Raw genomic sequence first — 56,245 nt, forward strand, 5'->3', positions numbered from 1 at the left:
CGCTTCGCGCAACGGGCGGTGACTTCTTTATTTGAGAGCGGAGTGTCGACCAAAGGAGAGAATTCAATCCCAGCCAGTCTGCTGGGGGAGGCGGTCGCAGCGATCGCGCCGCTTGCCGACCATGCAGATCCCACCCCGGAGCATGAAAGCCAGTACGGCGGATCCAATATGGATCCGCTGACGCTGTCGTTGAACACTACTCGACCCTCTGCGATACGAACTATCGCTCGAATCGCGGGAAAGGCTCGCGAACTGAGCGTGGCCAGCTCTGCGATTGACATGGCGCTCACTATTTCTGAGGCTCTAGATGTACTCGACATGCGATTAGTGCCAGATCGAGATGAAAGTCTCGCTGTCGCGGCGGCCTTTGGTGAGTCTCTTGGGCTGCTGATCTGGATCGATCCCGACTGGGCGGCTGCGCATAGGGATAAATTGATGACGCCGGACGGATTTGGTGACGTCGTTCTCTCCACCGCTCTGGCGACGTATAGCCCGTCTTTGGGTCTGATCGACTTCGTCGCGGCCGCTGCGCACGACGTACTGGAGAGACTTGCAACTGGCGGGACAATGGTGGCAGGTTGGAGGACGGATCGTTCTCCGCAAGAGATGTTCGGTGATCATCTGATTCTATTACTAATGCGCGATGAAATCGCGGCTGATGATGCTCGATTGGAACATTTCTTTGCAACGGCAACCGTAGCAACTCGGTCGAGTGTCCTTGGCCACCTGGGTTGGATGCTCATGCGGTCCGACGATGTGCCGCCCGAAATGGTCGTTCGGGCACAGACCCTCTGGGATTCTCGGGCCGAGTCGCTGACGCAAAGCGGGTCGTCAGTGGACGAATTGTCGGGATTCCATTGGTGGGTTCTGTCAGGAAAGTTCGGTAGTGCCTGGTGGCTACCCCGCCTGTATGTCGCGTCAGACTCCGATGACTTCGATTCTCAAGGTCTCCTGGGCGAGGTTTTGGAGGATACAGCGCCAAAGGCGCCGAGACTCGTTGCTGATGTACTCGAACGCCTTCTTTCAAGACACCACGAACCGTTCGAGCGTTATGACCTGATTGAGCATGCGCCAGCCGTCATCGCTGCAGCGCTCGATAGTGGTCAGCCTGAGACCATCGTGGTGGGACAACGGATCATGGACTCGCTGGGGAGAGACGGTCATCTTCGCATCGCTGAGCTGGTAGGGCAGCGAAGATTGCATTGAGCCGCCGTAGGCTGGACGCACTACGCAAGATCTCGCCGCCCCTCGCGCTCGAACGGTGACCTCAGCCGCTCCTGTACACGTTCCGGTGTTGCTCACGGGCATCAACCTGATGCGAACCGGCGTCGTTCAGGCCGATCTGCGCGAGTTGCTCGACGGCGCACCGGCCTATCTACCCGACCTGATGGCCGCCAAAGCCGAAGCCGAACATGCGCCGTTGGACGGCCCGTCGGCCGACCAATTGTCCGAGGATGTCACCCGCCTCCAGGCAGCCCTCGACGAGGCCGAGGCCGCAAGCCACCTCCCCGACCGCCCAACAGCCGAGCCCGCCCTGAACGCCCTCCTCATCCGCACCCGCCTCACCTAACGCCACCCGCCGCGGCACGCGGGAACGGGGCACGCGGGAACGGGGCACGCGGGAACGGGGCACGCGGGAACGGGGCACGCGGGAACGGGGCACGCGGGAACGGGGCACGCGGGAACGGGGCACGCGGGAACGGGGCACGCGGGAACGGGGCACGCGGGAACGGGGCACGCGGGAACGGGGCACGCGGGAACGGGGCACGCGGGAACGGGGCACGCGGGAACGGGGCACGGGGGAGCGGGGCACGCGGGAACGCCGCACCCCGCCCGCCCGCGCGGCCTGGGGGGTGTTGCTTGGCTGTGGGTTGGATAACGGTTGCCGGATTCTGGGATGACAACGCTGGACAGTCGTAGGGTAATTACTTAACTTCGTGAAGCATTGACATTGAGGCTGGCGGGGTAAATAGTTCCGTCCTGAAATCAATCAGAAAGCAGAGTGAATCAACAGTGTCGAACATCGAGATCCTGCAGCTCCGGGCCGCCGCGGTCAGCCTGGTGCTCGACTGCTCCGGTCCCGGCCTTCCGTCCGTCCTGCACTGGGGTGCGGACCTGGGCGAGCTGACCGAGAGCGCTCTGCTTGAACTGCGCCGCGGCGCAGGTGCGGTCCAGGACGGCAACGGCCTGGACGACAACCGTCCGATCGCGATCGTGCCGGAGTACTCGGCCGGCTGGTTTGGTATACCAGGCCTGAGCGGGCACCGCGACGGGCACGACTTCTCCGCGAGCTTCCGGCTGACCAGCGTCGCGCAGACTGGCAACACCGTGCAGGTCGACGCCGCCGACACCGAGGCTGGCCTCGACCTCAAGCTCACCATCGAGCTGACCGACTCCGGTCTGGTGCGCGCCAAGGCGGACCTGACGAACGCGGCCGCGACGCCTTACACAGTCGACGGCCTGCTGCTCGCGCTGCCGGTCCCGACCGAGGCGACCGAGCTGCTCGACCTCACCGGTCGGCACATCGGCGAGCGCCACCCGCAGCGCCACGCATTCACCCAGGGCGCGCATATCCGCGACAACCGGCGTGGCCGCACCGGCGCCGACGCAACCCTGCTCCTGTTCGCCGGCACCCCCGGCTTCGGCTTCCGCGACGGCGAGATCTGGGCCGTGCACACCGCCTGGAGCGGCAACCACCGCTCCTACGCCGAGCGCGGCATGAGCGGGTACGCCGTCATCGGCGGCGGCGAGCTCCTGCTCCCGGGCGAGGTCCGCCTCCAGCCGCAAGGCACGTACAGCACCCCGTGGATCTACGGCTCGTACGGCGTCGGACTCGACCAGGTCTCACACCGCTTCCACGACTACCTGCGTGCGCGGGCGAACCACCCGAAGACCGAGCGCCCCGTCGTACTGAACACGTGGGAGGCCGTGTACTTCGATCTCGACCTCGACAAGCTGAAGGCGCTCGCGGATGCGGCCGCCGAGGTCGGCGCCGAGCGATTCGTCCTGGACGACGGGTGGTTCCGCGGCCGCCGCGACGACCACGCCGGGCTCGGCGACTGGTACGTCGACGAAGGGATCTGGCCGAAGGGCCTGCACCCGCTGGTAGACCACGTGAAGGGCCTCGGCCTGCAGTTCGGCCTCTGGGTCGAGCCGGAGATGGTGAACCCGGACTCCGACCTGGCGCGCGAGCACCCGGACTGGATCCTCGCCGCCGGCGACCGGCTGCCGCCGACCGCACGTCACCAGCACGGCCTGAATCTTGGTATACCAGCCGCCTACGACTACATCCTCGAGCGGCTCGACAGCATCCTGTCCGAGTACGACATCGCGTACCTGAAGTGGGACCACAACCGCGACTTCGTTGACGGCGGCAACCAGTTGACCGGTACGGCGGGGATCCACGAGCAGACGCTGGCGGTATACCGGCTGATCGACGAGCTCAAGCGCCGGCACCCGGGCCTCGAGATCGAGTCCTGCTCGTCCGGCGGCGCCAGGGTCGACCTCGGCATCCTGGAGCGCACGGACCGCATCTGGGGCAGCGACAGCAACGACGCCCTCGAGCGGCAGACCATCCAGCGGTACACACAGCTGCTGCTGCCGCCGGAGCTGATCGGCTGCCACGTCGGCCCGCCGCGCGCCCACACCACCGGCCGCACGCAAACACTGTCGTTCCGCGCGATCACTGCCCTGTTCGGCCACTTCGGTATCGAGTGGGACATCGCGTCGGCCGGTCCCGAGGAACGCGAGGAACTCAAGGGCTGGGTCGCGCTGCACAAGAAGCTGCGGCCGCTACTCCACACCGGTCGCGTCGTCCGCGCTGACCGCGGTCCGGAGGACGTGCTCGTCCACGGCGTCGTTGCACAAGACGGCGTCCGAGGCCTGTTCAGCGTCGTACAGGTGAAGCAGTCGGTGACGTCCGCCGTCGGACGGGTCAGGCTGCCCGGCCTCGACCCGCGGCGGACCTATCGAGTCAGCAAGCTCGCGACACCCGGACCCGAGTCGCGGTCCACCGCCTGGTCGGCCGACCGTGGAAGCGTGGAGTTGAACGGCGCCGCCCTCGCCTCGGTCGGAGTACTCATGCCCGTGCAATGGCCCGAGAGCGCGATCTTGCTGGAAGTTACCGCGATCGGGTAAGCCCACCCGATCGCAGACAGAAGAGGAGATCCCCGTGACCGCCACCACCAACGCACCACCTACAACGACACGAAGTCACGGGGACTCCGGAGCACCGCCGGGGAAGCGGCGAAGCCTGGGAGACCTGAAGGTGGCGATGATCTTCATCGCCCCGGCCACCGTGGGCTTCGTCGTGTTCTACATCTGGCCGACGCTGCGCGGCGCGTACCTGAGCTTCACCGAGTACAGCTTGCTCTCGGCACCGAAGTTCAACGGGCTCGCCAACTACGACCGGATGATCCACGACAGCTTCTTCTGGAACGCGCTCGGCGTCACGGTCGAGTACGTCGTGATCAACATCGGCCTGCAGACCGTCCTGGCCGTCGGGATCGCGATGCTGATGTACCGGCTGACCAAATCGATCACGGTACGCGCGATCATCCTCGCGCCGTACCTGGTCGCGAACGTCGTGGTCGCGCTGGTCTGGTACTGGATGCTCGACGTGCAGGTCGGCGTCGTGAACACGTTCCTGGGCTGGGTCGGGATCGACCCGATCGCGTTCTTCGGCGACTCGCACTGGGCGATCCCGACCGTTGCCGGGATCAACGTCTGGCGGCACATGGGGTATACCGCACTCCTGGTCTTCGCCGGCCTCCAGACGATTCCGTCGTACGTCTACGAGGCGGCCGAGGTGGACGGGTCGACCGAGTGGAAGACGTTCTGGCGGATCACGCTGCCGCTGCTGCGGCCTGTTCTGGTGATGGTCCTGGTGGTCACCATGATCGGGTCGTTCCAGATCTTCGACACGGTCGCGGTGACAACACAGGGCGGTCCGATCAACGCGACAAGAGTCATCTATTACTACATCTACGAGCGAGCGTTCACCCGGTTCGACTTCGGGTACGCGTCGGCGATGGCGCTGGTGTTGTTCGCCATCCTCGCGGTCGTCTCGCTGGTCCAGCTGCGGTTGCTGCGGGCGCGGGAGAGTGATCTCGCATGAGCATCGCAGCTGGTTCGGTACGGCAGGTGAATGTCGGGCGCACAGTCGCCTGGGTCCTGCTGTTCATTCTGCTGATCGTCACCTTGTTCCCCTTCTACTGGATGCTGCGGACGGCGCTCTCCGACAACACGCAGTTGCCCGGTCACCCGAATTCGCTGCTGCCGGTGGAGACGACGCTGGGCGCGTTCAAGCGGGTGCTCGGGTTGTCGAGTATCGAGGAGGCACAGGCTCAAGGCGGTTCCGGTGCCGCAGTCAACTTCTGGCTGTACTTGCGGAACTCGTTGGTCGTGGCAACTATCACGACGGTATGCCAGGTGTTCTTCAGCGCGATGGCGGCGTACGCGTTCGCCCGGCTGCGCTGGCCCGGACGGGACAAGGTCTTCGCATTGTTCCTGGCCGCGCTGATGGTGCCGCCGATCTTCACCGTGCTGCCGAACTTCGTGCTGATCAAGAACCTCGGCCTGCTGAACAGCTTCGCCGGCATCATCCTGCCCGGCGCGTTCATGACGCCGTTCGCGATCTTCTTCCTGCGGCAGTTCTTCCTCAGCATCAATCGGGAGCTCGAGGAAGCGGCGATGATCGACGGAGCCGGCCATCGGCTGATCTTCTTCCGGCTGATCATCCCGATGAGCGCGGCGCCGATCGCGACGCTGGCGATCCTGACCTACATCAACTCGTGGAACGACTACTTCTGGCCGCTGCTCGTCGGTCAGCAGGAGAACGTCCGCGTGCTGACGGTCGCACTCGGAGTGTTCCGGTCGCAGACGCCGCAGGGCGGTCCGGACTGGGCCGGGCTGATGGCGGCGACGCTGATCGCGGCGCTGCCGATGATCATCCTGTTCCTGGCGTTCGCCAAACGGATCACGAACTCCATCGGCTTCTCCGGGATCAAGTGAGGGACGGCCAATGATTTCACGACGCAATCTCCTCAAGGCCGGGATCGCCGCTCTCGCCGTACCGTCGCTTGCCGCCTGCAACAACGGCGCCGCGGCGCGCGGACCGGGCGAGGTCATCTACTGGCTGTGGGACTCCGCCCAGCTGCCGATGTACACCGAGTGCGCCAAGGTGTTCCACGAGCAGAACCCGCAGTACACCGTGACCATCGAGCAGTACGGGTGGAACGACTACTGGTCCAAGTTGGTGACCGGGTTCATCTCGGAGACGGCACCGGACGTGTTCACCGGGCACTCGTCGAAGTACCCGCTGTTCGCGGACAAGGGACAGGTACTGCCGATCGACGAGTACGTTGCCAAGGACAACGTTGATCTGAGCATCTACCAGAAGGGTCTCGCCGATCGCTGGATCGGTGCCGACGGCAAGCGGTACGGACTGCCGAAGGACTGGGATACCGAGGTCTACTTCTACAACAGCGCGTTCACCGAGGCGGCGGGGATCAGCACCGACCAGCTCAACTCGATGACCTGGAATCCGCAGGACGGCGGGACGTTCGAGCAGATCGTCCGCCGGCTGACGGTGGATTCGAAGGGGCGTCGCGGCGACCAGTCCGGGTTCGACAAGGAGAACGTGAAGGTCTACGGACTCGGGTACGCCGATGCCGGTGGTGGCGACGGGCAGACCAGCTGGAGTTGGTATGCCGCGAGCAACGGCTGGAAGTACTCCCAGGGCGAACCGTGGGGCACCAAGTTCTTCTACGGCGACCCGAAGTTCACCGACACGATCGGCTGGTGGCGGGGTCTGATCACCAAGGGTCTGATGCCGACGTACGCGCAGGCGAAATCCGGCGTGGACGTGACGACCTCCTTCGGCGCCGGCAAGTACGGGATGACGCCGAACGGGTCGTGGATGCTCGGGACGTACGGGCAGCTGAAGCAGGTGAAGACGAAGCTGGCACGGTTGCCGATCGGTCCGGTCGGGAAGCGGATGTCGATGATGAACGGTCTGGCGGACACGATCTGGGCCGGCACGAAGCGGCGCGACGCGTCGTGGGCCTGGGTGAAGTTCCTCGGTTCGCAGACCGCTCAGGACATCGTCGCCAAGGCGGGTGTCGTGTTCCCGGCGGTGGCGGCGAGCATGCCGGCGGCGAAGGCGGCGTTCGCCAAGAGCGGCTGGGACGTCACGCCGTTCCTGGAGCCGGTCGAGGCGGGCGACGTGTTCCCGTACCCGGCCAACCCGAACGCGGCGGACGTGACCGCGGTGATGACGCCGGCGATGGAGTCGGTGATGTCGTTCGAGGCCGCGCCGAGCTCGCTGGCGAAGGCGAACGACGACGTGAACAAGATCCTCGCGGTGAACAGCTGAAGGGAACAGCTAAGGGTTGACCCTGGCCGGGCCTACGCCCGGGGGAGTACGTCGTACTGCGTCGGTAGGCGCAGGGTGCTCCTCCGGGGGTAGGTGAGGTGTCGCCGCTGAGGCGACGCGGAGACGGGGGCCGGAACGACAACCTTGGTGCCATCGGAGAACCGACGAGCATCGAGGAGAATCATGAGCGACGAGAGGCCGGGCGGATCGATCCGCATCGGCGACAGCGAGCGTGAGGACGCGGTCAGGCGTCTGGGCGAGCATTACGAAGCCGGCCGGCTGAGCGCGGAAGAGCACTCCGAGCGGGTCGAGCAGGCGCTGAAGGCGCGCACTGGAGTGGACCTGGACGGCTTGTTCACGGATCTGCCGGGCGCACACCAGGCAGGCGACGCCGCCTTCGGCGCCGAGGGCGAGAGCGGCACCGGTGAGGGATGGGCCGGCCCGTGGGGCTGGCGAAAGCCGCCGTGGACCGCACCGCAGAACGCGGCAGGCGCTACCGGACCTGGTGCGGGGCCGTTTGGTGGGCCGCGGCCGGAGTGGGCGCGGCGGGGATTCCTTGGGCGGGTTCCGTTGCCGTTGTTGCTCGTGCTCGGGGTGGTCGGGGTACTTGCGTCGTTCGGGTGTGTGGTGCTGGGCGGGCATCCGCCGTTCCTGCCGATTGCGCTGATCGTGGCCGCCGTGATCGTCATCCGGAAGCGTCGGACGGAGCGCCGGGCATGAGGACGGTATACCGGACGCTCGGTCTGCTGATCGCCATCGCGGTTGTGCTGCAGATCGCCTCGATCGCGCTCGCCGGGTTCACGATCGCGAAGGACGCGGACGACGGGACCGCGATCGGGGCGGACTACAGCAACTTCGGGCAGAGCTACCACAGCATCGCCGGTACGGTGATCGGCCTGCTCGCGCTGGTCTTCCTGATCGTCTCGTTCCTGACCGACGTACCGCGGGGTCGCGTGCTGGCCGGGATCGTGGTCGGTCTGGTGGTCCTGCAGTTCCTGCTCGCTGTGGTGTCCTTCGGGGTCCCGGCGCTGGGCGTGCTGCACGGGATCAACGGGCTCGCGATCGCCGCTGTCGCGAGCATGGGGGCTCGACGGGCCGCCGTACCCAACCAGCCTGTGACCAGTGGCTGAGGTCAAGAAACGGCGGTGGGGCCGGCTGGTCGCACTCGGGATCACCCTGGCGGTACTCGTACCGCTGGGGTATCTCTGGGCGACCAGCCTGGTCCCGGGCTCGTACAACCCGGCGGAGATGGGGTACGCCGATTACGGCGGCGGCCCGTCAATGGATCAGTCGATGGATCACGAGCACCATGCCGGGATGAGCGGCATGAGCGGCATGAGCGGGACCAGCGTCGCGGATCTCACCGGGCCGAAGTCTGGTATACCAAATGTGAACGTGACGCTGACGGCGCGGAAGCAGAAGTTCCAGCTCGCGTCCGGGGAGACCGTCGACGGGTACACCGTGAACGGGACGTCGCCGGGTCCGCTGATCCGGGCGCGGGTGGGCGATCTGATCCAGGTGACGTTCGTGAACGAGTCGGTCCCCGATGGCGCGACATTGCACTGGCACGGGATCGACGTACCGAACGCCGAGGACGGGGTCGCCGGGGTGACGCAGGACGCCGTGCCGGTGGGCGGGAAGCATGTGTACCGGTTCAAGGCGCCGGCGGCCGGCACGTACTGGTACCACTCGCATCAGGTGTCGGCCGATGAGGTGAAGGGCGGCCTGTTCGGCCCGATCGTGATCGCGCCGGCAGTTCCTGGCGAGGTCCTCGCCACGATTCACACGTACGACGGCAAGCGGACCATCAACGGCCGCACCGGGACCTCGCGGGTCGATCTTCCGGCGGGTACGACGGCGCGCGTCCGGGTGATCAACACCGACAACGCGATCCTGCGGGTCGGTCTGATTGGTATGCCATTCAAGGTGGTCGCGGTCGACGGACGCGACGTACACGAGCCGACCGCAACCACGGCTGCCTATCCGCTAGCTGCAGGCGGACGCGTCGACCTGGAGGCCGTCGTACCGGCCGGCGGGATGCGGCTGGACGCGGGCACGGCGTCAACGTCGCTAGGCATCGGCCCCGCTGATCCACCTCAGGCGGAACTGCCGGGGAACAACGTCGATCTGCTGACCTACGGCACACCGGCGCCGCTCGGTTTCGACCCGGCGAAGGCGAACCGCAACTTCGAGTACCGGATCGGGCGGACCGCAGGTTTCCTCGATGGCATACCAGGGCTGTGGTGGACGATCAACGGGCACAAGTTCCCCGACGTACCGATGTTCATGGTCGCCGAAGGAGACATCGTCAAGATGAAGATCTCCAACACCAGCGGCCAGGCGCATCCCATGCACCTGCACGGCCATCACGTCGTCGTCCTGTCCCGCAACGGCGTCGCCGCCACCGGCTCACCCTGGTGGACCGACACCCTCGAGGTCGGCAACAAGGAGACCTACGAGATCGCCTTCGTAGCCGACAACCCCGGCCTCTGGATGGACCACTGCCACAACCTCCCCCACGCCTCCCAAGGCCTGGTAACCCACCTCATGTACGAAGGCATCACCACCCCCTACCAAGTAGGCGGCCACTCCCACAACGAACCCGAGTAGCGGAACCAGCGCCGGTTGCCCGGCGTCAATCACTCATGATGTTCCGGTGAGCGACCCCGACGACGACCTCCACGGCCGACAGTTGGCGCTGTTGCTGCTCTTCTTCTGCACGGTCGGCGGCGGCCTGTACTTCGTCGGCTGGCTCACCCGCCCTAGCTTCCTCTACGACAACCCCATCGCCTGCGCCGCAATCGCGGGCGGGGCCTGCTACCCCGCCCGCTGGCTGGCCGAACAGTTCACCTGGTGGAACCGCCTGGAGCAACCGATGCGCCGGACGCTCGCCCGCCGCGACCGCGCCCGCCGTAGAGCCCTCGCGGAGGCCCGCGAGGCCGCGCGCCTCCGCCGAGCCGAAGACGGCGGCGGCCGCCACAGCCGGACCGGTCGGGGACGGATCGGCCCGCTGAGCCTGCTACGGATGGTCGTTGGCGGTGCGCTGGTGCTCGGTGGGCTCGCGATCGCGCCGTTCGGCATGATCAGCTCGCTCCACGACCAGCGGGTCGCGGAGAATACGCCGGTCGAGCAGGCGGTCGTCGTTTCGGTGAGCGTCGATAAATGGTCCAAGAACCACGACGTGACCATCGCCGTGAGCAATCCCCGCGACGGCTCGAAGGTGGAGATCGACGGTGCCGACCAGGTGAAGCAGCTGCCGCAGGCGGGGGACCGGATCGGCGTACATGTCGATCCGAGCGACCCGTCGAATGTGCTCGCCGCGGACGCTGACTGGGGCGTCCACTGGTACCTCTACCCGATCTTCGTTCTAGCTGCCCTGTTGTGTGCGGGCTTCTTCGCCTTCCTGTTCTTCTGACCGTCAGGATGCAAGCTCGGCCAGGCGCGAGCAGGCTGCGTCGAGTGCTGCTTGCTGGGAGGTGTAGGAGCCCCACCACAGGGGGTTGTCCGGCTGGGAGTCGAGTTCGTCGTCGACGTCGGCGTACCACTCGTCGAGGGTTCTGAAGACTCGCGCGTGTAGATGGTTGTCGTTCACCGCCACCACTCCTGGAGTGAGAACCGTGTACGTCTTCAGGATGTGACGCACGTGCGGCATTGGCGGTGAACGACACGCGGGTTTTCAGGTCACGAGGACTGTGATGCGTTGCGCGGTGTTGTTGCTGAAACCGCCTCGGTTCCAGTCGGCTTCGATGGGTTGCTCGCGGCCGCTGGCGTCGTACGCGCGGACCGTGAGCACGTGTTCGCCCGGCGTTGCCTCCCAGTCGTAGGCGAAAGCGCGCCAGGCGAGCTCGTCGTTGCCGAGGGCATCCAACGTGGCTTCGTGCCAGTTGACGCCGGCGTCGGTGCTGACCTCGACACGTTCGATCGGGGCCCAGCCGGACCAGGCCCGGCCGAACAGCGGAACGGTGCCTGCGGCAACGAAGCGGTGGCGGCTCATGAAGTCCGGGAACCCCGGCGGCACGAGCAGCGCCCGCGGTTCGATCCGGGTCACCGGCCGGCCCGGATCGTCAGGGCGCTGCCGGATCACGTAGGCCACCGCGTTCTGGAACCCGTCGAACTCGTGATCGATCACCTCGATCGACCGCAGCCACTTCACACTCGCCATCCCGTACCACCCCGGCACGACGAGACGCAGCGGGTATCCGTGCTGCGGCGGCAGCGGCCCGCCGTTCATCTCCCACGCGACGATCGCGCCCGACTCGATCGCCTCCGTGATCGACAGCCCGCGCTGATAGTCCTGTACGACGCCCCGCTCGACCCCGCGATCCGCGCCGGTGAACACCACGTCCACGGCATCCTCGCGAATCCCGGCCAACCGCAGCAGGTCCGCCAGCAGCACCCCGGTCCACTCCGCCGTACCGACCGCTTCCGACAACCACGGCTGGCTGATCGGCCGCGGTTGCAACGTGGCCCGTCCGTTGCCCGCGCACTCCAGCGTGACCCGGATCGTACGGCGTCCCATCGCGCGCATCTCGGTCAGCCCGAACGACAACGGTTGCTCGACGCACCCGTTCAGCTCGAGGCGCCAATCGCCCGCATTCGTTGCCGGTATGTCGTAATGCACCAGCACGTAGTGCAGACCCGGCGGCGTCACGTCGTACCGCAGGCTCTCCAGCGGCATCCCGTGATTCCGCGCCGCGAGCTGCAACTCGTCGGCGGTGATCCCCTCACCGGTGTCCGCCAACCGCCCCCGGACACTGAATTCCTCGATTGAATCCACAATCCCACCCCCAGCACCAACCCTAGAGGTTGGGGGCCGTCTACAACCAGCCGTTGTCTACGGCGATCCGGGCGGCCTCGGCGCGGGTGCGGGCGCCGGTCTTGCCGATCGCGGCGGAGAGGTGATTCCGGACCGTTCCCTCGGACAGGTGCAGTTCCTTGGCGATGTCGGCGACGGTCCCGCCTTCGCGGGCGGCCCGCAGTACGTCGGCTTCGCGGCCGGTGAGCGGGCTCGTGCCCGCGACGAGGGTCTCCGCGGCGAGTGACGGATCGACGACGCGCAGCCCCTGGTGCACCCGCCGTACGGCGTCCGCGAGCTGCGTCGCAGGCGTGTCCTTGACGACGAACCCGGCCGCGCCGGCCTCCATCGCGCGGCGTAGATACCCGGGCCGGCCGAACGTCGTCACCATCAGCACCCGAACCCCGGGTACGGCGGTGCGCAGCGCGGCGGCCGCCTCGATCCCGTCCAGCCCCGGCATCTCCACGTCGAGCAGCGCGACATCAGGCTGGGAGTTCTTCGCGGCGTCGATCACCTCGTCGCCACGACCGACCTCGGCCACCACCTCCAGGTCGGGCTCGAGGTCGAGCAGCGCGGCCAGGGCTCCGCGCACCAGCGCCTGGTCGTCGGCAATCAGCAATCGGATGCTCACAGGTCCATCCTCACAGGCCGACCCGGACGGCCAACCGGAACCCGCCACCGGGTGCCTGACCGACCTGCACACTCGCACCGACCTGGTCCGCCCGCTCCCGCAGCCCGACCAGCCCGTGACCGGACGCGCCGCCGCCGGGCGTCGGTCCCTTCCCGTCGTCCAGTACCTCGATCTGCGTCGCCGTGATCCGGATCGTGCAACGCTTCGCGCCGGAATGCCGTACGACGTTCGTCACGCCCTCCCGCACCACCCACGCGAACAGCTCCCGGTTCTCTTCCGGTACTTCGTCCACCGTGGTCGGGAGATCCGCCTTGACCTCGGCGGCCTGCAGCGCGGCCCGCGCCGAGACCAGCTCGCCGGCCAGGCTCAGCTCGCGGTACCCGGCGACTGCCGCCCGTACGTCGGCCAGCGCCGCCCGCGCCAGGCTCTCGACGTCCGCTACCTCGGCGGCCGCCCGCGTCGGGTTGGCCTCGATCAGCTTGCCGGCCAGCTCCGCCTTCACCGTGATGACGGTGAGCGAATGCCCGAGGATGTCGTGCAGGTCCCGGGCGAACCGGTTCCGCTCCTCCTGCACGGCGAGCTCGGCGAAATCCTTGCGCGCCGCGTTCAGTTCGATGCTGCGCTGGATGGCCCGCCGTAGCCCGAACACCGCGAGCGCACCGAGGAAGATCGCGAAGCCGTAGCTGCCATCATCGGTCCATCCGGGCACGACCCGCATCGAGATCTCGGCGCCCGCGAGCAGGATCGCGACGAACGCGACGGCGGCTCGGAGGTCCAGCAGCATCATCGCTACCGACGCGATATAGACCAGCCCGGTCAGGGCGGTCTGGCCGGCGGTCGGGATCATCAGCAGGCACAGCGTCAGCATCAGGGCCAGATAGCCCACCTGCTGCCACGTCGCCAGCAGGTGCTTCCGGGCCATCCGGCGCAGGATTCCGAAGAACCCCAGGTAGCTGGCCGCGAACAGGATCACCGTGAGGAACCCGAGGACCTGGCTGATGCCGTCCTTGCGCTCCGCGATCTTCTGCAGCGGCTGCGCCAGGTAGAACAGCCAGACCCCCGCGGCCAGCCAGCCCCAACGTCCCGGGCCGGCGCCGACACGGTCGGCCATTCCGTCCATGATGCTGGGGCCGCGGTTGGTCTTCACGGTGGTCACGCTACCGCTCTGGTGCTCAGGCGCGGGCAGTGTCGGCGCGGAACCGGCGCAGGCCGATGAACCCGAGCACGACGGTCCAGCCGAGCACCACGAGCAGTGCCTGGGTGTCGACCCCGCCCTGCGTCAGGGCGCTGCGGGAGGTCAGCCCGGTCCAGTACGCCGGAGTCAGTTGCGCGATGTGCTTCATGACCGACGGCATCTGGTCGACCGGCAGCCACAGTCCGCCGAAGGCGGCGATCAGCATCGTGCTCAGACCGGTGATCGGCTGCACGCTGTCGGGCTTGGCGATGTACCCGATGACCAGGCCGATCGCGGCGAACGGCAGGGCGCCCAGCCAGGACACCAGCGCGACGGTCATCCACTGGCCGAGGCTCAGGTGGACGTTGCCGAAGATCATCCCGAAGGCGAAGACGACCAGCAGCGGGGGGATCGCCAGCAGCAGCGAGAGGATCACCTTGTTGACGACGTACGCCTGGGGCTTCAGCGGGGTCAGGCGCAGCGTCCGGTTCCAGCCGCCGTCGCGCTCCGCCGCGATCACACCGCCGCTGCTCATCGCGGCGGACATCGAGCCGAACATCGCCATACTCACCATCACGTAGGCGATCGCGGAGATCCCGCCCTCGCTCGCGTTCTTCGGAAGTGTCATGCCGAAGATCGCGAACAGCACCAGCGGCATCAGGATCGAGAAGATCAGCACCCGCCGGTTCCGCAGGGTCCGGCGGATGTCGAAGATCAGGTAGTTGCGGTTCATGCCAGCGTCTCCTCTTGGGCCGCGCTGATCGCGAGGACGGCGTCCTCCAGGTCGGCGGACGTTACTTCGATGTCGTGGGCGGTGGTGTTGTCCAGCAGGTGCCGCAGCGTGTTGTCCGAGTCCGCGCACTGCAGGAGGACGACCTCACCGCGGGTCTCGACATTCCGTACGCCGGGCAGCGACGCGAGCGCGGCGAGATCGGCGCCGGGGATCGTGGCCCGGATGGTGCGGCCGGAGACACTCGCCTTGATCTGCGCAGCGGTGCCGTCGGCAACGACCTTGCCGTTGCGCATCAGTACGACGCGGTCGGCGTAGGAGTCCGCCTCTTCGAGGTAGTGGGTGGCGAACAGGACCGTGCGGCCGCGGGCGGTCTCCTCGTGCATCGACGCCCAGAAGTCGCGGCGGGACTCGACGTCCATCCCGGTCGTCGGCTCGTCCAGCACGATCAGGTCGGGCTGCGGGATGATCGCCATCGCGAACCGCACCCGCTGCTTCTGACCGCCGGACAGCGCCTTCATCGTGCGGCCGGTGAGGTCGGCGATACCGGCGCGCTCGAGCGCCTCCTCGACAGGCATCGGGTCCCGGTGCAGACCGGCGACCAGGTTCAGCAGTTCGCCGACCTTGGCGTCCTCGATGATCCCGCCGCTCTGCAGCATCACGCCGACCTGCCCCTGGGCGATCGCGTCCGTCGGGGAACCGCCGTACACCTGGACGGTGCCGTTGTCGGGCTTCACCAGGCCGAGCAGCATCTCGATGGTGGTCGATTTGCCGGCGCCGTTCGGGCCCAGCAACGCCACCACCTCGCCGGCCCGGATGGTCAGATCCACCCCGGCGACGGCCTGCACGTCCGCATACTTCTTGGTCACACCCCGCAGGCTGACCGCAGTCGTTGTCGTCATACCCAGAAGCTTGTCCGAGCACGGCGTACACGCCCTGGATCGCTCGTCACGACCCATCCATGACATCCGTCAGCCAACTATTCGGCGGGATGGACCGTCCACTGGTGCAGAGGGGGTGGTTGAGGTGGTCGAACTCCGGGCACGAGTGGGAGGGTGGCAGGGGAGGAGCGAGATGGCGACGTTGACCGTGTGGCAGTTCGAGAACTGGGACGGGGCCAACCAGGCGATCGGGACGCTGGAGAGCCTGGCCAAGCAGAAGCTGATCAAGATTCATGACGCCGCGACGGTGTCGTGGCAGCCGGAGAAGCGGCGGCCGCGGACCCGGCAGGTGCGGAACATGACCGGGCCGGGCGCGGTCGGCGGGGCGTTCTGGGGGATGTTGTTCGGGACGATCTTCCTGATGCCGTTCGCCGGCGCCGCGATCGGGGCCGCGGCAGGTGCGGTGGCGGGCAGGCTCATCGACGTCGGGATCGACGACGACTTCATCAAGGAAGTGCGGGCCAAGGTCACGCCGGGGACGTCGGCGCTTTTCCTGCTGTCCAGCGAAGAGATGACCGACAAGGTCCGGGAGACGTTCCAGAAGACGAGGCTCCGGGCCAAGCTCATCCACATCAACCTGAGCGACGACCAGGAGTCCGCCATCCACGAGATGTTCGGCGACTGATTCAGCGTCGGACGAAGTCCAGCACGCGCAGCCAGTCTTCCTCGAGGAGCGCGTGTCCGCCGGGGCGGACGTGGTATCCGAGGTCGCCGTTCTTGAACGCCGGGGTTGCCGCGACGACGGCCAGGTACTCGCCGATCGGATCGGCCCAGGCGTCGTCCTCGGCGCTGGCGACGTACACGCGGCGGGGCGCGATGCTTGCGAGCAACTGATGCTGGTCCATGGGCGGTTGGCTCCCGGCGTACGTCGAGAACGACGGCACGAACCAGTGCGGGAACTTCGTGGTGATCGCGGCGATGTCCTCGCCGCCGGGATGGCGGAAAAGGGACGCGCCGCAGCAGCCGGAGTCGTTCGGGACCGTGACGGCGAAGCGTTCGTCCTGTACGCCGGCCCAGAGGGCGGCCTTGCCGAGGCGGGAATGGCCGAGTGCGATCGCGCCGTCCGTGGTCAGGCCGGGGATGTCGGCGGCGATGTCCAGGCACCTCGAGAGCCCCCAGGCCCAGGCTGCGACCGCGCCCCACGGTTCTCCAGTGGGGAAGAGCGCGCGTACGCCGCGAGCGTCTGGGTCGTCGGGCTCTATCTGCTGGTAGTCGACGGTGAGTACGGCGTACCCGGCGTCCATCACCTTCGCGTACGGCCAATCGTCGATCGTCTGGTCGTTGCCGGCGAAGTTGAGCGCCACGATGACCGGCGCCGGGCGCGCATCCGCCGGAAGGTGCAGGAGGGTGTCGAGCTCCAGATCGCCGAGCGGACAGGCAATCACCGCCCGATGCCGCAGCCGATCACCCGTCCCACCGAACACACCCTCGTCGCGCGACTGCAACACCACCTCACCCAGCCGTCCACCATCAGGCGTCCGCCCGTAGATCGTCCGCGCGAACTCGTCGACAACCTCGACAACTCCGCCGACCTCGCCGCCGAGGGCCGGCAGGTCCGGCAGTTCGGCATCCCGCCACGCCTGTGGGAGGAGGTCCGCTGAGTCCGTCGTCATGAGCCCATCCTTGCCGAAATGTCGTTGACCGGAGCGTTGTGGAGTGTCAGGGTCCGGTGGGTGGATCGGGTTGCGAAGCTGCATGACGACGAGGTCGAGATCGACACGTCCCTGGTGGAACGGCTCGTTGCTGAGCAGTTCCCGCGGTGGGCCGGGTTGCCGGCCCGGGTGGTGGAGCGGTCGGGGACGGACAACGTGACGTTCCGGCTGGGGGATGAGCTCTCCGTACGGCTGCCGCGGACCGAGTCGACCCAGGGGCAGGTGGAGAAGGACCTGACGTGGATGCCGCGGTTGGCGCCGCACCTGCCGGTGTCGATCCCGGAGCCGCTGCAGCTCGGCGAGCCGGGACTGGGATATCCCTTCAGCTGGGGCGTCTACCGATGGCTGCCGGGCCGGCCGTTCGACGACTCGTCGGACGACGCGGTTGCGCTGGCGCGGCAGTTGGCCGAGTTCGTGCGCTCGCTCCGGGAGGTCGACACCACCGGAGCGCCGGTGCCGTCGGACAACCCGTTCGACCGTGGTACGCCGTTGGCGCCGCGGGACGCGATGTTCCGTGAGGCGCTGGACGAACTCCGCGAGCACTTCGACACCGGCCTGCTGCTGGCGGCCTGGGAGGAGTCGCTGGCGGCGGACACCTGGGACGGTACGCCGACCTGGATCCACGGCGATCTGATGGCGGGCAACGTATTGGTTGCTGACGGCAAGCTTTCCGCCGTGATCGACTTCGGTACGGCGCGTGCCGCCGATCCGGCCGGTGACGTGCTGGCGGCGTGGTTCCTGTTCGAAGGTGAGTCCCGACGGGTCTATCGCGAGGCCCTCGAGGTGGACGACGACACCTGGCTCCGGGCTCGGGGGTGGGCATTGTCGCTCTCGCTGATCGCGATTCCGTACTACATGCACCGGGACCCGGACACCATTCGCGGCGGGCAGGAATACATCGCCGACGTCCTCACCGACTTCGCCGGGCGGTAGTCACCAGAGTTTGTCGATGCGCCCGGGGTAGAGGGCGATCCGGGCATTGTGGAACGTGGCGGCGGCTTGCTGGGCGGCGGGGGTGAAGAAGGCGGCCATGGTGACTTTGTCGAAGCCTGGTTGGTCGCTGGGGAACGGGTCGTCGGGGGTGCCGCCGATGAGGGTTGTGCCGGGGAGGAGTTGGAAGCCGGCACGTTCGTAGAACGGTTGCAGCGGGCGGTCGCAGGTGAAGAGGGCCAGGTCCAGGTCTGTCATTGCCGCGCGGGCGGCGGTGACGAGGCGAAGGCCGTAGCCATGGCCGCGAAGGTCCTTGCGGGTGACGACGGTGCTCAGACCGCCGGCACGGAAGGTGTTGCCGGCGTGGTCGAGGGTCTTGTGGAGGATGTCGAGAGCGGCCACGACGGTTTCGTTGTCGATGAGGAGGACTGACAACGGGTGAAGGCTCGGGTCGTGAACCAGGTCATCGGCGAGCGAGTCGACCGGGGAGGAGGCCTGTGTGGGCGGCCAGGCTTGGTTCTGTAGGGCGTGGACTTGGTGGCGGAGGGCGGTGGGGACGGCGGGCTCGGGGTGGGACTCGATGTGCATCAGGTGGACTTGAGGGTGTGGAGGCCCTGCCAGAGGAGGTCTTGGAGGGTGCGGGCTACCTTCTCGGGGCTTGGCGGGGTGGCGGATCGGGTGCGCCAGATGGCCAGGCGTTCGGTGGCGCCTGAGATGCTCTGGGCAACGATCTGGACCTCGTCCTCGTCGACCGGGCGACCGGCCGGGAGGTTCATCCGGACCATCGTGGCGATCAGCTCGATGAACGCCGCGCGTACCTCATCGGTCGCCTCCGCGGCCGGGCCCGCGCTGAGCATGCCCTCGTCGACGAGCACCGACCACGCCTGCGGATGGTCGTCGAGGAACTGGAACCACGCGACGAACCCGGCGTACAGCGCGTCCTCGGCATCCGGCGCCGCCATCACCGCATCGGACACCGTGTCCAGCAGTTGACCGCGGAGGCGGGCGAGGCAGGCGAGGAAGAGGCCGTCCTTCGAGCCGTAGTACTGGTAGATCAGCGGCTTCGAGACGCCGACCTGCGCGGCGACGTCGTCCATCGACGTGCCCTGGTACCCGCGCTCGCCGAAGATCCGCTCGGCCGCCTCGAGGATCTCCCGTTCCCGGGCGGCCCGGTCGCGGCGTCGCTTCGGGGCAGTGGTCGAGGTCACTTGCGCAGTCTAACTGACTCCGAGTAACTTACTGGGAGTAAGTTCCAGCCGAGCGGGAGGCCAGGGATGACTGAGCAGCATCGGATCGTGGTGATCGGCACCGGGTTCGCCGGGATCGGAATGGCGGTCCGGCTGAAGCAGGCCGGGTACGACGACTTCGTCGTCTTGGAGCGTGCCGATGAGGTCGGCGGCACCTGGCGCGACAACACGTACCCGGGCTGCCGGTGTGATGTGCCGTCGCATCTGTACTCGTTCTCGTTCGCGCCCAACCCCGAGTGGTCGTCGACGTTCTCGCCGCAGCCCGAGATCGAGGACTACCTGCGCAAGGTCACCGACGCGTTCGGCGTCCGCCCGCAGATCCGCTTCGGTCACGCGGTCGAGTCGGCGAGCTGGGAGGACGGCCGCTGGCGGATCGCGACCAGCCAGGGCGAGTTCACCGCGGACATTCTCCTGTCCGGCATGGGTCCGCTCGCCGAACCGTCGTACCCGAAGCTGCCGGGGATCGAGGACTTCGAGGGCGAGGTCTTCCACTCGGCGCGGTGGAACCACGACCTGAACCTCAGCGGTCGCAAGGTCGCGGTGATCGGAACCGGCGCTTCGGCGATCCAGTTCGTGCCGGCGATCCAGCCCGAGGTCGAGGAACTGCACCTGTTCCAACGCACGCCGCCGTGGGTGATGCCGCGTCCGGACCGCAAGATCACCGCGGCCGAGAAGATGGTATACCGGCGGTTTCCCCTTGTGCAGAAGGCGATTCGGGCGGGCATCTACTGGGGTCGCGAGTCGATGGTGCTCGGGTTCGCCAAGTTGCCGGCGATCATGAAGCAGGCGCAGAAGGTCGCCGAGAAGCATCTCGCGCACCAGGTCCGCGATCCGCTGCTGCGCGCCAAGCTGACGCCGGACTTCACCCTCGGCTGCAAGCGGGTGCTGATCTCCGACGACTACTACCCGGCGGTCGCACGTCCCAATGTCGAGGTGGTCACCGACGGGATCGCCGAGGTCACACCGACCTGCATCGTCACGGACGACGGCGTGAAGCATGAGGTCGACACGATCATCTACGGCACCGGCTTCAAGGTGACCGACCTGCCGGTGATGGACATGGTGCACGGCCGCGACGGCGTCTCGCTGCGGGAGGCGTGGACCAATGGTATGGAGGCCCACCTCGGTACGGCGATCGCCGGCTTCCCGAACTTCTTCATGCTGATCGGCCCGAACACCGGCCTCGGCCACAGCTCGATGGTCTTCATGATCGAGTCCCAGATCGCCTACATCCTCGATGCGCTGAAGACGATGGACGCGCAGGGGCTGCGAGAGGTTGAGGTACGGCGGGAGGTGCAGCGCGCGTTCGTCGACGGGGTCCGCGCATCGATGCGGAACACGATCTGGACCCGCGGCGGCTGCACCAGTTGGTACCTGGACTCGGAGGGCCGCAATACCACTCTCTGGCCGTCGTTCACGTTCCGGTTCCGCCGGCTGACCAGGCACTTCGACCCCGACGAGTATCAGACGCTCGCTATGTGACATCGAGCGTGTTACATTCGATCGGTCGGATGCTGGTGTGGTCTGGAAGCAGGGGCTGATCGGAGGGCGCGGTGCTGGAGTTGCTCCTCCCGCTCCACGGGATCGGCGGTCGAGGGGACCTGCCGGTGCCGATGTGGCTGGCGATCTACTCCGCAGGCGCCGCGGTCGCCGTCTCGTTCTTCGCGCTCGCGGCGTTCTGGTCGCGTCCGCGGTTCGAGCGGATCACCGGCAGGCCGCTCGGCGCACTGACCCGGATCGTCGACAACCGCGCGACCCGCGTCGTACTGAAGGTTGCCGGTCTCGCGGCGTTCGCGTTGCTGCTGGGTGCCGCGTGGTTCGGCGATCCCGAGCCGTCGCGGAACCCGGCGCCGACCTGGCTGTACGTGTGGATCTGGGTCGGCATCATCCCGCTCTCGCTTGTCTGCGGCCCGATCTGGCGGCTCGCGAATCCGTTGCGCACGATCGCGGGCCTGGTACGGCGTACGTCGTACCGGCAACTGCCTGACCGGATCGCCTACTGGCCGGCCGTGGCGGGATTGGCCGGCTTCCTCTGGCTGGAATTGGTATACCAGGACGGATCCGAGCCGCTCGTCGTTGCCATTGCCGTCAGCAGCTACGCGATCGCGAATGTTGCTGCAGGCATCGTTTACGGTCCGGCTTGGTATACCACCGGCGACAGCTTCGAGGTGTACGCCGAAGTACTCGCGCGACTGAGCCCGATCGGACGCGGCGCCGACGGGCAGCTGGTACTGCGGAACCCGTTGGCGGGCCTGGCGACGATGCCGCAGCACCCGGGGATCGTCGGCCTGCTGTGTTTGTTGCTCGGGTCAACGGCCTTCGACGGGGTCTCCCGCTGGTCGGCGTGGACCCGACGCACAGGCGAGCTGAGCCGCCCGCAACACCTGGTGGTCTACACCCTCGGGCTCATCATTGCGGTCGCGATCGTGACAGGCCTGTTCCTGCTGGCCGCCCGGACGACCGGAGTGGCGCAAACAAGGCCGGGCGGGATCGGGCCGGCCGGACTGCCCGGCGCGTTCGTGCATTCGCTGGTGCCGATCGCGATCGGGTACGCCGTCGCGCACTACTTCTCGTTCGCGATGTTTCAGGGGCAGGAGGGCTGGCTGCTCGCGTCGGACCCGTTCGCGCGCGGATGGGACCTGCTCGGGACCAGCGGGACGCGGATCGACTACGCGTTCCTGAGTACCGGTTTCATCGCGGGGGTCCAGATCGGTGCGATCGTGCTCGGACACGTACTCGGGGTCGTGTCCGCGCATGATCGCGCTGCCGACCTGTTCCGCCGCAGGCAGCTGCGACGTGCGCAGTACCCGATGCTCGCCGCGATGGTCGCTTTCACCGCCGGCGGCATCGCGCTGGTGACGGCATCATGATCGCCCTGCATATGGGCGGCATCCCCGAGACCGCGATGGTCCTCGGCCCGATCCTGCTGATCGCCGCCTTCCTCCGCATCGCCCGCCGCAACGAAGCAAACCTTCCCGACGAGGACGAGGACGACTGGAACGCCGACCTCGGCGACCTGCCTGATCAAGCGCAGCACGCCCGGACAAAGTGAGGCCCGGAGAACCCCCTGCGGTTCGCCGGGCCTCGCCCCGTTGTTTCCCCGTGGCTTCAGGCGGCCAGAGCCGGTTCGTAGTACCCGCTCAGGCGGATGGGTGTTGCGAGCGTGACGAGCTTGGCGAGCTCGGAGCAGCCCGCGCTGAGTGCGGCTTCGAGCGTGGGCCACTGGTCGACGCACCAGTACGGGTCGTCGGGCTGACGGTCGTTGTCGTCGTCGATGTCGGCGCACCAGCCGCCGGAGCGGATGTGGTGGACGTGCAGTCGAAGCTTCATGGCGGTTCAGCTCTCGGGTTCAGCTCTGGGTTCAGAAGGGCAGAGGACGGCCGGACGGGGTCCGGAGGTCGAGGGTCTTGGTCTGTCGGCGTGTCGTCGTGGTGCGTGGTCGCCGACGGATCTGGATCTGGCGCATCGCCGTCCTCCTGCCTGGTCTGTTCTGGTAGCTATACGGTCGCGCGTGAGTGGCGGTTCACGCATGCGGAGGATTACCTATCTACCTCCCGAGGAATCCCTGATGCGGGCTCGGGGAGGAGGTAGGGGATCGGCTGACCGATATGTAGGGCTACCTAGGGGCTTCAGCCGGTGGAGGGGAGGGCCTTCGGGTCGAGGCCTAGTTCTTCGTAGGCGACCTGTTCGATCTCGCGGGCCATGGCCTCGCGGAAGGCTGCGACCAGGGCTTGGCCGGCCAGCGGGATGATTCCTTCGAGCGTTCGCTGGATCTCTGGCCAGCCGTCCGGGGGCATGCCGGCGTTGGTGAAGTCGCGCCAGACGGTCGAGCGGAACAGTTCGACGTACGTCTTGGCGACCGCATCGGCCTGCGCGAACAGCTTCGGCAGCATCTCGAAGATCGCTTCCATCGGGACGCCGAGCTTGATCACCTCGAGGCCGGTGCGGAGCAGGTCCGAGTTCGGGATGCGTAGCCGGCCGTCCTCCAGCCGCTCCGCGATCCCTAGCTCGACCAGCCGCTCGATCACCGCCGGGTCGTACGGCACGCCGGCCCGGTCGGCGAGCTGTTCGCCGTCGAGCACCTCCGGCTCCGACGGCGTCCACGGGTTGACGAGGGTCTCGAAGACGCCGAGTGCGAGTGCACCATCGGGCAGCTCGCCCAACATCCGCTCGACCGCGGCCAGCGTGTAGCCCTTGTCGAGCAGCTCCCGGACCAACGTCAGCCGGGCCACGTGCTCGGCGCCGTAGTAGCCGGTCCGGCCGACCAGGCGCGGCGGCGGGATCAGCCCGCGTCCGGCGTACGCGCGCACGTTGCGGACCGTCATCCCGACCTTGGCGGCCAGTTGGTCGACAGTGAGCTCCTCTTCCACCCTTGACAGTCTTCCAGACTCCACGTTACATAGTAGATGTAACATCAAGCATGGCGCATGTCTGATGTAAGGAGTCTCGATGGCGATCCCGCTGGCGACCACCGGTACGGCGAGCTTCGACCAGATCGCGATCGTCACCGGCGTCGTGGGTTTGGTATACCTCGCACTCGCCGTGCTGCTGTGGCGGGAACGGACCGGACGCGTCACGCTGGTAGGTAGGTTTGCGGACACCATCGGGAGACTGGACGGAGTCCCCCGATGGGCCGCACTGACGCCGTACCTGCATGCGGTCTCGCTGCTTGCCTGCGCGTTCGGGGTGTGGTGGGACATCGCGATCCACATCGACCGCGGCCGCGACACGGGCCCGTTCGGTACGGCGGCGCATTATCCGATCTTCTTCGGGATCCTCGGCGTGATCATCTCGGGCGTGTTGCCGATCGCGCTCGCCGGCAAGCCGCTGCCGGCTCGCACGATCAAGCTGACGAAGGGCTGGCGGATCCCGTGCAGCGCTGCGCTGGTGACGGTCTGCGGGACGTTCGCGCTGGTCGGGTTCCCGCTCGACGACGTGTGGCACCGGCTGTTCGGTGAGGATGTCACGCTCTGGGGACCGACCCACCTGCTGATGATCGGTGGGGTGGTCTTCTCGATCTTCGCCCGGGTGCTTGCGATCGCGGAGGTCGAGCAACTGGTCGGGCCGAACAAGCGGCGGCTGTTCCAGGAGATCGTGTCGGTCGGTGCCTTGCTGATTGCGTGGGACCTGTTCAGCACCGAGTTCAACTACGGCGTACCGCAGTTTCCCCTTGTTTTGCAGCCGATCCTGATCGTCTTCGGCGCCGCACTGGGATTCACGATCCTGCGGGCGCGGCGTGGTCCGGGTACGGCGTTTGCCGCGCTGGCGGTATACCTGATCATCCGCGGCGGGATCGCCTGGGCGGTGGCCGAGCCGCTGGGCCAGATCGTCGGGCACTTCCCGTTGCTGATCGTCGAGGCGGTCCTGGTCGAGCTGGTCGCATTTGCCCTGGGCAACAAGAACCGGTTCCGCCTGGGCGCGGTCGCCGGTGGGTTGATCGGGACGGTCGGCGTGGTTGCGGAGTACGCCTGGAGTCACGTCTGGATGCCGATCGCCTGGCCGTCGTCGATGCTGCCGTCCGCTCTTGGGTACGGCGTGATCGTCGGAGTCGGAGCCGGTCTCGTCGGGGCCTGGCTCGCGACGCGGTACGCCGAGGTTGCGGGCGAGGAACGCGCCGTCGGGATCAAGCACATCCGGCCGGTCGCGGTCCGGCGTACGCATCAACTCGGCGCGGTCGGGCTGGTCGCGGTCGTGGCGACGGTGTTCTTCTGCGTGCCGCGGTCGGCGGACCCGGGCGTGACAGGTGTCGTGTCGTTGGAGCGGGTGGCCACGGGGGCCGAGCCGACGGCGTACGTCACGATCGCTCTGTCGCCGGATGACGCTGCCGATGGTGCGCGCTGGTTCGAGGCGCTGGCCTGGCAGGGCGGCGGTTTGGTATACCAGCCGATGGAGAAGGTTGCCGACGGCACGTACCGGTCGGCCGGCGCGCTGCCGATGTACGGGAAGTGGAAGTCGATGATCCGGCTGCACCAGGGGCAGCGGGACCTGGTGGCGGCCTGGGTGTACGCGCCGGAAGATGCGGCGATCGAGAAGCCCGCGGTGCAGGTGTCGAACGGCCAGACGGTCGAGTTCGTGAACGAGCAGCAGATCCTGCGGCGCGAGGAGAAGTCCGACGTGCCACGATGGATGTGGAACGCCGGTTATGCGCTGCTCGCGGTGGTCGGGCTGCTCGAGATCATCGGGATCGCCTGGCTGGTCGGGCGTGGTGCCCGCGGCGGGCGGGCGCGTGCGGCTCACCTGGCAGCCGGCGAACGGGAACGGGAGATTGCGTGACGATCCAGTTGGAGCGGTCCGGGGTCACTGCTCGCGACGGAGTACGGCTGAACGTCGAGGTGACCGGACCGGCTGACGCGCCGGTGACCGTGTTACTCGTGCACGGATGGACGTGTTCGACGCGGTCCTGGCACAACCAGGTGGAGAAGCTGCCGGAGGTCCTCGGGCCTGATGCCGTACGCGTCGTCACCTACGACCATCGCGGGCACGGCCGGTCGGAGGCTGCGCCCGCCGGGTCGATGCGGCTTGATCAGCTCGCCGACGACTTGGTGACGGTCCTGGACGAGGTCGTCGGGGACGGTCCGGTCGTGTACGCCGGGCACTCGATGGGCGGCATGACGTTGATGGCGGCCGCGGATCAGTACCCGGAGCTGTTCGGCTCACGCATCCGTGCGGCCGCACTGGTCAGCACCACTTCAGGTCACTTGACCGAGGGCGCGCTTGGTATACCACCGCGCTTCGACCCCACTGCCGCCCGAATCGCTCCCCGAATCCTGAACGCAGTGGGCACCAGAGCCGACAAACGAGCCGCTCGCCGCGCCGCCACAACAAGTGGCGAGCCGGCCGCCGACACAGCCGTGCATCGCGCCGCCAGGCTGGCCGCGGCCAGGAGGCGGGCTGCGGCACTTGCCGCCAACCTCCAGAAGCCGGCGCTGCGGCGGGTCGTGTTTGGCAAGCATGCGGATCCGGCGGAGGTCGAGTTGTTTCTGCAGGATCTGGCGGTTGTGCCGGGGCCGTCGTACGGCGGCTTCTTCGAGGCGATGCTGGAGCACGAGCGGGGGCACGTGTTGAAGGTGCTCGACCAGCTGCCGGTGGAGATCATGCACGGGACGCGCGATCGGCTGCTGCCGCCGCGGCACGCCAACCGGATGGCTGCTGAGCTTCCGAGTGCACGCCTGTGGATCTACCCCGGCGCCGGCCACATGCTCATGCAGGAACGGCCCCGCGACGTGACCCACCGCCTGGCGTCCCTGGCCCGCAAGGTGTCGGCCTGAGAGTCGCGTCACGGCCTGCCGCGGCGTACTCGCCTACGCTCGACCCGTGAACCTCCTGTCCGACGTCGTGGTCGTGGACCTGACCCGTGCGCTGGCGGGTCCGCACGCGGCGATGATGCTCGGGGACCTCGGCGCCCGGGTGATCAAGGTCGAGACCCCGAACGGCGGCGACGACAGCCGCGGCTGGGGTCCGCCGTTCGTCGAGGGCGAGTCGACGTACTACCTGTCGGCGAACCGGAACAAGGAGTCCGTCACTGCCGACCTCAAGTCGGCCGAGGGCAAGGAGTTCCTGACCAAGCTGGTCCGCAAGGCCGACGTACTGATCGAGAACTTCCGGCCGGGCGTGCTCGATCGGCTCGGGTTCTCAACAGACCGCCTGCACGAGCTCAACCCCGGCCTGGTGATCCTGTCGATCACCGGCTTCGGGCACGACGGGCCGGACGGCGGGCGGGCCGGGTACGACCAGATCGCGCAGGGTGAAGGCGGTCTGATGAGCATCACCGGCGCGGTCGAGCCGACGAAGGTCGGCGCCCCGATCGCGGACCTGCTGGCCGGCATGTACGGCGCTTACGGTGCGCTCGCCGCGCTGCACGAGCGAGCGATCACCGGCAAGGGTCGCGTCGTACGGACGAGCCTGCTCGCGTCGGTGGTCGGCGTCCACGCGTTCCACGGAACGAAGTGGACGGTCGCGCATCAGTTGCCTGAGCGGGTAGGCAACCACCACGCGCAGATCGCGCCGTACGGGATGTATCGCACCGCCGACACCAGCATCCAGGTCGCGGTGGGTAGCGAGGGGCAATGGCGGACGTTCGCGCCGATCGTCGGTCTCGATCCAACCGATGAGCGCTTCGCCGTCAACGCCCGACGAGTCGCGCACCGCGACGAGCTGACCGCCGCGATCGAGACCGCGTTCGCCGCCGAACCGGCCGATGTGTGGCTGGAACGCCTTGCGGAGAAGGGCATCCCGGCCGGCAAGGTCCGCAACTTCCAGCAGGTGTACGAGTGGGAGCAGACGCGGTCCCAGGGCCTCCTGATCGATGTCGAGCACCCCATCCTCGGCACCGTCCAGCTCCCCGGCCCGCCCCTCCGCTTCGACGACAACCCGTACGCCGGCGCCCGCGAGACCAACCTCCCGCCGCCCCGCCTGGGCGAGCACAACGAGTCCGTCCGGGCCTGGCTCGACGACTAGTCATGCACTTTACGTACGTAACCTCGGGGCATTACCAGTAGCGTGAGAGGATCACCCGCGTGACTGCCTTGCCGAGTGTTTCGTACTCCATCACCGTTCGCCTTGAGGTGCCCGCGGGTGGCTCGACGGTGAGCAAGCTGACGACCGCGGTCGAGCAGGCCGGCGGTCTGGTCACCGCGCTCGACGTGACCGCGTCCGGCCACGAGCGGCTGCGGATCGACGTCACCTGCGCCGCGGCCGACACCGAGCACGCCGGCCGGCTGGTCGAGGCGATGCGGGCCGTGCCGGGCGTCGAGATCGGCCGGGTCTCGGACCGGACGTTCCTGATGCACCTCGGCGGCAAGATCTCGATGGAGGCCAAGCACCCGATCCGCAACCGTGACGATCTGTCGATGATCTACACGCCGGGTGTCGCGCGGGTCTGCCTGGCGATCGCGGCCAACCCGGACGACGCGCGCCGGCTGACGATCAAGCGCAACAGTGTCGCGGTCGTCACCGACGGTTCCGCCGTACTCGGGCTCGGCAACATCGGCCCGAAGGCCGCGCTGCCGGTGATGGAGGGCAAGGCCGCGCTGTTCAAGCGGTTCGCCGGGATCGACGCCTGGCCGCTGTGCCTGGACACCCAGGACCCGGACGCGATCGTCCAGATCGTCAAGGCGATCGCCCCCGGATTCGCCGGGATCAACCTGGAGGACATCTCCGCGCCGCGCTGCTTCGAGATCGAGGCCCGGCTGCGCGAGGAGCTCGACATCCCGGTCTTCCACGACGACCAGCACGGTACGGCGGTCGTCGTACTGGCTGCTCTCTACAACGCGTTGCGCGTGGTCAGCAAGGACATCACGAACGTTCGGGTGGTGCTGTCCGGCGCCGGCGCGGCCGGTACGGCGATCCTCAAGCTGCTGCTCAAGGCGGGTGTCAAGGACGCAGTCGTCGCGGACGTCGACGGCGTGATCCACGCCGAGCGCGTCGGCTTGTCGCCGGAGCTGCGCTGGATCGCGGAGAACACCAACGCGGCGAAGTACAGCGGCAACCTGAAGGGTGCGCTGGCGGGCGCGGACGTGTTCATCGGCGTCTCCGCGCCGAACATCCTCACCGGCGACGACATCGCGACGATGAACGACGACTCGATCGTGTTCGCGCTGGCGAACCCGGTGCCCGAGGTCGACCCGGGCGAGGCGGGCGAGCACGCGGCGGTCGTCGCGACCGGCCGCAGCGACTACCCGAACCAGATCAACAACGTGCTGGTGTTCCCGGGCGTGTTCCGCGGTCTGCTCGACGCGCAGTCCTCGAAGGTCTCGGTCGACATGGAGTTGGCGGCCGCGAAGGCGCTCGCCGGTGTCGTCACGGACGAAGAGCTGAACGCGACGTACATCGTGCCGAGCGTCTTCCATCCGGAGGTGCACACGCGCGTCGCGCACGCCGTCCGCGACGCGGCCGGCGGCAATGCCCCGGCGCACGAGAACTACCCGGACGACACTCCGGCGTGACCGTGCAGGTAGCGGACGAGACGAAGACGGGACGGTCGGTCTGGCTCTGGCGGATCGTGTTCGTCGCGGCGGTCGCCTTGCAGCTGTACGGCGTCTACTCGCCGCGTGAGGCGGGTCCGCACGTCGGGATCCCGCAGATCGACAAGATCGCGCACTGCTTCCTGTTCGCGGCGGTCGCGTTCACCGGGCTGAAGGTCGGCGTACCGGCACGATGGTTGCTCGGAGCACTGGCCGCGAACGCGATCGTCAGCGAGCTGGTGCAGCACTGGCTGCTGCCGCAGCGCGACGGTGACCCGTTGGATGCGCTGGCCGACCTGGCCGGGGTCGCACTCGGAGCTTGGCTGGGGTTCAGAGCGAACCGTCGTACGCCATGATGGAGGTATGACGGTCTCGACCCTGACCGGATCGCTGCTGGTGGCGACCCCGTTGCTCGACGAACCGCCCTTTCGCCGGTCGGTGATCCTGCTGCTGGACCACGACGACGACGGTGCACTGGGGGTGGTGGTGAACCGTGCCGCCGACCTCGCGGTGAACCAGGTGCTCCCGGACTGGTCGACGGCCGTGGACGAGCCCGGCGTGTTGTTCATGGGCGGGCCGGTCGGGACCGACAGCGCGCTCGCGGTCGCTGAGGTGGTCGAGTCCGCGGACCCGCCCGGCTGGCGCGAGTGCTTCGGCCGGATCGGTCTGGTCGACCTCGACGTACCGCCCGTCTTGCTCGAGGGCGCGATCACCCGGATGCGGATCTTCGCCGGGTACGCCGGATGGTCCAGCGGTCAGCTCGAGGGCGAGATCGCCGAGGGCGCCTGGTACGTCGTCGAGTCGGTGCCCGAGGACGTGTTCGGCCATGACCCGGACACGCTGTGGCGCCGGGTGCTGCGCCGCCAGAGCGACCAGATGGCCTACCTGGCGACGTACCCCGACGACCCGACGATGAACTAGCCCAGGAGCCGGCCGGGGCTACTCGCCGCCGTCGTCGCCGCCCTTGCCGTCGTCCGGGTTCAGCGAGTCCCAGATCTCCTTGCACTCCGGGCAGACCGGGAAGCGCTCCGGGTCGCGGCTCGGCACCCACACCTTGCCGCACAGGGCCACCACCGGGGTGCCCATCACCATGGCCTCGGTCAGCTTGTCCTTCGGCACGTAGTGCGAGAACCGCTCGTGGTCCCCGCCCTCGAGTGTCTGCGTGCGCTCATCGACAACCGTCTCCGCACCCGGGGTCAGCTGAGTACTCATACCCCTGAGTGTATGACGTCCCACCAGGCGATCCGGGAACTTTATCCACAGACTGCCCGTACCCCGACATGCCGTACGACGGTTGTCACGTCCGTCAGGTAACGTTCCTGCACGGCCGACAGTCGACTATCGGGGGAGTATGCCGTCCGTGGATTCGCATCTGCCTGCCGCGCCGCCCGTTCTTCCGCCGGCGTATCCGGAGCGTGCGGCGTGGGGTACCGCGAGCAAGCTGCGCGCGTGGCAGTCCGAGGCCCTGAAGCTGTATCTCGACGCCAACCCGCGGGACTTCCTCGCGGTGGCGACGCCGGGCGCCGGTAAGACCACGTTCGCGCTGACCGTGGCCGCCGAGCTGCTGCACCGGCGGGTGATCGAGCGGATCACCGTGGTCACGCCGACCGAGCACCTCAAGGTCCAGTGGGCCGAGGCCGCCGACAAGGCCGGGATCGCGCTCGACCCTGCGTTCGCCGGGCGGCGCGGCAAGACCAACAAGGACTTCACGGGCGTCGCGGTGACGTACGCCGGGGTCGCGGTCAACCCGCTCGCGTTCCGGGTCCGGACCGAGCGGTTCAAGACCCTGGTGATCCTCGACGAGGTGCACCACGGCGGTGACGCGCTGAGCTGGGGCGAGGGTGTGCGGGAGGCGTTCGAGCCCGCGGCGCGCCGGCTCTGCCTGACCGGTACGCCGTTCCGCAGCGACGACAACCCGATCCCGTTCGTGACCTACGAAGACAGTCACGACGGGGTCTCCCGGAGCAAGGCGGACTACACCTACGGGTACGGGCACGCGCTGCAGGATCACGTCGTACGTCCGGTGATCTTCATGTCGTACTCCGGGGAGATGCGCTGGCGGACCAAGGCCGGTGACGAGGTCGCCGCACGACTGGGTGAGCCGCTGACCAAGGATCTGACCGCGCAGGCGCTACGGACCGCTCTGGACCCGGCGGGCGAGTGGATGCCGGCTGTCCTCGCTGCAGCGGACAAGCGGCTGACCGAAGTACGGCGGCATATGCCCGACGCCGGTGCGCTGGTGATCTCGGGTGACCAGAACACGGCCCGCGCGTACGCGAAGACCCTGCGGGAGCTGACCGGCGAGGCGCCGACCGTCGTGCTGTCCGACGAGAAGGCGGCGAGCAAGAAGATCCAGAAGTTCTCCGAGGGCGAATCGCGCTGGATGGTCGCCGTGCGGATGGTGTCCGAAGGTGTCGACGTGCCGCGGCTGGCGGTCGGGGTCTACGCGACGCCGACCTCGACGCCGCTGTTCTTCGCGCAGGCGGTCGGGCGGTTCGTGCGGGCGCGGAAGCGGGGCGAGACAGCGTCGGTGTTCGTGCCGTCGGTGACCCGGCTGCTCGGGTTCGCGGCCGAGATGGAGGTCGAGCGGGACCACGTCCTCGGCCGGAAGAACAGCAACGAGGACGGCGATATCTTCGCGCTCGAGGACGACCTGCTGAAGCAGGCGAACCAGACCGAGGGCGCCAGCGACGAGCTCGAGGGGACCTTCGAGGCGCTCGGGTCGGACGCCAGCTTCGACCGGGTGGTGTTCGACGGCGGCGACTACGGGACGGGCGGCGACCAGGCCTCGGATGAGGAGCTGGACTTCCTCGGCCTGCCCGGCCTGCTGGAGCCGGACCAGGTGCGTGAGCTCCTGCACAAACGTCAGCAGAAGTCCCTGGCGGCGCAGAAACGCGGCCAGCGCGGCTCCGGTACGTCGGAACGCGAGGACCCGACGCCCACCGAGCTCGCCACCCACGAGCAGATCGCCCTCCTGCGCCGCGAGCTGAACGGTCTGGTCGCCGCCTGGCATCACCGCACCGGCCAGCCCCACGGCGTCATCCACAACGACCTGAGGCGCAAACTAGGTGGCCCCGCGGCCGCCCACGCGTCCTCGATCCAGTTGAAGGAGCGCATCGAGCTGATCCGCGATTGGGCCACCCAGCGCCGGGCCTGAGTCACTCCGGGCGGTACACCCGGACGTAATCGATCTGCATCGACTCGGACTCGACGGTCGGCGGGATCTTCCCGTAGACGAACAGATCGAGGATCAGCGCGTCGCCGGTGCCGGAGTACGCGCCCTGGCGGCAGACCTCCTTGCCGTCGACATACCAAACCGTATGGTCTGGTCCCACCTGCTCGGCGATCGTGTGCCATTCGGCGGTGAGGTCCGTCGGCGACTGGTATGTGCAGGCGCCGCCGGGGGACTGGTGGTTGGTGAGGTACAGCGCGTTGTGGTTGTCGCTGTAGAACTCGTACGTGTCCTGCTCGTTCGACCCGTTGCCGTTCCACGTCCAGGTCGAAGGCCAGAACCCCTTGTCCGCAGGGAGTTTCAGTCGCGTCTCGATGTAGTCGCCGGGCTGTACGGCGAACGACTGCGCCGGCTCGTGCCCGCAGGCCTGCCCGGTCGTGATCAGTGCGCCCGACCACTCGTAGCCAGGCGCCGGGTTGTTCTTCCGGGCCGTCATCGTCAGCTTCCCGTCGCCGACCGACAGCGCGTCCCAGGTATGCCATTCGAGCTGCTGGTTGCCCTTGTTGCCGAGGCATTGGTCGGCTTCCGCGTTCGAGTGGATCGCCCACTTCGTCCGGTCGATCGCCGTACCGTCGAACTCGTCGGCGAACACCAGCTTCCCCGGCGCGGCGTCGGCCGCCCGGATCGGTACGGCGAACAAGCCGAGCACCACCAAGGCCGTAAGTAACTTACGCATCAGCTAGACCTCTCCGTCGGAAACCAACGGATCAAACAGTCGCTTGATCAGGAGCGGGTTGTCAACTCCTGCATGCCGATCACGTCGAGCAGCCGGATCGCCTGGTCGGACTCCGACCCGGGCTCGGCCGTGTAGAGCACCACCCGCTGGTCGCGCTCCGGCACGACCAGGACCTCGCAGATCACGTCGATCCGGCCGACCTGCGGATGAAAGATCGTCTGGCACAGCGACTGCTGACGTCCCACTTCGTGCCGGGCCCAGATCTCCGCGAACTCGGGGCTGCCGTCCAGCAGATCACGCACCAGCCGCGCGATCTCCGGATCGTCCGGGTACGTGCTGGTTGCGGCCCGCAGATCCGCCGCGACCTCGCGGGCGAACTCCCGCGTCGCCTCCTCGCCGAACAGCCGAGCCTGCCGACCCCGCCGATCCGTCAGGAACCGCAGCCGCAGCAGGTTGCGCTCCCGCGGAGGCAACGCGGAGAAGTCCGTGATCAACGTAGCGGCCAACGGATTCCACGCGAGTACGTCGTACTTCGCGTCGAGCACCAGCCCCGGTACGTCGAGGCGCGCGAGCATCCGCAGTACGCCGGATCGCACGTCGGCGGGCGGTCCCGGCGGCGGACCGGGCTGCTCGCCGGCCAGCCGGAACAGGTGGTCCCGCTCGTCGTCGGACAACCGCAGCGCCCGGGCGAGACCGGTCAAGACGGGCCGGGATGGGCGTGGTCCGCGACCCTGCTCCAGCCGGGTGTAGTAGTCCGTCGACATGGTCGCGAGGCTCGCCACCTCCTCCCGCCGCAGGCCCGGCGTACGGCGGCGCAGTCCGGCGGGCAGGCCGACATCGGCCGGTTGCAGCGCCTCCCGGCGTACCCGAAGGAACCCGGCCAGTCCGTCCCGATCCACGGTCCCAGGATCGCAGCCGGGGTGTAGGCCTAACCAGGGACTGCCGATCCCAGGGTCGGCTCGCTCTGCCTGGCCGGCGCGATCCGCCGGAGCGTTGACGGCATGAACACGAACAAGATCGCGCTCGTCACGGGCGCCAACAAGGGCATCGGCAAGGAGATCGCGCGGCAGCTCGGGCAGGCCGGGTTCACCGTGCTGCTCGGGTCACGCGACGTCGAGCGCGGCGAGCTGGCGGTGAAGGAACTGGTTGCCGAGGGCCTCGATGCGGTCGGGATCCAGCTGGAGGTCACGGACGAGGCGTCGGTGCGGGCCGCGGCCGAGCGGGTCGAGGCGTCGTACGGACGATTGGATGTGCTGATCAACAACGCTGCGATCATCCCGGAGGGCGACGATGCCGTGTCGCGGATCGGGATCGGCGTACTGCGGGAGGCGTTCGAGACGAATGTGGTGGGGTTGGTCAGGGTCACCCAGGCGTTCCTGCCGCTGCTGCACAAGGCGGACGCGGCGCGGGTCGTGAACCTGTCCACGTCGCTGGCGTCGTTCGAGCAGGTCGGGGATCCGGAGTCGCGGATGTCGACCGTGCTGACGCTCGGCTACAACTCCTCGAAGGCGGCGGTGAACATGGTCACGGTCATGCTCGCCAACGAACTCCGCGGCACAGGCATCCTGGTGAACGCCGCCGACCCGGGAAACTGCGCCACCGACATGGGCGGCTGGACCGCGGCACGCACGCCCGCCCAAGGTGCGGCGGTCGCGGTCGGACTCGCGACGCTGGGCGCCGACGGCCCGACCGGTCATGTGTACGCCGAAGAGGGCCGCCTCGCCTGGTAGCCGCGACCCCGCCGGCGGAGCGTCAGACGATGGCGCCGGACCAAGCCAGGGCCTGCTTGAGGAGCTGACCGCGGCCGCCCTCGAGGTCGTTCAGGAGGCTCGGGGCCAGGGCTTCCTCGGGGGTGAGCCAGGTGAGCTCGAGGGCGTCCTGGCGCGGGTTGCACTCGCCGGTCACCGGTACGACGTACACGAGGGCGACGGCGTGCTGGCGCGGATCGTGCAGAGGGGTGACGCCCGGGAACGGGAAGTACTCCGCGATCGTGACTGGGACCAGCGTGGCGGGCAGCCGGGGGAACGCGGACGGGCCGAGGTCCTTCTCGATGTTGCGCTGCAGCGCGTCGCGGATCGACTCGTTGTGCATGACCCGGCCGGAGACCAGCGTGCGGATGATCTCGCCGGTCGCGGCCGAGGTCCGCAGCAGGACGCCGATGTGCTCGATCTGGCCCAGGGCGTCGACCCGGGCCGGTACGGCCTCGACGTACAGGATCGGGACCCGCGTACGGGTCTCGGCGAGCGCGAACTCGGACAGCCAACCGGGATTCGGGTCAGGCGTTTGCAGCGACGACGTCATGTACACATCTTTGCCTAAGGTCTCGTCTGGTGCTCCCCCGCCTACTGCGCGGCACTCGGCACGGCACCTCGCCGCACGGGTGCAAAGGGAACGATGCTCCGCATCGACCCCTTCGCCCCCGCGCGCCGATGCACCGCACCGAGCACCTGCTCGCTACGGCGTGGGAGCACCAGACGAGACCTACGGTCTGAAAGCGGACCGGTACTGGGATGGACTGAGTCCGAATGTTGAGCGGAATCTTCTCGTCGCGTGGCTCGGGTCTTGCCAGCCGACCATCGCGCCGACGCTCGCGACGGGGAGTTCGGTCTCGATCAGGAGGCCGGCGGCTCGCTCGGCGCGGATGCGGTTCAGGTACGCCATCGGGGACATGCCGACCGACTTGCCGAAGAGGCGGATCAGATACCCGGGCGCGAGGTTGACGCGTGCCCCCAACTGCTCGAGGGTCCAAGGCTCGGCGAGGTCGGCCTCCAGCAGACGCATGGCGTGCTGAACGGCGGGATGCGCGGGCGCCTGCGCAGCGGGAGCGCCTGGCACCAACGCACCGGAGAGCAGCCCGAACACATCCGGCCCGAGGTAAGCGTTACGGACCACCAGCCCGGCGCATTCGACGTACCCGTGCCACTCCCCAGGCCGCAGTACAACCACCGAATCCGGCCCCAACTCGACCTCCCCGGCCGCCGACACATGCACGCCCCGCCCAGCTACCACCACCGCGATCTCGAAGAACGCATGGCTGTGGACGGCGACGTCCGCGACCAGCTCGAGCCGCTCGCCCGCGACCGGTAGCCGCGGGTCCGGGAAGACCTCGCTGCTCAGCACGTTGTGCACGACCGCCTCCAGGAGGTCAAGATCAGTCAAGTCCTGGTCAACCACTGCCTGTCCGTGGGAGCAGCGAGAGGCGAGGCTGGAAACACCTTCCAGTCAACGGAATCCAGGAGCGCCTCGATGACCACGACCGAGCCTACGACACCGCTCACTCTCGACGACGAGACGATTTCCGCCTACCGACGCGACGGCGTGGTGCGGATCAAGAACATCATCAGCCGCGAGGAAGCGGCCCGGTTCCGCGATGCCGCAGTGGCCGCGACCGCGAACGCCGACGACCTGTTCAAGGAGTCGAAGATCTTCAACCAGTACGTCAACGTCTGGCGCGACAACGACGTACTGCGGGAACTCACCCTCGACCCGCGCCTCGCGGCGGCGGCGACCGCGCTGGCCGGCGTACCGCTGCGGATCTGGCACGACCAGTTGCTGATCAAGCCGCCGCACAACGGCGCCGCGACCGAGTTCCACCAGGACGCGCCGTACTGGCCGCATGCCGGTTCCCGCGCCTCGCTGTCGGCGTGGATCGCGCTGGTCGACGTACCGGTCGAGCGCGGCTGCATGACGTTCATCCCGGGCTCACAGGACCATCAGAACCTGCGCAGCCAGGACCTGTCCGACCGCGACGACCTGTTCCGTGCCTCGCCCGATCTGCGCTGGGAGGAGCGGTTGACGATCCCGCTGCAGGCCGGCGATTGCACCTTCCACAACGCGTACCTCGCGCACTCGGCGACACCGAACCTCACCGACGACCCGCGGATCGCGCACGTCAATATCTACCTCGACGCCGAGGCGACGTACACGGGCGTCGGCCATGTGGTCACAGACGGCCTCGGCCTGACTGTCGGCGTCCCGCTCGATCACGAAATGTTCCCGACTGTTTAATCTTTCACGTTGTGACATAAGTTGTCGTTGTGCGTCTGCTCACCGACATCCGTCCGTTGCGTGAGTCAGCCGATTTCCGGCGGTTGTGGGTCGGGTCGACGGTGTCGCAGCTCGGTCAGCAGATGACCGCGGTGACGGTGTCGATCCAGGTGTACGCGATCACGCATTCGACGTTCTCGGTCGGGCTCGTCGGGTTGTTCTCGCTGGTCCCGCTGGTCGTCTTCGGGCTGTACGGCGGGGCGATGGCGGACGCGATCGACCGGCGGATCCTGTCGCTGGTCTCGTCGGCCGGGTTGTGGCTGCTGTCGATGGTCCTGGTGCTGCAGTCGCATCTCGACTGGGGCAAGGTGTGGGTCCTGTACGCCGTCGTGGCCTGTCAGTCGGCGTGCTTCGCGGTCAACAACCCGGCGCGGTCCGCGATCATCCCGCGGTTGATCCGCCCCGAGCTGCTCCCGGCCGCGAACACGCTCAGCCAGGCCGCGTTCAACCTGGGCTTCACCGCCGGGCCGTTGCTCGGCGCGGCGGTGATCGCCTGGCACGGGTTCGCGGCGGCGTACCTCGTCGACGTCATTACGTTCACCGCGGCGCTCTACGCGCTGTTCCGGCTGCCGTCGGTGCCGCCGACCGGTGCGATCCGGCGGGCTGGACTGCGGTCGGTGCTCGAGGGGTTCACGTTCCTGCGGGCCGCGCCGGCGCTGCTCGCGACATTCCTCGCGGACATCCTCGCGATGGTGTTCGCGCAACCGCGGGCGCTGTTCCCGGCGGTGGCCGGGGCGTTCTTCGGCGGCGGCGTACGGACGGTCGGGCTGCTGCAGGCCGCGCCGGCGATCGGGGCGCTGATCGGCGTGATCTTCTCCGGCTGGGTGACCCGCGTACGCCGTCAGGGTGTCGCGATCGTGCTGGCGATCACGGCGTACGCGGCGGCTGTCGGACTGTTTGGGTTGTCGCGGACGATCTGGCTGGGGGTGGCGCTGCTCGCGATGTCCGGTGCGGCCGACATGGTGAGTTCGGCGTACCGGAACACCGTGCTGCAGTCGGCGGCGCCGGACGCGATGCGAGGGCGGCTGCAGGGAGTCTTCATCGTGGTCGTGGCCGGTGGGCCGCGGCTCGGTGACTTCGTCGCTGGTACGACGGCGTCGCTGACCAGCCCCACGATCGCGCTGCTCGGCGGCGCCGCGGTCTGCATCACCGGCCTGCTGATCCTGCTCGCGCGGAACCGGCCGTTCCGGGTCTACGACTCGCAGACCCGCGCGCTCAGCTGATCAGCCGCCGGTCGCGAGCTTCTTCAGGACCGTGAACCAGGAGTCCATGTCGGGGTTGATCTCGGTCATCGGCTTGTCGCCGACGGTCACCATCTTGCGATCGCCCAACGGCTTCTTCAGCTTGAACGGGGTCAGCGAGGCGTTGCTGTCCGGCGGGCACGGGGTGTCGACGTCGACGAACACCAGCACCTTGTCGTCCTGCTCCTCCACCCGCAGATCGCCGGCGCAGGACAGGCCCGTCCCGATCACCATGTCGTACTCGTCGTACTTCGGGGCGTTCTGGATCCACTTCAGGTAGTGCGGCTTCTTGCCCTTGATCAGCTGGTAGTACTGCACGGGCTGCGGAGTCTTCTCCGAGGTGGGGCCCTTGCCGTCGCCGAGGAACGTGCCGAACACCATGTCGACGCACGGGTCCTTCATGTCCGGGCCGTCGATCGCGCCGAACGCCTTCGCGGCCTTGTAGCAGCCGACCGCCTCACGGTTGAACGAGATGTTGAAGCCGACCAGGATCAACGCGCCGACGACCAGTGCGATCGCGAGCATCCGGCGGCTCCGCAACTGCTGCGGGCCGAGTACGCCGGCCGCGCGCCGGGCCTCCTCGGGAGTCGCGTCGGCGGGGATCGGAGCGGTGCGGAACAGGGCCATGATCGAGCTCGTCCACTGCGGGTTGATCAGGGTCGGAATGGCATAGACCAGGATCAGCACCACGGCCACGAGGACGGCGGGGAGCAGCGACCAGTAATTTCGCACGGCAGCAAGATACGGGGCCATCGGTCCGCGCCCGAATAACGGATACTCTTTCTAGGTGCCCGCCGAGACCTCGCAGACGCTGGATCGGGGACTGACCGTCCTCGAGCTGCTCGCGGACGCGCCGGACGGTCTGTCGATCACCGAACTGGCCGCCGCGCTCGGGGTCAGCCGGACGGTCGTCTACCGCCTGGTGAATACGCTCGAGCTGCATCGGCTGGTGCGTCGTGACAGCGAGGGGCGAGCCCGGCTCGGTCTCGCCGTACTGCACTACAGCCGGCGCGTGCAGCCGACGCTGCGTGACGCCGCCCTTCCCGTACTGCGTTCGCTCGCCGAGGACACCGGCGCGACGGCTCACCTGACTGTCGCGGACGGCGAGGAGGCGCTCGCGATCGCGGTCATCGAGCCGAGCTGGACAGACTTCCACGTCTCGTACCGGATGGGCTCCCGCCACGCGCTGGACCAGGGCGCAGCCGGCAAAGCGATCCTCGCCGGCCGCCGCAAACCCGACCCGGCAGGCCGCCCGTTCGTCGTCACCTCAGGCGAACTCCAGGCAGGCGCCCAAGGCGTCTCCTCCCCGGTCCTAGGCGTCCCAGGTGTAGAAGCCTCGATCGGCGTAGTCGTCCTCGGCAAACTCGACCGCGACTTCGTAGGCCCCCGAGTAGCCCGAGCCGCAGTAGAAGTAGCCAAGCGCCTGGCGTAAACGCCGGGGCCCCTCGCCCCTCGACGCGACGCCCCATTCCTCCCCCGGCGAGCGAGCGCAGCGAGCTCGCCGGGTTTCAGTTTTTGGTGGCTGCTTCTACTAGAGGGAGCACGCGGTGGGGGATCTGCTCCGCCAGGGCGATGACTGTTGAGGCTCTTTGGATGCCTCGGACTATGACTACCTGGTCGATCACGCGCTGCAGGTCGGCGTTGGAGCGCGCGACGATGCGGCACCACAGATCCTCGGCGCCGGTGATCGTGTGGACCTCGAGTACTTCGGGGATGCGGGCCAGCGCCTCGGCGACCGTCGTGTGACCTGAGCCCTGCTCGATCTGCAACGTCGCGAACGCCGTCACCGGGTAGCCGATCGCGGTCGTGTCGATGTCAGGGCCCCAGCCGCGCACCACTCCGTCGCGCTGCAACCTGTCCAGCCGCGCCTGCACAGTGCCCCGCGCGACTCCGAGCCGCCGCGACGCCTCGAGTACGCCGACCCGCGGCTCGGCTGCGAACAACCGCAGGATCCGGCCGTCCAGTTCGTCCACCGACACGAGGCACCTCCGGAGATAGTCAGACTGACCAAATAGTCCAGCGAAGTCGCCAGCATACTGTGCAACCTGATCAGCGAAATAACGAACTGTTGCACAACCTGTCGCCATCCCGCGAGGCTCGGTGCACGTACCCGACCCGGGAGGACCCCGATGACCAGCACCGACCTCACCCCCGCAGAGCTCGACGCCGATCTCGACCTCGACCAGCTCAAGCAGCTCGTCGGCCTGGTGCCGTACGACGAGAGCACCGACCCGTTCCCGGTCACCGCGATGGACGCGGTGGTGTTCGTGGTCGGCAACGCGACGCAGACCGCGAAGTGGTACCAGCTCGCCTTCGGGATGGACCTGGTCGCGTACTCCGGTCCCGAGACCGGCAGCAAGGACAGCAAGTCCTACGTCCTCAAGTCCGGCTCCGGCCGCTTCGTCATCTCCGGCGGCGTGAGCCCGAAGAGCCCGCTGCTCGACCATCACCGCAGGCACGGCGACGGCGTCTCCGACCTTGCCCTCGAGGTCCCGGACGTGGACAAGTGCATCGAGCACGCCCGCAAGGTCGGCGCCGTCGTCCTCGAGGAGCCGAACGACGTCACCGACGAGCACGGTACGGTCCGGCGCGCGGCGATCGCGGCGTACGGCGACACCCGGCACACGCTGATCGACCGGAGCAAGTACGACGGTCCGTACCTGCCCGGCTTCATCGCGGCGACCACCCAGGTCACCCGTCCCGAGGGGCACCCGAAGCGGCTGTTCCAGGCGGTCGACCACGTGGTCGGCAACGTCGAGCTCGGCAAGATGGACGAGTGGGTTGCCTTCTACAACAAAGTCATGGGCTTCGTGAACATGGCCGAGTTCATTGGTGACGACATCGCCACCGACTACTCGGCGCTGATGAGCAAGGTCGTCGCCAACGGCAACCACCGGGTGAAGTTCCCGCTGAACGAGCCGGCGGTGGCGAAGAAGAAGTCGCAGATCGACGAGTTCCTGGAGTTCTACGACGGCGCCGGCGCGCAGCACATCGCGCTCGCGACCAACGACATCCTGCGCACCGTCGACATCATGCGGGCCAACGGCGTCGAGTTCCTCAACACCCCGGACTCGTACTACGAAGATCCCGAGCTGCGGTCCCGGATCGGCAACGTCCGCGTGCCGATCGAGGAGCTGCAGTCGCGCGGCATCCTGGTCGACCGGGACGAGGACGGGTACCTGCTGCAGATCTTCACCGCCCCGATCGGCGACCGCCCGACGGTCTTCTACGAACTGATCGAGCGGCACGGCTCGCTCGGCTTCGGCAAGGGCAACTTCAAGGCGCTGTTCGAGGCGATCGAGCGCGAACAAGAGCGACGCGGCAACCTGTGAACGATCAAAAGCTTGCCGGGCGCAACTGAACACGGCGTGTCGCCGTCCGATTACCGGAATGACTGTTGGGGCAAGCTCCGTTCGCGTAGTGTGCCTTCCTGAGTGGGCGTCGGGGCGTGCACTCAGGAAGGGTTTCGTCATGAAGACACTGGGCATTCTGCTCAGCACCGCGGGACTGGCCGGAGTCGGCGTGCTCACCTTCGCCGCCGCCGCGCCGGCCCAGGCAGCCGAAACGGCCACCTGTTCAGGTGCGAGATCCATCGCGTCGGCGCCGATGCTGCGCGACCACAGACCGCCCAGTTGGGGCACTGTCCGGCTGGTCCGGGACAGCTGCTCGCAGTACTGGGCCGAGATCAGCATGGCGTCGCCGGTAGTGGCCAATGCGAAGGCCAACGCCTTCGTGGTGCAGTACGGCGGCGGTAACAACGGCCGGGTGCTCAGCTGCGACAGCAGTGGCGGCAACGGTTCGGTGATCGCGGGGCAGCGCACCTGCCGGACACCGAAGGTCAAGGGCGGCAGCGGCATCACGTTCGCCGCGATCGGCCGGGAGTACCACAACTACGGCGGCGGCTACGAGGAGATCTCGGAGAACGCCACCAAACGCACCCGCTGACCTGATCCGGACACTGGGACGCTGCACGGTACCGCGCAGTAGTTATTAGGCTCGACAGTATGAGTGACGTTGTCGAGCAGTTGCGTCAGGTCCTGCCGCCGGAAGCACTGGTGACCGATCCGGACCGGATGGAGAGCTACCGGTACGACCGGGCGATGTTCTGCCCGGCCGGGGTGCCGCTTGCCGTCGTGCTGGCGCGGGAGACCGCACACGTGCAGGCGGCGGTGCGGATCGCGGCCGAGGCCGGCGTACCGATCGTGCCGCAGGGCGCGCGGTCCGGGCTGTCCGGCGCCGCCAACGCGCTCGACGGCTGCATCGTCATCTCGCTGGAGAAGATGGACAAGATCCTGGCCATCGAGCCGGTCGATCGGTACGTCGTCACGCAGCCGGGCGTGTACAACGCCGTACTGTCACGTGCCGTGGCCGAGCAGGGCCTGTTCTACCCGCCGGACCCGTCGAGCTGGGAGTTCTGCTCGATCGGCGGCAACCTGTCCACGAACTCGGGCGGCCTGTGCTGCGTCAAGTACGGCGTGACCACGGACTACGTGCTGGGTCTGGAGGTCGTGCTCGCGGATGGGCGCATCCTGCGGACCGGCCGGAAGACCGTCAAGGGCGTCGCGGGGTACGACCTCGCCAAGCTGATCGTCGGCAGCGAGGGCACGCTCGGCATCATCACCGAGGCGACCCTCGCCCTGCGGCCGCAGGCGGCGAAGCCGAAGACGATGGCGGCACTGTTCGGCTCCGGTGTCGAGGCCGGTAACGCGATCCTCGAGATCATCCGCAGCGGCGTGTCGCTCAGCCTGCTGGAGATCATGGACCGCACGACGATCCAGGCCGTCAACAAGTACAAGCGGATGGACCTGCCCGAAGAGGCGGCCGCGATGCTGATCGCGCAGTCCGACGCGGGCGGAGAGGCGGGCGCTTCCGATGTCGCCACGGTCGCCAAGCTGTGCCGCGACAACGGCGCTCTCGAGTGCATCGAGGCCGAGGACGACGCCGAGGGCGAGCTCCTCCTCGAAGGCCGTCGCGTCGCGCTGACGGCCCTGGAGGAGCTCGGTACGACGATGATCGACGACGTCGCCGTACCGCGGTCCCGGCTGGCGGAGTTCATCGGCCGGCTCGAGCAGCTGTCGGCGGAGCTGGACATCACCATCGGCGTACTCGGGCACGCGGGCGACGGCAACATGCACCCGACCGTGGTGTTCGATCAGACCGACCCGGATCAGGCCGATCGCGCGCAGCAGGCGTTCGACCGGGTGATGGAGATCGGGCTCGAGCTCGGCGGCACGATCACCGGCGAGCACGGCGTCGGCGTACTGAAGCGCGCCTGGCTGGCCGAGGAGGTGGGGCCGGTCTCGCTCGACGTGCACCGGGCGATCAAGAACGCGCTGGACCCGAAAAACCTGCTCAACCCCGGCAAGATCGTTGCCGAGTGAGGCAGTACGGCGCTGTGACGCAACCGCAATAGAACTGTCGAGGCCATTCGACGTCCATGCCCGTCGACTGTGACGTCCGGCCGACACTATGGAAGGTAGTTAGCTGAATTCGCGGGGGGACTGGATGCAGGGTAGGAGGCGCCCGATGAGTCTGTGGCGCCGTACCGTGCTGCCTGCCGTCGTGGCTGTGGTCGCGACCGCGGCGCTGTCGGCCTGTGCGAACGGCGGCGGCCTGCGGGTCGAGGGCCCCGAGTCCCCGCCGCCGTCGAGCCCGACGCCGTCCGTTGCCTTCGGCACCACCCAGCCGCACCCGGCGAAGACCCCCGAGGTGGCCGTCGACCTGGCCAAAGTCAGGGTCAGACTGCTCGCCGATCGGCACCTGTCCAGCTACGCGCGGACAGTTCTTTCGAATTGCACCGTGATTTCGCGTTGCCTCAGCAGGGGTAAGACCGTTGATGTATTGCACAGCGGTACACCTCAGCAGATCGTCCTGATCCATACTCTGGAGAAGTTCGTCTTCGGTATCTTCCTGATCGCTATCGAGTCCTCGGGCCCGCGACCGATCTGGAACCTGAACGTCGAGCAACCGACCGTGAACGCCAGCCCCGAAGGGGACCTGGTGGTCGAGTCGAAGATCTTTACGATCAACGACCCGGTCTGCTGCCCGTCGGGCCGACGGGTCGAGGTCTACCGTTGGAACGGTCGGCAGATGATCAAGGTGAGCTCGACGGACCAGTAGGGAGACTGAAGTTCGGTGGTACCGGAAGAACCGGCAGCGCGCATTCTCATGGTCGAGGACGACGCGGTGATCCGTGAGGCGACCCAACTGACCCTCGAACGGCACGGCTACGACGTCACTACGGCCGAAGACGGCCTCGAGGCGATCGAGCGATTCGAGAAGATCCACCCGGACGTCGTGATGCTCGACATCATGCTGCCCGGGCTGGACGGCATCTCGGTCTGCCGACGGGTCCGGGAGACCAGCACGGTCCCGATCGTGATGGTCTCTGCCCGCGGAGACGCGCTCGACGTCGTACTCGGTCTGGAAGCAGGCGCCGACGACTATGTGACCAAACCCTTCGACACCCAGGTGCTGGTGGCTCGGCTGCGGGCGGTGATGCGGCGAGCGGTGTCCGATCCGGAGCGCCCGGCGCCGGCGGCCGGTTCCGGCGTCGAGTCGTTCGGCGACCTCGAGCTGGACCGGGAAGCGCTGGAGGTACGGCGCAGTGGCGCGACCGTGCAGCTGACGCCGACCGAGCTCAAGCTGCTGATCGAGTTCGCCAACAACCCCGGCGTCGTGCTCAGCCGATCGACCCTGCTGCAACGGGTCTGGGACTACGAGTGGGGCGGCGACGGCCGGCTGGTCGACGTACACCTGCAGCGGCTGCGGACCAAGATCGGTGCCGACCGCATCGAAACCGTCCGCGGCTTCGGGTACAAGCTGCGGGCTTAACTGATGGGGTATAGGTCCTGTCTGGTGACCCAGCGCCTACTGCGCGGCACTCGGCACGGCACCTCGCCGCACGGGTGCGAAGGCCACGATGCTCCGCATCGAGACCTTCGCCCCCGCGCGCCGATGCACCGCACCGAGCACCTCCTCGCTACGGCGCTGGATCACCAGACAGGACCAAGTTGATGGGACTGCGCGGCAAGCTCGGTCTCATCTTCCTGCTGGTCTCCGCGCTCGCGATCCTCGTGCTGTGCGTTGCGGTCTACACCCAGGCCCAGTCGGCCCGGCTGGACCGCACGCGCAGTTTCGCGGACGAGCGGATCCAGCTCGCAGCGCAGAGTTACGACACCAACGACGTACCGGTGTTCGGGGCGAAGGTGGACGATCCGGAGCTGCCGCCGCAGCTGCGCGACGCCGTGCTCGAGGGCAAGCGGGCCACGTTCAAGACCGGATCGCCGCACGCGAAGATGTGGGCGGCGGTCGCGGTCAAGGACGGCAAGATCCTCTCGATCGAGCAGGACTACGAGACCAGCGACGACTCGATGAAGGCGCTGCAGCAGGCGTTGCTGCTGGGCGGCATCGGCACGGTCGCGCTGGTCGCCTTGGTCAGCGTGATCCTGGCGGGCAGTCTGTCGAAGCGGATTGTTGCCGTGGCAGGGACGGCGCGGCGGATCGCGGCCGGTGACCTCGACGCGTCGGCAGCCGGAGCCGTTGGCAAAGGCAAGGATGAGGTCCAGTCGCTGGCGACCGCGATCGACACGATGGCCAGCTCGCTCCGTGGCCAACTCGAAGCGGAGCGCCGGTTCACCGCGGACGTGGCCCACGATCTTCGTACGCCGGTGACCGGGCTGACCACTGCGGCCGAGCTGCTTCCGCCCGGGCGACCGAGCGAGCTGGTTCGCGACCGGGCCAAGGTGCTGCGGCGTCTGGTCGAGGACCTGCTCGAGATCGCGCGGTTCGACTCGGGTGTCGAGCAGGCTGACCTGGAGTTGGTCGGTCTCGGCGCCTTCGTCGGATCGGCTGTTGCCCGGTTGCGGATGCAGCAGGCGCTGGCGCCGGACAGCGTGATGGTGCTCCTGCTCGGTCCGGACGAGACGGTGTCGACCGACTCGCGCCGGATCGAGCGGATCCTGGCCAACCTGATTGTCAACGGACTACGGCACGGCAAGCCGCCGGTCGAGGTGACGGTCAGCGGCCGGACCGTCGAGGTGGTTGACCACGGCAACGGTTACCCGGAGGAGTTGATTGCCGAGGGCCCGCGTCGGTTCCGGTCCGGGATGGCCGAACGAGGTGTCGGGCACGGCCTCGGTCTGACGATTGCAGCCGGCCACGCGAAGGTTCTCGGCGCCGAGCTCACCTTCGGTGAGGCGCCGGGCGGCGGTGCACTGGCGCGACTCGTACTGCCGGCCGAGCCTGAGACGCAGTCGTAACACAACCTTTCGCGCCGCCATCGCGTCTTCCCCTCCGTAACACCAACAAAACGAGGGGAAACCAGAACATCATGCGTACTCAGTTCATTCGCCGTTCCGCTGCCGTCGTCGCCGGTCTCGCATTGGCCGGTGGGGGCCTCGGCATCGCCGGCGCCCTGCAGGCCAACGCCGCCACGACGTACACCACCGTCGCGAGCGCGTCGGTCGCGGCGAAGTCGATCACGATCAGGTCGGACAAGGCCACCGCGAAGGCGTGGGCGAAGGTCTCGTTCACCGGCAAGACCAGCGGCATCGCGAAGAACACCGTGGTCCAGGTGCAACGGCTCGAGAACGGCAAGTGGGTCAACTTCCCGGCCACCACCAAGGTGACCAGCAAGGCCACCTACTCGGTGTGGGTGCAGAGCGGCCGCGTCGGCGTGAACAAGTTCCGCGTCGTGGCAGCCGGCACCGCCTCCGCCGCGGCCTCGGTGACCATCACCAAGTAGTCCGGGAGGAGCAGCTTCGGGGGAGCTGCGCCACCGAAGATGGGGACTGTGAATAGGCCATTGCCTATTCACAGTCCCCATTGGGTCTTGCTAGTGCGTGCCGTAGACGTTGAGTTCGGCGGCGGAGCCGAAGACGGCGCCGTTGAGTGAGCTCGTGCCGACCAGCTTCACGTAGCGGCCGGGCTTGGGGGTGAAGTCGATGCGCTGGACCGCGGTCGAGTTGGGGAACTCGCCCGTGGCAACCGGCGTACCCCAGTCCTGACCGTCGGCGCTGACATAGATCTCATAGCCCTTGAACATTCCGTTCGTCCCGCTCTGCCGGGGCAGGTAGCTGAACCCGTTCACGGTGTACGTCGACCCGAGGTCGAGCGTGATGTGGTGCGGGAAGCCGGCCGGAGTTGGCACCTCCGACCAGGCGGAATGCCAGATGGTACTGGGGTTTCCGTCGATCGCCATCGTCGCGGCGCCGCCGGTGGCGACGTCCTCGCTGTCGACGTCCGTCACCTTGATCCGGGACTGCGGCACGATCCCCGGCGGGAGCACGGTCGCCTCCGCACTGATCGTTGCCTGACCACCCGTTGCCGTCAGCACGTACTTTCCTTCTGGCGTACCAGCCGGAGGGGTGACGTCCCATGTCGTCGTCGCAGTTGCTCCCGCCGCGACAGTGGCGTGGGTCGCCGGAGTGGTCGCCGTGACAGTCCAGCTGTCCGGTGCGGTCAGTGCCAATGTGATGTTGCTGGCAGCAACCACGTCGTTGTTGGTGAACGTCGTGGTGACAGTGTTGGCCTCGCCGGATACAAGACCGGTCACGCCCGACACCGCGACGGAGGTGCAGTCCGCCGGCTCCGACGTCGTACCGAGATCGGTGACGGCGAAGTTGTCCATGATGAAGTCGGTCTGGTCGCCGCCGTCGGAGAGTTTGCGCAGACCGACCCAGTAGTCGCCGCCGCAACCGGCCACGAACTCCTGGTTGAACGTCGCCTTGGTCCGCTGCTCGCCGATCGGGGTCGCCTTGACCTCGACCGAGTCCGGACGATCGACGCCCTGGACCCACGCGTACTGGCCGGCGCGACCGCTCTCGTACTCGAAGCTGACCTTGTACTTGTGGCCCGGCTGGAAGTTCACGGTCGACGGGGTGGTCCGGTATACCAAACCGGCGTTCTCCTCGTGCGACTTGAGCGACCAGTCACCGTCGAGCACGTCATCGACCAACTTCCCGTTCCAGCCGGCCTGCGTGTACGGCGCATGCTTCTTCGCCAGCACCGTCCGCGGATCGGTGATCCCGCCCGCGTCCCCCTTCACGAACGGACCCCATCCCTGATCCACATTCTCGAAGTCGTCTACCAAGCCAGCCGCCGGCCGCTTGGTCTCCATGACCCGCACATCGTCGACCCGAACCTTTGCGGCCCCAGCGTCTGCACCCAGTGCTAGATCAGCGGTGCTTCCCTTTGCTGTGAAGACGATTCGGGTTCGCTGGTAGTACGCACCCTGTTTGTCGTCAGAGGCAACCATGTTCTGCGCCGTGGATCTGGTCACGACGTTCTTCGCGCCATCGACGCTCAGAGTTGTCGGCCGCGACTTGCCCGGCTCGACCTCGATCCAAGCAGACGCGCTGTAGGTCCGACCACCCGTCAGCCCGGTGATGGGCTGGCTGATGGACGACTTGCCTGTCCCGAGCGACGCGACGTGCTGGCCGTTCTCGAGAGTGTCGATGGTCGCGCCACCGGTCGCGTTCCAGGCCTTCAGATTGCCCGCGTTGAACCCAGGGTCTTGAAGGTGCGTGCCTTGACCCCAGGCGGCGTCCCGCGGCTTCGGCGCGGCCACCGGGTAAAGCACGTACGGCTTGCCTGCAATCGCATCAAGCGTGACAGCGCCGTGCTGAACCCGGACGGTGGTCGGCTTGGTCCGGCCGGTGTCCGTCAATTGGTAGGCGGTGAAGGTGTTGACGCCGGCGAAGGCTGACGGGACCTGCCAGGTGGTGCGGCCGCCGGTCGGGTTGTAGTGGTAGAGCTTCTTGTTGTTGTCCCACGGGAGCAGGTACTTGTCGCCGTCGAGCACCTTCGCGTTCCCGACGTACACCGCGCGCTTGCCGTTCTCGACCGCGCCGCGGACGCCGCCGGTGAACGTGATGTCGTTCGCGTTCCAGTCGAGGATCTTCTGCTGCTGGAGGAACTTGGTCGGCAGGTTCTGCTTCCAGATGTTCGCGGAGAACTTGTTCCAGTCGGTCTCGCCGGTCCAGCCTTCGAACTCGACGATGCTGGCCTGGCCGAGGATCGGGTCGTTGTTCCAGACATCCTTCTCGTGGTTGCGGACGAAGCGGATGATCTGCGAGTTCAGGCCCTTGTTCGTCGGGCCGCCGTAGTCGAGGTCGTTGGCCCAGTGCGACCACAGCGACGTACGCTCGTGCCGGTCGGCCCACTCGGTCGCGATCTGCCAGCCCTGGTCGGACAGCTGACGGGTGAGGCCGTCGGCGAGCCAGCCGGACTGGTAGTAGACGTCGATGTACAGCTCCTGCAGGTTCTTGTCGGTCTCGTCGCGGAGCTGCTGGAACCGCTTCACGATGTTGCCGGAGGCAAGATCCGGGCGCTGCTTGATGTAGTAACTCTGGTTCAGCCAGTTCCAGCCCTTGGCCGTCTTGTCGACCAGGTCCTCGCTGAACGCGTTCGCCTCCGGGTAGGACTCGGTCGCGTTCACGTGGACGCCGAAGGCGGCGTTCCAGTCCTTGCCCTGCTTTAGCAGGGTATTGAGGTCGGTCAGCCCGCCGGCGCGGAGGTTGTAGTTGCCGCCGTAGTCCGGGTGACCCGAGTCGTGGCCCTCCGACGCGTACCCCTTGAGGATCGCCATCTGGCCGAGCCCGTCGGTCGAGAGCGAGATCCGCTTGACGTCGTCGAGCGTCCGCAGGAACGGGTGCGTCGCCTGGCTGGCGAAGTTGAACGGGATGTGCGTGATCACGCGGTCCTTGACCTGGTCGCCGCCGTTCGGCTCGACCATGATCGAGCGGAACGCGACCGCGCCGTCCTCCCAGTCGACGGTCTTGTCGTGGTTCGCGTCTGGCGTCACCACGACCTTCGCCCAGGGCAGCGGCTCGGTGTACGGCGAGGTGTCGGCGCGGTACGTCCACTGACCGCTCCAGACGCCGACGCGCGTACTGCCGTCCGCGCCCTTACGGGCCTGATGCCAGAACCGGGCGCCGTCGTCGACCGATTGACCGGACGGCTTGTCGTACGTCGAGTTGGACTCGATCCCCGCGGCCAGCCCGCTCGTGTTGACGAACGCGTACGCCGCTCCGGTCGCCGACGTCTCGCCCGGAGTGGCCGCGGTGACCGGCGTGATCTTGTCGGCGGTGCGCGTCGAGTCCGGGTCGAGCGTGGTGAACGCGGTGGTGGCGCCGGCGTCCGTACTCGCGACCGAGACCAGGTCCTGGTTCGGAATGTCGATTGTGTGCACGCGACTCGCCTCGCTGTCGCGGACCGCGTCGATCGCGAACTTCGTCACCCGCCCGGACACGCTCAGACTCGCGTCGAGCTGGACGTCGGGCAGTGCGTCGAAGGCGAGCGTGTACGACGCGCGCCCGTTGCGGACCGTCGGCGCCTGCGTGAGATGCGCGGTCCGGGCGGTGCCGTCGATCGTGACCGTCGAGATCGCGTCCGGTTGGCCGCCGAGGACCTGCCCGGAGGCGTTGTCGATGTACTTGATCACCCGGGGAGAGTCCGCCCCGACGGTGACCGTCAATTCGTTCGACCGCAGGGTCAGGTCGCCGGCGGCGTGCGCACCTGAGGGCACGCTCAGCACACCGGCAGCCAACGCTACAGCCAGTACTCCACACCCCACTGAACGTTTCATGCCGGAAAAGTTCGCACGTAACCGCTAACTCGTCAAGAGAAACGAACACTAATGAACAACTTTCGCCTCGCCTTCGGCATCGGCACGGGAAAGGCGGGGGTGGTTTTAGGGCGCTCGCCGGGCGGTGGCCGGGCGGTGGTCGTGGCGTAGGGAGGGCGAGGTGGGTGGTGGTGCCGGGAGGGCGAGGTGGGTGGTGGTGCCGGCAGGGCGAGGTGGGTGGTGGTGCCGGGAGGGGCTGGGTCAGGCTGGGGGTTGGTGGGTGGGGGTGATGCGGCCGGTTACCTCGCCTAGGCCTAGGCGGGTGCCGGTGGGGGTGGTGGCCCAGGCGGCGATGGTTACCTCGTCGCCGTCTTCTAGGAAGGTGTGTTCCTTGCCGGCTACGACGAGGGGTTCGCGGCCGCCCCAGGTGAGTTCTATGAACGAGCCTCGTTGGTTTTTGGCGGGGCCGCTGACGGTGCCGGAGGCGTACAGGTCGCCGGTGCGGACGGTGGCGCCATTGACGGTCAGGTGGGCGAGCATCTGAGCAGGGGACCAGTAGACGTCGCGGTACGGCGGCGTACTGACGAGGTGACCGTTGAGGCGGACCTCGAACGTGATGTCGTAGTTCGGGAGGTTCTCCCCGGCCAGGTATGGAAGGACGGGCGGGTCCTGTGCCGGCAGCGGGACAGTGCCCAGCGCGTCGAGGGAGACGACCCACGGGGAGATCGACGTCGCGAACGACTTGCCGAGGAACGGGCCGAGGGGGACGTACTCCCACGCCTGCAGATCGCGCGCGGACCAGTCGTTCACGAGCACCACGCCGTACACGTGATCCTCGAAATCATCAACGGACACAGGCTTTCCGAGCATCGAGGGCGCACCGACGACGTACCCGAGCTCAACCTCGATATCCAACCGCTGCGACGGACCGAACGTCGGCGCGACCGCATCCGGCGCCTTGCGCTGACCGCTAGGCCGGACGATATCGGTGCCGCTGGCAACGATCGTGCCGGCCCGGCCGTGGTACCCGACTGGGAGGTGTTTCCAGTTCGGCAGCAGCGGCTCCGAGTCCGGACGGAACAGCCGGCCGAGGTTCGTCGCGTGCTGCTCGGAGGCGTAGAAGTCGACGTAGTCCGCGACCTGGAACGGCAGCTGCATGGTGACCGCGGACTGCGGGATCAGATGCGGCTCGACCGTGTCCCGGTCGTTGGCATTGCGAACCAACTCGAGCAGCCAACTACGCGTCGCCCGCCAGGCCGGCCGGCCCAGGGCGAGGAACGCGTTCAACGTCGGCTCGGCGAACAGTTGCGCCCCGTCCAGCATCTGCGCCGACGCGACCGGCGCGAGGTCGATGATCTGGTCCCCGATCGCGGCGCCGACCCGCGGCTCCTCGTCCCCGTGCCGGAACACGCCGAGCGGCAGGTTGTCCGGCCCGAACGGCGAACCCTCCGGGATGTCGATCCAGCTCATCAACCCTCCATCAAACCCAGTGTCGTCAAGTCGTGCCGCGGTTCGTCGATGCTGCACGAGCCGAACGACGTGAACCATCGCCGGGTGCTCACGGCCTGATCGTCGGTCAGCTCACGGGCCCGAACGGCAAGCACCTGCCCGTCCCGCTCGTTCAGAACCGAGGTCACCTCGTCGTGCGCCGCGCCGTCGAGCGACGCCCGCGTGGCCAGCAGTACGTTAAGGAAGCCGTGGTGCTCGAAGCCCGAGTCTTCCGCCGTATGACGGACCGCGTTGTGCAGCCCGGCCGTGCACTTGAACGGCACTTCGCGGTCCAGGCAGGCGATGACGAACGACGCCACCTGGTCCGCCGACGGGAACAGCGACGCGTCGAGTCCGCCGGTCCGGAGTTTGGCGGCGTACCCGGCGTCGGCGACCACGTCGAGCGCGCGCTCCCACGCTCCGTTCAGACCGATCTCGACGTACGCCGTCTCCTCGTCGAAGCAGTCGTCACACGCCCGTACGACGCGCAGCGCGTTCCGCGACAGGTCGTCCTCGTCGCGCAGCCGGACCTCGACCGCGGTCACCTCGACGTCCTTCGAGCGGTCGCCCCAGCGGATCGCGGGCTCGATCCCGCCGGCGCCTCCGGAGATCACGACCGACACGCGGAGCGGCCCGTCGGCGGAGCGCGCTGCCTCGGCGGCGACGTCCATCAGGTCCTCGTCGGTGCAGACGAACGGCCCGACGAGCTCGGCGTACGGCGAGGTCAGATGAGCCCGGTGTGCGGTGACGGCCTCGGCCATCGGCAGGTTCCCCGGCGGGAACATAGCAGCGTCGTCGACCAGGTGCCGGAACAAGGCGGGGACGGTTGACATGGCCCTGAGCCTAACGGATGCTTTCGGTAAGCGGACGCACGCGTTCGATTATCGGATACTCTGGAGCAATTCTGATGGCGTTCTACCGGCAGGTCGGGGAAGTTCCGCCGAAGCGGCACACCCAGTTCCGGAAACCGGACGGCGGGCTGTACTACGAGGAGCTGATGGGGGAGGAGGGGTTCTCGTCGGACTCGTCGCTGCTCTACCACGCCGGCGTGCCGTCCGCGATCGTCGATTCGCAGGTGTGGGACCTCCCCGACCTGGCCACCGTCGCCAACCACCCGCTCACCCCGCGACACCTCAAGCTGCACGACCTGTTCACCGAGACCTCCAAGTCGAACGCCGTAGAGGACCGTCGGCTGGTGCTCGGGAACGGTGACGTCCGGATCTCGTACGTCGTGGCGGAGCAGCCCTCGCCGTACTACCGGAACGCGATCGGCGACGAGTGCGTGTACGTCGAGAAGGGCTCGGCGACGGTCGAGACGGTGTTCGGCGTACTGAACGCCGTCCAGGGCGACTACGTGATCATCCCGCGCGCGACCACGCACCGCTGGCTGCCCGGGCCGGAGGGCGTGCACGCGTACGCGATCGAGGGAAACTCGCACATCGCGCCGCCCAAGCGCTACCTGTCCCGCTACGGGCAGTTCCTCGAGCATTCGCCGTACTGCGAACGCGACCTCCACCCCACCACCGAGCCGCTCGTCGTCGACGGGACCGACGTCGAGGTGCTGGTGAAGCACCGCGGGAACGGGGCCGGCGGGATCGTCGGCAGCCGGATGACGTACGCGACGCACCCGTTCGACGTGGTCGGCTGGGACGGCTGTCTGTACCCGTACACGTTCAACGTGAGCGACTTCGAGCCGATCACGGGGCGGGTGCATCAGCCGCCGCCCGTGCATCAGGTGTTCGAGGGCTACAACTTCGTGGTCTGCAACTTCGTGCCGCGGAAGGTCGACTACCACCCACTCTCGGTGCCGGTGCCGTACTACCACTCGAACGTCGACTCCGACGAGGTGATGTTCTACTGCGGCGGCGACTACGAGGCGCGGAAGGGCTCCGGGATCGGGCTCGGCTCGATCTCGCTGCACCCCGGCGGGTACGCGCACGGTCCGCAGCCGTCGGCGATCGAGGCCTCGCTCGGAGCGGAGCGGTTCGAGGAACTGGCCGTCATGGTCGACACCTTCCGCCCGCTCGAACTGGGCGAGGGCGGCCGGGCCGTCGACGACGGCGTCTACGCCTGGACCTGGGCGGGTCGCCGCAAGTCGTAACGGTCTGTGGGATTCTTTCCCGTGTGAGTGAGGACGGGGACACATCGCAACAGGTAGTCGAAGAGCTTTCAGCGGAGCCGGAACCGGAGTCGGGTGAATCGCCGGAGGTGGACGTGCAGGTGCCGCCGCGGGACCCCGGGGCGCCATTTGTCGTGGGCATCGACCGGGACGCAGTGGTACGCCGGCGCGAGGTCGTGCGGACCGTGGAGCGCCGCGGCGCCTGGATCACGCTGGCGATCGGCGTGGTCGGCATCGTCGCCGCGATCTACGCGATGCTGGCCTTCCGCGGCTCGGGGATGTGGCCGTTCGCGATCTTGTTGATCCTGGCAATGATCCCGCTGGTCCTCAGCACGGTGATGGTGTACCGGCTGCAGGCCGAGCGGCAGCAGTGGTACGCCTCCAACGAGCTGCAACCGGTCGCGATGCGGATGTCGCTCAAGGGGCTCGAGCTCGCGTGCGACGGAGCGGCGTACCCGGTCGTCCTGCAGTGGCACGCGGTCCGCGGCTTCCGGCAGCAGAAGCTGCTGGGTCAGTACGTGCTCGACCTCGATCTGGTGCCTGGTGTGAGCGCGACCACGGCCGGTGTCCGCGGTCTTGATCAGGCGCCGGTCCGCAGCGTGGTCAAGCCCAACCCGCTCCTGCGCCCCACCGGCCTGTTCCTGGTGAAGGCGCTGGACCAGCCCGTCCACATCATCGACGAGGCCATGAAGCACTTCTCCGGCGGCACTGCGCAGGTCCGGCGCTAGCTCTAGCAGGGCAGGGAGCGGTACGTGTAGCCCAGCTTCGTCAGCTTGGTGAGCGCGCTGTCCAGGGCCGCGACGGTCTCGGAGCGGTTGCCGCCGCCGTCGTGCATCAGAATGATCGCGCCAGGGCGAGCGCCGGACATGATCGCGTGCTCGATGTGGGCGGTACCGGGCTTCTCCCAGTCCTCGGTGTCGACGTCCCAGAGGACCTCACGCTGGTGGTACTCCGCAGCGACCGCGTGGACGATCGCGTTCGTGGCACCCTCCGGCGGCCGCAGGCACTTCGACCTCATGCCTTGACCGACCTCCTGCCGCACCTTCGCCTCGGGCAGATGGGTGAGCGTCTTGTGGTCGTACGTGTGGTTGCCGACGTGATGCCCGGCGGCGCGCTCGGCCGTGACCAGCTCCGGGAACTGCGCCACCTGGATCCCGATGACGAAGAACGTCGCCTGCGCGTGGTGCTTCCGCAGTACCTGCAGGATCTTCGGTGTCCACTCGTGCTGCGGGCCGTCGTCGAAGGTCAGGTACAGGACCTTGCCGTGGCTGGTCAGGTTCCAGTCGTCGACGGGCGGCTTGGGCGCCGGCGGTTTGACGGCCGGTTGGGTGGGTTTCGTCGACGACGGCGCGCCTCGCTTGGACGTGGTCGACGTACTCAGGAGTCCGTGACTCGACGCCTGGACCGCGGGTTTCGCGGACGTGGTCGAGTGTTTGG

General features: G+C 67.7%; 57 protein-coding genes (2 of these 57 only partly in view). 35 read left to right on the plus strand and 22 right to left on the minus strand.

What is annotated here, in order from left to right:
- The 10 genes from ACQPYH_RS09910 to ACQPYH_RS09955 all read left to right on the plus strand — a co-directional run.
- Window positions 1-1,206: the 3' end of a hypothetical protein gene (locus ACQPYH_RS09910; RefSeq protein WP_432889285.1), read on the plus strand. Its footprint begins 1,671 nt before the window's first position; only the last 1,206 of its 2,877 coding nucleotides appear in the window; its start codon lies beyond the left edge, outside the window; its stop codon occupies window positions 1,204-1,206.
- Window positions 1,207-1,294: 88 nt separating this feature from the next.
- The gene (locus ACQPYH_RS09915; protein ID WP_432889288.1) at window positions 1,295-1,570 is read left to right on the plus strand and encodes a hypothetical protein; all 276 of its coding nucleotides are present in this window, start codon (window positions 1,295-1,297) and stop codon (window positions 1,568-1,570) included.
- Between the two features lie 443 nt (window positions 1,571-2,013).
- Complete coding sequence (locus ACQPYH_RS09920) at window positions 2,014-4,137, plus strand: alpha-galactosidase (protein WP_432889291.1); 2,124 nt, start codon at window positions 2,014-2,016, stop codon at window positions 4,135-4,137.
- Window positions 4,138-4,171: 34 nt separating this feature from the next.
- Window positions 4,172-5,116 (plus strand): carbohydrate ABC transporter permease, encoded by a 945-nt coding sequence (locus ACQPYH_RS09925; protein WP_432889293.1) that lies wholly within the window; start codon window positions 4,172-4,174, stop codon window positions 5,114-5,116.
- Entirely contained in the window at window positions 5,113-6,012 is a 900-nt protein-coding gene (locus tag ACQPYH_RS09930; protein ID WP_432889296.1) for a carbohydrate ABC transporter permease, read from the plus strand. Before ACQPYH_RS09925 ends, ACQPYH_RS09930 begins: the two co-directional genes overlap by 4 nt.
- Window positions 6,013-6,022: 10 nt before the next feature.
- Window positions 6,023-7,375 carry an ABC transporter substrate-binding protein gene (locus ACQPYH_RS09935; protein ID WP_432889299.1) on the plus strand — a complete coding sequence of 451 codons (1,353 nt, stop codon included), beginning with the start codon at window positions 6,023-6,025 and terminating at the stop codon, window positions 7,373-7,375.
- Window positions 7,376-7,558: 183 nt separating this feature from the next.
- Window positions 7,559-8,095 carry a DUF1707 SHOCT-like domain-containing protein gene (locus ACQPYH_RS09940; protein WP_432889301.1) on the plus strand — a complete coding sequence of 179 codons (537 nt, stop codon included), beginning with the start codon at window positions 7,559-7,561 and terminating at the stop codon, window positions 8,093-8,095.
- Window positions 8,092-8,505, plus strand: coding sequence for a hypothetical protein (locus tag ACQPYH_RS09945; RefSeq protein ID WP_432889304.1), 414 nt, complete (start codon window positions 8,092-8,094; stop codon window positions 8,503-8,505). Before ACQPYH_RS09940 ends, ACQPYH_RS09945 begins: the two co-directional genes overlap by 4 nt.
- Window positions 8,498-9,985 carry a multicopper oxidase family protein gene (locus tag ACQPYH_RS09950; RefSeq protein ID WP_432889307.1) on the plus strand — a complete coding sequence of 496 codons (1,488 nt, stop codon included), beginning with the start codon at window positions 8,498-8,500 and terminating at the stop codon, window positions 9,983-9,985. The genes ACQPYH_RS09945 and ACQPYH_RS09950 overlap by 8 nt, the downstream gene beginning before the upstream one ends.
- Window positions 9,986-10,031: 46 nt before the next feature.
- Entirely contained in the window at window positions 10,032-10,790 is a 759-nt protein-coding gene (locus tag ACQPYH_RS09955) for a hypothetical protein (RefSeq protein WP_432889310.1), read from the plus strand.
- Window positions 10,791-10,793: 3 nt separating this feature from the next.
- On the opposite strand, the gene ACQPYH_RS09960 is transcribed toward ACQPYH_RS09955, so the two are convergent.
- Genes ACQPYH_RS09960 through ACQPYH_RS09985 form a run of 6 tightly spaced genes read right to left on the minus strand, consistent with a single transcriptional unit; the run spans window position 10,794 to window position 15,607 of the window.
- Window positions 10,794-11,018 carry a hypothetical protein gene (locus ACQPYH_RS09960; protein WP_432889312.1) on the minus strand — a complete coding sequence of 75 codons (225 nt, stop codon included), beginning with the start codon at window positions 11,016-11,018 and terminating at the stop codon, window positions 10,794-10,796.
- Between the two features lie 33 nt (window positions 11,019-11,051).
- Entirely contained in the window at window positions 11,052-12,152 is a 1,101-nt protein-coding gene (locus ACQPYH_RS09965) for a sulfite oxidase (RefSeq protein ID WP_432889315.1), read from the minus strand.
- Window positions 12,153-12,192: 40 nt separating this feature from the next.
- A complete protein-coding gene (locus ACQPYH_RS09970) occupies window positions 12,193-12,801 on the minus strand; it encodes a response regulator transcription factor (protein ID WP_130444881.1) in 609 nt (202 codons plus the stop codon).
- A 10-nt stretch (window positions 12,802-12,811) separates the two neighbouring features.
- A complete protein-coding gene (locus ACQPYH_RS09975; protein WP_432889319.1) occupies window positions 12,812-13,948 on the minus strand; it encodes a sensor histidine kinase in 1,137 nt (378 codons plus the stop codon).
- 25 nt (window positions 13,949-13,973) lie between these two features.
- Window positions 13,974-14,708, minus strand: coding sequence for an ABC transporter permease (locus ACQPYH_RS09980; protein ID WP_432889322.1), 735 nt, complete (start codon window positions 14,706-14,708; stop codon window positions 13,974-13,976).
- Window positions 14,705-15,607 (minus strand): ABC transporter ATP-binding protein, encoded by a 903-nt coding sequence (locus ACQPYH_RS09985; protein WP_432889324.1) that lies wholly within the window; start codon window positions 15,605-15,607, stop codon window positions 14,705-14,707. Before ACQPYH_RS09985 ends, ACQPYH_RS09980 begins: the two co-directional genes overlap by 4 nt.
- 172 nt (window positions 15,608-15,779) lie before the next feature.
- On the opposite strand from ACQPYH_RS09985, the gene ACQPYH_RS09990 reads away from it, so the two are divergent.
- Complete coding sequence (locus ACQPYH_RS09990) at window positions 15,780-16,271, plus strand: DUF1269 domain-containing protein (RefSeq protein WP_432889326.1); 492 nt, start codon at window positions 15,780-15,782, stop codon at window positions 16,269-16,271.
- A 1-nt stretch (window position 16,272) separates the two neighbouring features.
- Here ACQPYH_RS09990 and ACQPYH_RS09995 read toward each other — a convergent pair whose 3' ends face one another.
- Window positions 16,273-17,259, minus strand: a complete 987-nt coding sequence (locus ACQPYH_RS09995) for an alpha/beta hydrolase family protein (RefSeq protein ID WP_432889329.1) — start codon at window positions 17,257-17,259, stop codon at window positions 16,273-16,275.
- 60 nt (window positions 17,260-17,319) lie between these two features.
- Between ACQPYH_RS09995 and ACQPYH_RS10000 the strand changes: the two genes are divergently transcribed.
- Window positions 17,320-18,231 (plus strand): aminoglycoside phosphotransferase family protein, encoded by a 912-nt coding sequence (locus ACQPYH_RS10000; protein ID WP_432889332.1) that lies wholly within the window; start codon window positions 17,320-17,322, stop codon window positions 18,229-18,231.
- On the opposite strand, the gene ACQPYH_RS10005 is transcribed toward ACQPYH_RS10000, so the two are convergent.
- Together ACQPYH_RS10005 and ACQPYH_RS10010 are read right to left on the minus strand one after the other, a co-directional pair.
- Window positions 18,232-18,816, minus strand: a complete 585-nt coding sequence (locus ACQPYH_RS10005) for a GNAT family N-acetyltransferase (protein WP_432889334.1) — start codon at window positions 18,814-18,816, stop codon at window positions 18,232-18,234.
- Window positions 18,816-19,436, minus strand: a complete 621-nt coding sequence (locus ACQPYH_RS10010; protein WP_432889336.1) for a TetR/AcrR family transcriptional regulator — start codon at window positions 19,434-19,436, stop codon at window positions 18,816-18,818. The genes ACQPYH_RS10005 and ACQPYH_RS10010 overlap by 1 nt, the downstream gene beginning before the upstream one ends.
- Window positions 19,437-19,502: 66 nt before the next feature.
- On the opposite strand from ACQPYH_RS10010, the gene ACQPYH_RS10015 reads away from it, so the two are divergent.
- The 3 genes from ACQPYH_RS10015 (at window position 19,503) to ACQPYH_RS10025 (ending at window position 22,527) form a co-directional block, all read left to right on the plus strand.
- Window positions 19,503-20,957, plus strand: a complete 1,455-nt coding sequence (locus tag ACQPYH_RS10015; RefSeq protein ID WP_432889339.1) for a flavin-containing monooxygenase — start codon at window positions 19,503-19,505, stop codon at window positions 20,955-20,957.
- Between the two features lie 71 nt (window positions 20,958-21,028).
- On the plus strand, window positions 21,029-22,345 hold the full coding sequence (locus tag ACQPYH_RS10020; RefSeq protein ID WP_432889341.1) for a hypothetical protein: 1,317 nt from the start codon (window positions 21,029-21,031) through the stop codon (window positions 22,343-22,345).
- Window positions 22,342-22,527: a hypothetical protein gene (locus tag ACQPYH_RS10025; RefSeq protein ID WP_432889343.1), complete on the plus strand. Its 186-nt coding sequence runs from the start codon at window positions 22,342-22,344 to the stop codon at window positions 22,525-22,527. Before ACQPYH_RS10020 ends, ACQPYH_RS10025 begins: the two co-directional genes overlap by 4 nt.
- 56 nt (window positions 22,528-22,583) lie before the next feature.
- Here the strand turns inward: ACQPYH_RS10025 and ACQPYH_RS10030 are convergent, their stop codons facing one another.
- Together ACQPYH_RS10030 and ACQPYH_RS10035 are read right to left on the minus strand one after the other, a co-directional pair.
- Complete coding sequence (locus tag ACQPYH_RS10030) at window positions 22,584-22,805, minus strand: hypothetical protein (RefSeq protein WP_432889345.1); 222 nt, start codon at window positions 22,803-22,805, stop codon at window positions 22,584-22,586.
- Between the two features lie 299 nt (window positions 22,806-23,104).
- Complete coding sequence (locus ACQPYH_RS10035) at window positions 23,105-23,845, minus strand: MerR family transcriptional regulator (protein ID WP_432889347.1); 741 nt, start codon at window positions 23,843-23,845, stop codon at window positions 23,105-23,107.
- A 79-nt stretch (window positions 23,846-23,924) separates the two neighbouring features.
- On the opposite strand from ACQPYH_RS10035, the gene ACQPYH_RS10040 reads away from it, so the two are divergent.
- From ACQPYH_RS10040 to ACQPYH_RS10065, 6 genes are all read left to right on the plus strand, one after another.
- On the plus strand, window positions 23,925-25,748 hold the full coding sequence (locus ACQPYH_RS10040) for a hypothetical protein (protein WP_432889349.1): 1,824 nt from the start codon (window positions 23,925-23,927) through the stop codon (window positions 25,746-25,748).
- Window positions 25,745-26,743: an alpha/beta fold hydrolase gene (locus tag ACQPYH_RS10045; RefSeq protein WP_432889351.1), complete on the plus strand. Its 999-nt coding sequence runs from the start codon at window positions 25,745-25,747 to the stop codon at window positions 26,741-26,743. The genes ACQPYH_RS10040 and ACQPYH_RS10045 overlap by 4 nt, the downstream gene beginning before the upstream one ends.
- Before the next feature lie 112 nt (window positions 26,744-26,855).
- Window positions 26,856-27,932 (plus strand): CaiB/BaiF CoA transferase family protein, encoded by a 1,077-nt coding sequence (locus ACQPYH_RS10050; RefSeq protein ID WP_432894368.1) that lies wholly within the window; start codon window positions 26,856-26,858, stop codon window positions 27,930-27,932.
- A gap of 59 nt (window positions 27,933-27,991) precedes the next feature.
- The gene (locus ACQPYH_RS10055) at window positions 27,992-29,419 is read left to right on the plus strand and encodes an NAD-dependent malic enzyme (RefSeq protein ID WP_432889353.1); all 1,428 of its coding nucleotides are present in this window, start codon (window positions 27,992-27,994) and stop codon (window positions 29,417-29,419) included.
- Window positions 29,416-29,793 (plus strand): VanZ family protein, encoded by a 378-nt coding sequence (locus tag ACQPYH_RS10060; RefSeq protein ID WP_432889355.1) that lies wholly within the window; start codon window positions 29,416-29,418, stop codon window positions 29,791-29,793. Before ACQPYH_RS10055 ends, ACQPYH_RS10060 begins: the two co-directional genes overlap by 4 nt.
- Window positions 29,794-29,800: 7 nt before the next feature.
- Window positions 29,801-30,358 (plus strand): YqgE/AlgH family protein, encoded by a 558-nt coding sequence (locus ACQPYH_RS10065; RefSeq protein ID WP_432889358.1) that lies wholly within the window; start codon window positions 29,801-29,803, stop codon window positions 30,356-30,358.
- A gap of 18 nt (window positions 30,359-30,376) precedes the next feature.
- Here ACQPYH_RS10065 and ACQPYH_RS10070 read toward each other — a convergent pair whose 3' ends face one another.
- Window positions 30,377-30,649: a DUF3039 domain-containing protein gene (locus ACQPYH_RS10070; protein WP_432889360.1), complete on the minus strand. Its 273-nt coding sequence runs from the start codon at window positions 30,647-30,649 to the stop codon at window positions 30,377-30,379.
- Window positions 30,650-30,788: 139 nt separating this feature from the next.
- Here ACQPYH_RS10070 and ACQPYH_RS10075 point away from each other — a divergent pair, with 139 nt between their 5' ends.
- Entirely contained in the window at window positions 30,789-32,594 is a 1,806-nt protein-coding gene (locus ACQPYH_RS10075; RefSeq protein ID WP_432889362.1) for a DEAD/DEAH box helicase, read from the plus strand.
- Window position 32,595: 1 nt separating this feature from the next.
- Here the strand turns inward: ACQPYH_RS10075 and ACQPYH_RS10080 are convergent, their stop codons facing one another.
- Both ACQPYH_RS10080 and ACQPYH_RS10085 read right to left on the minus strand, forming a co-directional pair.
- Entirely contained in the window at window positions 32,596-33,345 is a 750-nt protein-coding gene (locus ACQPYH_RS10080; RefSeq protein ID WP_432889364.1) for a glycoside hydrolase family 16 protein, read from the minus strand.
- A gap of 47 nt (window positions 33,346-33,392) precedes the next feature.
- Window positions 33,393-34,244, minus strand: a complete 852-nt coding sequence (locus ACQPYH_RS10085; RefSeq protein WP_432889366.1) for a helix-turn-helix transcriptional regulator — start codon at window positions 34,242-34,244, stop codon at window positions 33,393-33,395.
- Between the two features lie 102 nt (window positions 34,245-34,346).
- Between ACQPYH_RS10085 and ACQPYH_RS10090 the strand changes: the two genes are divergently transcribed.
- Window positions 34,347-35,075, plus strand: a complete 729-nt coding sequence (locus ACQPYH_RS10090; RefSeq protein ID WP_432889368.1) for an SDR family oxidoreductase — start codon at window positions 34,347-34,349, stop codon at window positions 35,073-35,075.
- Between the two features lie 22 nt (window positions 35,076-35,097).
- Here ACQPYH_RS10090 and ACQPYH_RS10095 read toward each other — a convergent pair whose 3' ends face one another.
- On the minus strand, window positions 35,098-35,646 hold the full coding sequence (locus ACQPYH_RS10095) for an NUDIX hydrolase family protein (RefSeq protein ID WP_130444917.1): 549 nt from the start codon (window positions 35,644-35,646) through the stop codon (window positions 35,098-35,100).
- Between the two features lie 180 nt (window positions 35,647-35,826).
- Window positions 35,827-36,504: an AraC family transcriptional regulator gene (locus tag ACQPYH_RS10100; protein WP_432889370.1), complete on the minus strand. Its 678-nt coding sequence runs from the start codon at window positions 36,502-36,504 to the stop codon at window positions 35,827-35,829.
- A gap of 87 nt (window positions 36,505-36,591) precedes the next feature.
- Here ACQPYH_RS10100 and ACQPYH_RS10105 point away from each other — a divergent pair, with 87 nt between their 5' ends.
- Window positions 36,592-37,353: a phytanoyl-CoA dioxygenase family protein gene (locus ACQPYH_RS10105; RefSeq protein ID WP_432889372.1), complete on the plus strand. Its 762-nt coding sequence runs from the start codon at window positions 36,592-36,594 to the stop codon at window positions 37,351-37,353.
- A gap of 29 nt (window positions 37,354-37,382) precedes the next feature.
- Complete coding sequence (locus tag ACQPYH_RS10110) at window positions 37,383-38,615, plus strand: MFS transporter (RefSeq protein ID WP_432889374.1); 1,233 nt, start codon at window positions 37,383-37,385, stop codon at window positions 38,613-38,615.
- On the opposite strand, the gene ACQPYH_RS10115 is transcribed toward ACQPYH_RS10110, so the two are convergent.
- A complete protein-coding gene (locus ACQPYH_RS10115) occupies window positions 38,616-39,365 on the minus strand; it encodes a hypothetical protein (RefSeq protein WP_432889376.1) in 750 nt (249 codons plus the stop codon).
- Between the two features lie 55 nt (window positions 39,366-39,420).
- Here ACQPYH_RS10115 and ACQPYH_RS10120 point away from each other — a divergent pair, with 55 nt between their 5' ends.
- Window positions 39,421-40,065: an IclR family transcriptional regulator gene (locus tag ACQPYH_RS10120; protein WP_130444922.1), complete on the plus strand. Its 645-nt coding sequence runs from the start codon at window positions 39,421-39,423 to the stop codon at window positions 40,063-40,065.
- A gap of 76 nt (window positions 40,066-40,141) precedes the next feature.
- Here ACQPYH_RS10120 and ACQPYH_RS10125 read toward each other — a convergent pair whose 3' ends face one another.
- Window positions 40,142-40,606, minus strand: a complete 465-nt coding sequence (locus tag ACQPYH_RS10125) for an Lrp/AsnC family transcriptional regulator (protein ID WP_363872485.1) — start codon at window positions 40,604-40,606, stop codon at window positions 40,142-40,144.
- 156 nt (window positions 40,607-40,762) lie between these two features.
- Here ACQPYH_RS10125 and hppD point away from each other — a divergent pair, with 156 nt between their 5' ends.
- From hppD to ACQPYH_RS10160, 7 genes are all read left to right on the plus strand, one after another.
- The gene (gene hppD / locus ACQPYH_RS10130; RefSeq protein WP_432889379.1) at window positions 40,763-41,965 is read left to right on the plus strand and encodes a 4-hydroxyphenylpyruvate dioxygenase; all 1,203 of its coding nucleotides are present in this window, start codon (window positions 40,763-40,765) and stop codon (window positions 41,963-41,965) included.
- 139 nt (window positions 41,966-42,104) lie between these two features.
- Complete coding sequence (locus ACQPYH_RS10135) at window positions 42,105-42,578, plus strand: hypothetical protein (RefSeq protein WP_432889381.1); 474 nt, start codon at window positions 42,105-42,107, stop codon at window positions 42,576-42,578.
- A 59-nt stretch (window positions 42,579-42,637) separates the two neighbouring features.
- Window positions 42,638-44,014, plus strand: a complete 1,377-nt coding sequence (locus tag ACQPYH_RS10140; protein WP_432889383.1) for an FAD-binding oxidoreductase — start codon at window positions 42,638-42,640, stop codon at window positions 44,012-44,014.
- 145 nt (window positions 44,015-44,159) lie between these two features.
- On the plus strand, window positions 44,160-44,753 hold the full coding sequence (locus ACQPYH_RS10145; protein ID WP_432889385.1) for a hypothetical protein: 594 nt from the start codon (window positions 44,160-44,162) through the stop codon (window positions 44,751-44,753).
- Window positions 44,754-44,768: 15 nt separating this feature from the next.
- Window positions 44,769-45,467: a two-component system response regulator CseB gene (cseB, locus tag ACQPYH_RS10150; protein ID WP_137253224.1), complete on the plus strand. Its 699-nt coding sequence runs from the start codon at window positions 44,769-44,771 to the stop codon at window positions 45,465-45,467.
- 182 nt (window positions 45,468-45,649) lie between these two features.
- On the plus strand, window positions 45,650-46,894 hold the full coding sequence (locus tag ACQPYH_RS10155) for a HAMP domain-containing sensor histidine kinase (protein WP_432889387.1): 1,245 nt from the start codon (window positions 45,650-45,652) through the stop codon (window positions 46,892-46,894).
- Between the two features lie 71 nt (window positions 46,895-46,965).
- Window positions 46,966-47,379, plus strand: a complete 414-nt coding sequence (locus ACQPYH_RS10160; protein WP_432889389.1) for a hypothetical protein — start codon at window positions 46,966-46,968, stop codon at window positions 47,377-47,379.
- A gap of 90 nt (window positions 47,380-47,469) precedes the next feature.
- Here the strand turns inward: ACQPYH_RS10160 and ACQPYH_RS10165 are convergent, their stop codons facing one another.
- From ACQPYH_RS10165 to ACQPYH_RS10175, 3 genes are all read right to left on the minus strand, one after another.
- Complete coding sequence (locus ACQPYH_RS10165) at window positions 47,470-51,222, minus strand: endo-alpha-N-acetylgalactosaminidase family protein (protein ID WP_432889391.1); 3,753 nt, start codon at window positions 51,220-51,222, stop codon at window positions 47,470-47,472.
- Between the two features lie 240 nt (window positions 51,223-51,462).
- Window positions 51,463-52,671 (minus strand): fumarylacetoacetase, encoded by a 1,209-nt coding sequence (fahA, locus tag ACQPYH_RS10170; protein ID WP_432889393.1) that lies wholly within the window; start codon window positions 52,669-52,671, stop codon window positions 51,463-51,465.
- The gene (locus ACQPYH_RS10175) at window positions 52,671-53,522 is read right to left on the minus strand and encodes a hypothetical protein (protein WP_432889395.1); all 852 of its coding nucleotides are present in this window, start codon (window positions 53,520-53,522) and stop codon (window positions 52,671-52,673) included. Before ACQPYH_RS10175 ends, fahA begins: the two co-directional genes overlap by 1 nt.
- A 74-nt stretch (window positions 53,523-53,596) precedes the next feature.
- On the opposite strand from ACQPYH_RS10175, the gene ACQPYH_RS10180 reads away from it, so the two are divergent.
- Window positions 53,597-54,790, plus strand: coding sequence for a homogentisate 1,2-dioxygenase (locus ACQPYH_RS10180; protein ID WP_432889397.1), 1,194 nt, complete (start codon window positions 53,597-53,599; stop codon window positions 54,788-54,790).
- A 23-nt stretch (window positions 54,791-54,813) separates the two neighbouring features.
- Window positions 54,814-55,536 carry a hypothetical protein gene (locus ACQPYH_RS10185; protein ID WP_432889399.1) on the plus strand — a complete coding sequence of 241 codons (723 nt, stop codon included), beginning with the start codon at window positions 54,814-54,816 and terminating at the stop codon, window positions 55,534-55,536.
- A gap of 2 nt (window positions 55,537-55,538) precedes the next feature.
- Here the strand turns inward: ACQPYH_RS10185 and ACQPYH_RS10190 are convergent, their stop codons facing one another.
- Window positions 55,539-56,245: the 3' portion of a polysaccharide deacetylase family protein gene (locus tag ACQPYH_RS10190; RefSeq protein WP_432889401.1), read on the minus strand. 82 nt of this gene lie beyond the right edge of the window; 707 of the gene's 789 nt are visible here — the last part of the coding sequence; the start codon falls outside the window, past its right edge — the gene reads right to left on this strand; its stop codon occupies window positions 55,539-55,541.

Source organism: Kribbella sp. CA-245084 (assembly GCF_050942355.1).
In the GTDB taxonomy this organism is placed as follows: Bacteria; Actinomycetota; Actinomycetes; order Propionibacteriales; family Kribbellaceae; genus Kribbella.

Excerpts from the sequence above, each read along its gene's own strand:
- ACQPYH_RS09930 (WP_432889296.1), top strand. The coding sequence starts at position 5,113 with ATGAGCATCGCAGCTGGTTCGGTACGGCAGGTGAATGTCGGGCGCACA.
- ACQPYH_RS09935 (WP_432889299.1), top strand. The coding sequence starts at position 6,023 with ATGATTTCACGACGCAATCTCCTCAAGGCCGGGATCGCCGCTCTCGCC.
- ACQPYH_RS09940 (WP_432889301.1), top strand. The coding sequence starts at position 7,559 with ATGAGCGACGAGAGGCCGGGCGGATCGATCCGCATCGGCGACAGCGAG.
- ACQPYH_RS09945 (WP_432889304.1), top strand. The coding sequence starts at position 8,092 with ATGAGGACGGTATACCGGACGCTCGGTCTGCTGATCGCCATCGCGGTT.
- ACQPYH_RS09980 (WP_432889322.1), bottom strand. The coding sequence starts at position 14,708 with ATGAACCGCAACTACCTGATCTTCGACATCCGCCGGACCCTGCGGAAC.
- ACQPYH_RS09985 (WP_432889324.1), bottom strand. The coding sequence starts at position 15,607 with ATGACGACAACGACTGCGGTCAGCCTGCGGGGTGTGACCAAGAAGTAT.
- ACQPYH_RS09990 (WP_432889326.1), top strand. The coding sequence starts at position 15,780 with ATGGCGACGTTGACCGTGTGGCAGTTCGAGAACTGGGACGGGGCCAAC.
- ACQPYH_RS09995 (WP_432889329.1), bottom strand. The coding sequence starts at position 17,259 with ATGACGACGGACTCAGCGGACCTCCTCCCACAGGCGTGGCGGGATGCC.
- ACQPYH_RS10005 (WP_432889334.1), bottom strand. The coding sequence starts at position 18,816 with ATGCACATCGAGTCCCACCCCGAGCCCGCCGTCCCCACCGCCCTCCGC.
- ACQPYH_RS10015 (WP_432889339.1), top strand. The coding sequence starts at position 19,503 with ATGACTGAGCAGCATCGGATCGTGGTGATCGGCACCGGGTTCGCCGGG.
- ACQPYH_RS10025 (WP_432889343.1), top strand. The coding sequence starts at position 22,342 with ATGATCGCCCTGCATATGGGCGGCATCCCCGAGACCGCGATGGTCCTC.
- ACQPYH_RS10030 (WP_432889345.1), bottom strand. The coding sequence starts at position 22,805 with ATGAAGCTTCGACTGCACGTCCACCACATCCGCTCCGGCGGCTGGTGC.
- ACQPYH_RS10040 (WP_432889349.1), top strand. The coding sequence starts at position 23,925 with ATGGCGATCCCGCTGGCGACCACCGGTACGGCGAGCTTCGACCAGATC.
- ACQPYH_RS10050 (WP_432894368.1), top strand. The coding sequence starts at position 26,856 with ATGATGCTCGGGGACCTCGGCGCCCGGGTGATCAAGGTCGAGACCCCG.
- ACQPYH_RS10065 (WP_432889358.1), top strand. The coding sequence starts at position 29,801 with ATGACGGTCTCGACCCTGACCGGATCGCTGCTGGTGGCGACCCCGTTG.
- ACQPYH_RS10070 (WP_432889360.1), bottom strand. The coding sequence starts at position 30,649 with ATGAGTACTCAGCTGACCCCGGGTGCGGAGACGGTTGTCGATGAGCGC.
- ACQPYH_RS10075 (WP_432889362.1), top strand. The coding sequence starts at position 30,789 with ATGCCGTCCGTGGATTCGCATCTGCCTGCCGCGCCGCCCGTTCTTCCG.
- ACQPYH_RS10080 (WP_432889364.1), bottom strand. The coding sequence starts at position 33,345 with ATGCGTAAGTTACTTACGGCCTTGGTGGTGCTCGGCTTGTTCGCCGTA.
- ACQPYH_RS10090 (WP_432889368.1), top strand. The coding sequence starts at position 34,347 with ATGAACACGAACAAGATCGCGCTCGTCACGGGCGCCAACAAGGGCATC.
- ACQPYH_RS10095 (WP_130444917.1), bottom strand. The coding sequence starts at position 35,646 with ATGACGTCGTCGCTGCAAACGCCTGACCCGAATCCCGGTTGGCTGTCC.
- ACQPYH_RS10105 (WP_432889372.1), top strand. The coding sequence starts at position 36,592 with ATGACCACGACCGAGCCTACGACACCGCTCACTCTCGACGACGAGACG.
- hppD (WP_432889379.1), top strand. The coding sequence starts at position 40,763 with ATGACCAGCACCGACCTCACCCCCGCAGAGCTCGACGCCGATCTCGAC.
- ACQPYH_RS10135 (WP_432889381.1), top strand. The coding sequence starts at position 42,105 with ATGAAGACACTGGGCATTCTGCTCAGCACCGCGGGACTGGCCGGAGTC.
- ACQPYH_RS10140 (WP_432889383.1), top strand. The coding sequence starts at position 42,638 with ATGAGTGACGTTGTCGAGCAGTTGCGTCAGGTCCTGCCGCCGGAAGCA.
- ACQPYH_RS10145 (WP_432889385.1), top strand. The coding sequence starts at position 44,160 with ATGAGTCTGTGGCGCCGTACCGTGCTGCCTGCCGTCGTGGCTGTGGTC.
- ACQPYH_RS10155 (WP_432889387.1), top strand. The coding sequence starts at position 45,650 with ATGGGACTGCGCGGCAAGCTCGGTCTCATCTTCCTGCTGGTCTCCGCG.
- ACQPYH_RS10160 (WP_432889389.1), top strand. The coding sequence starts at position 46,966 with ATGCGTACTCAGTTCATTCGCCGTTCCGCTGCCGTCGTCGCCGGTCTC.
- ACQPYH_RS10165 (WP_432889391.1), bottom strand. The coding sequence starts at position 51,222 with ATGAAACGTTCAGTGGGGTGTGGAGTACTGGCTGTAGCGTTGGCTGCC.
- fahA (WP_432889393.1), bottom strand. The coding sequence starts at position 52,671 with ATGAGCTGGATCGACATCCCGGAGGGTTCGCCGTTCGGGCCGGACAAC.
- ACQPYH_RS10175 (WP_432889395.1), bottom strand. The coding sequence starts at position 53,522 with ATGTCAACCGTCCCCGCCTTGTTCCGGCACCTGGTCGACGACGCTGCT.
- ACQPYH_RS10180 (WP_432889397.1), top strand. The coding sequence starts at position 53,597 with ATGGCGTTCTACCGGCAGGTCGGGGAAGTTCCGCCGAAGCGGCACACC.